59 protein-coding genes and 2 pseudogenes (1 of these 61 only partly in view) are annotated in these 57,671 nt (G+C 49.6%); 46 read left to right on the top strand and 15 right to left on the bottom strand.

The genetic code is table 11. The features are described 5' to 3' along the window. The first annotated feature begins 167 nt into the window (after window positions 1–167). The 10 genes from GJ688_RS09000 to pyk all read left to right on the top strand — a co-directional run bounded on the left by GJ688_RS09000 (window position 168) and on the right by pyk (window position 11,234). A complete protein-coding gene (locus GJ688_RS09000; RefSeq protein ID WP_155476219.1) occupies window positions 168–1,163 on the top strand; it encodes an MBL fold metallo-hydrolase in 996 nt (331 codons plus the stop codon). A gap of 120 nt (window positions 1,164–1,283) precedes the next feature. Then, window positions 1,284–1,796, top strand: a complete 513-nt coding sequence (locus tag GJ688_RS08995; protein WP_155476218.1) for a YbaK/EbsC family protein — start codon at window positions 1,284–1,286, stop codon at window positions 1,794–1,796. Window positions 1,797–1,831: 35 nt separating this feature from the next. Next, a complete protein-coding gene (locus GJ688_RS08990; RefSeq protein WP_328597343.1) occupies window positions 1,832–5,455 on the top strand; it encodes a DNA polymerase III subunit alpha in 3,624 nt (1,207 codons plus the stop codon). A 145-nt stretch (window positions 5,456–5,600) separates the two neighbouring features. Continuing rightward, window positions 5,601–5,834: a trp RNA-binding attenuation protein MtrB gene (mtrB, locus tag GJ688_RS08985; protein WP_155476217.1), complete on the top strand. Its 234-nt coding sequence runs from the start codon at window positions 5,601–5,603 to the stop codon at window positions 5,832–5,834. 26 nt (window positions 5,835–5,860) lie between these two features. Next, a complete protein-coding gene (locus tag GJ688_RS08980; protein WP_155476216.1) occupies window positions 5,861–6,061 on the top strand; it encodes a putative signal transducing protein in 201 nt (66 codons plus the stop codon). 118 nt (window positions 6,062–6,179) lie between these two features. Beyond that, complete coding sequence (gene accD / locus GJ688_RS08975; protein ID WP_407928947.1) at window positions 6,180–6,971, top strand: acetyl-CoA carboxylase, carboxyltransferase subunit beta; 792 nt, start codon at window positions 6,180–6,182, stop codon at window positions 6,969–6,971. After that, a complete protein-coding gene (accA, locus tag GJ688_RS08970) occupies window positions 6,971–7,945 on the top strand; it encodes an acetyl-CoA carboxylase carboxyl transferase subunit alpha (protein WP_207708786.1) in 975 nt (324 codons plus the stop codon). The genes accD and accA overlap by 1 nt, the downstream gene beginning before the upstream one ends. A gap of 98 nt (window positions 7,946–8,043) precedes the next feature. Beyond that, window positions 8,044–9,033, top strand: coding sequence for a 6-phosphofructokinase (gene pfkA, locus GJ688_RS08965; RefSeq protein WP_155476214.1), 990 nt, complete (start codon window positions 8,044–8,046; stop codon window positions 9,031–9,033). 33 nt (window positions 9,034–9,066) lie between these two features. Then, window positions 9,067–9,261: a hypothetical protein gene (locus tag GJ688_RS08960; protein ID WP_155476213.1), complete on the top strand. Its 195-nt coding sequence runs from the start codon at window positions 9,067–9,069 to the stop codon at window positions 9,259–9,261. Between the two features lie 176 nt (window positions 9,262–9,437). Then, the gene (pyk, locus tag GJ688_RS08955) at window positions 9,438–11,234 is read left to right on the top strand and encodes a pyruvate kinase (protein ID WP_155476212.1); all 1,797 of its coding nucleotides are present in this window, start codon (window positions 9,438–9,440) and stop codon (window positions 11,232–11,234) included. Window positions 11,235–11,300: 66 nt separating this feature from the next. Here the strand turns inward: pyk and GJ688_RS08950 are convergent, their stop codons facing one another. From GJ688_RS08950 to GJ688_RS08940, 3 genes are all read right to left on the bottom strand, one after another. After that, entirely contained in the window at window positions 11,301–12,101 is an 801-nt protein-coding gene (locus tag GJ688_RS08950) for a sulfite exporter TauE/SafE family protein (RefSeq protein WP_155476211.1), read from the bottom strand. Window positions 12,102–12,383: 282 nt separating this feature from the next. Next, complete coding sequence (locus GJ688_RS08945; protein WP_155476210.1) at window positions 12,384–12,743, bottom strand: DUF1634 domain-containing protein; 360 nt, start codon at window positions 12,741–12,743, stop codon at window positions 12,384–12,386. Window position 12,744: 1 nt separating this feature from the next. Continuing rightward, window positions 12,745–13,605 carry a sulfite exporter TauE/SafE family protein gene (locus GJ688_RS08940; protein WP_155476209.1) on the bottom strand — a complete coding sequence of 287 codons (861 nt, stop codon included), beginning with the start codon at window positions 13,603–13,605 and terminating at the stop codon, window positions 12,745–12,747. A 244-nt stretch (window positions 13,606–13,849) separates the two neighbouring features. Between GJ688_RS08940 and GJ688_RS08935 the strand changes: the two genes are divergently transcribed. The 3 genes from GJ688_RS08935 (at window position 13,850) to GJ688_RS08925 (ending at window position 16,308) form a co-directional block, all read left to right on the top strand. After that, complete coding sequence (locus GJ688_RS08935) at window positions 13,850–14,425, top strand: ANTAR domain-containing response regulator (RefSeq protein WP_155476208.1); 576 nt, start codon at window positions 13,850–13,852, stop codon at window positions 14,423–14,425. A gap of 24 nt (window positions 14,426–14,449) precedes the next feature. Further along, the gene (locus tag GJ688_RS08930; RefSeq protein ID WP_170291820.1) at window positions 14,450–14,788 is read left to right on the top strand and encodes a P-II family nitrogen regulator; all 339 of its coding nucleotides are present in this window, start codon (window positions 14,450–14,452) and stop codon (window positions 14,786–14,788) included. A 185-nt stretch (window positions 14,789–14,973) separates the two neighbouring features. Beyond that, entirely contained in the window at window positions 14,974–16,308 is a 1,335-nt protein-coding gene (locus GJ688_RS08925; RefSeq protein WP_155476207.1) for an ammonium transporter, read from the top strand. Window positions 16,309–16,428: 120 nt separating this feature from the next. Here GJ688_RS08925 and GJ688_RS08920 read toward each other — a convergent pair whose 3' ends face one another. Continuing rightward, window positions 16,429–17,427 (bottom strand): patatin-like phospholipase family protein, encoded by a 999-nt coding sequence (locus GJ688_RS08920; protein WP_235910882.1) that lies wholly within the window; start codon window positions 17,425–17,427, stop codon window positions 16,429–16,431. Window positions 17,428–17,604: 177 nt separating this feature from the next. On the opposite strand from GJ688_RS08920, the gene GJ688_RS08915 reads away from it, so the two are divergent. The 9 genes from GJ688_RS08915 (at window position 17,605) to GJ688_RS08875 (ending at window position 24,417) form a co-directional block, all read left to right on the top strand. After that, entirely contained in the window at window positions 17,605–17,817 is a 213-nt protein-coding gene (locus GJ688_RS08915; RefSeq protein WP_155476205.1) for a hypothetical protein, read from the top strand. A 75-nt stretch (window positions 17,818–17,892) separates the two neighbouring features. Beyond that, window positions 17,893–18,876: a GTP 3',8-cyclase MoaA gene (gene moaA / locus GJ688_RS08910; protein WP_155476204.1), complete on the top strand. Its 984-nt coding sequence runs from the start codon at window positions 17,893–17,895 to the stop codon at window positions 18,874–18,876. Between the two features lie 31 nt (window positions 18,877–18,907). Further along, window positions 18,908–19,387: a cyclic pyranopterin monophosphate synthase MoaC gene (gene moaC, locus GJ688_RS08905; protein WP_155476203.1), complete on the top strand. Its 480-nt coding sequence runs from the start codon at window positions 18,908–18,910 to the stop codon at window positions 19,385–19,387. A 3-nt stretch (window positions 19,388–19,390) separates the two neighbouring features. Continuing rightward, window positions 19,391–19,837 carry an MOSC domain-containing protein gene (locus tag GJ688_RS08900; protein ID WP_155476202.1) on the top strand — a complete coding sequence of 149 codons (447 nt, stop codon included), beginning with the start codon at window positions 19,391–19,393 and terminating at the stop codon, window positions 19,835–19,837. Between the two features lie 8 nt (window positions 19,838–19,845). Beyond that, a complete protein-coding gene (locus GJ688_RS08895; protein WP_155476201.1) occupies window positions 19,846–20,343 on the top strand; it encodes a MogA/MoaB family molybdenum cofactor biosynthesis protein in 498 nt (165 codons plus the stop codon). Between the two features lie 236 nt (window positions 20,344–20,579). Further along, a complete protein-coding gene (locus GJ688_RS08890; protein WP_155476200.1) occupies window positions 20,580–21,251 on the top strand; it encodes a response regulator transcription factor in 672 nt (223 codons plus the stop codon). A gap of 2 nt (window positions 21,252–21,253) precedes the next feature. Further along, window positions 21,254–22,756: a sensor histidine kinase gene (locus tag GJ688_RS21325; protein WP_170291819.1), complete on the top strand. Its 1,503-nt coding sequence runs from the start codon at window positions 21,254–21,256 to the stop codon at window positions 22,754–22,756. Between the two features lie 112 nt (window positions 22,757–22,868). Further along, window positions 22,869–23,438, top strand: a complete 570-nt coding sequence (locus GJ688_RS08880) for a hypothetical protein (protein WP_155476198.1) — start codon at window positions 22,869–22,871, stop codon at window positions 23,436–23,438. A 13-nt stretch (window positions 23,439–23,451) separates the two neighbouring features. After that, on the top strand, window positions 23,452–24,417 hold the full coding sequence (locus GJ688_RS08875; RefSeq protein WP_170291818.1) for a cytochrome c3 family protein: 966 nt from the start codon (window positions 23,452–23,454) through the stop codon (window positions 24,415–24,417). Between the two features lie 30 nt (window positions 24,418–24,447). On the opposite strand, the gene GJ688_RS08870 is transcribed toward GJ688_RS08875, so the two are convergent. Beyond that, the gene (locus GJ688_RS08870; protein ID WP_328597345.1) at window positions 24,448–25,524 is read right to left on the bottom strand and encodes a VanW family protein; all 1,077 of its coding nucleotides are present in this window, start codon (window positions 25,522–25,524) and stop codon (window positions 24,448–24,450) included. Between the two features lie 179 nt (window positions 25,525–25,703). Here GJ688_RS08870 and GJ688_RS08865 point away from each other — a divergent pair, with 179 nt between their 5' ends. The 5 genes from GJ688_RS08865 to spoVG (GJ688_RS08845) all read left to right on the top strand — a co-directional run bounded on the left by GJ688_RS08865 (window position 25,704) and on the right by spoVG (GJ688_RS08845) (window position 30,637). Then, a complete protein-coding gene (locus GJ688_RS08865) occupies window positions 25,704–26,408 on the top strand; it encodes a hypothetical protein (RefSeq protein ID WP_155476195.1) in 705 nt (234 codons plus the stop codon). A gap of 240 nt (window positions 26,409–26,648) precedes the next feature. Beyond that, a complete protein-coding gene (gene hpt / locus GJ688_RS08860) occupies window positions 26,649–27,188 on the top strand; it encodes a hypoxanthine phosphoribosyltransferase (protein WP_155476194.1) in 540 nt (179 codons plus the stop codon). An 84-nt stretch (window positions 27,189–27,272) separates the two neighbouring features. Next, window positions 27,273–28,814 carry a glutamine-hydrolyzing GMP synthase gene (gene guaA / locus GJ688_RS08855; protein ID WP_155476193.1) on the top strand — a complete coding sequence of 514 codons (1,542 nt, stop codon included), beginning with the start codon at window positions 27,273–27,275 and terminating at the stop codon, window positions 28,812–28,814. A 1,048-nt stretch (window positions 28,815–29,862) separates the two neighbouring features. Beyond that, window positions 29,863–30,171, top strand: a complete 309-nt coding sequence (spoVG, locus tag GJ688_RS08850; protein WP_155476192.1) for a septation regulator SpoVG — start codon at window positions 29,863–29,865, stop codon at window positions 30,169–30,171. A gap of 190 nt (window positions 30,172–30,361) precedes the next feature. Beyond that, window positions 30,362–30,637, top strand: coding sequence for a septation regulator SpoVG (gene spoVG, locus GJ688_RS08845; RefSeq protein ID WP_155476191.1), 276 nt, complete (start codon window positions 30,362–30,364; stop codon window positions 30,635–30,637). A 55-nt stretch (window positions 30,638–30,692) separates the two neighbouring features. Here spoVG (GJ688_RS08845) and GJ688_RS08840 read toward each other — a convergent pair whose 3' ends face one another. Beyond that, window positions 30,693–31,481, bottom strand: a complete 789-nt coding sequence (locus GJ688_RS08840) for a creatininase family protein (RefSeq protein WP_155476190.1) — start codon at window positions 31,479–31,481, stop codon at window positions 30,693–30,695. 158 nt (window positions 31,482–31,639) lie between these two features. On the opposite strand from GJ688_RS08840, the gene GJ688_RS08835 reads away from it, so the two are divergent. Both GJ688_RS08835 and GJ688_RS08830 read left to right on the top strand, forming a co-directional pair. Continuing rightward, window positions 31,640–32,494 carry a methyl-accepting chemotaxis protein gene (locus GJ688_RS08835; protein WP_155476189.1) on the top strand — a complete coding sequence of 285 codons (855 nt, stop codon included), beginning with the start codon at window positions 31,640–31,642 and terminating at the stop codon, window positions 32,492–32,494. Window positions 32,495–32,640: 146 nt separating this feature from the next. Next, window positions 32,641–35,079: a DUF4855 domain-containing protein gene (locus GJ688_RS08830; RefSeq protein ID WP_170291817.1), complete on the top strand. Its 2,439-nt coding sequence runs from the start codon at window positions 32,641–32,643 to the stop codon at window positions 35,077–35,079. A gap of 51 nt (window positions 35,080–35,130) precedes the next feature. Here the strand turns inward: GJ688_RS08830 and GJ688_RS08825 are convergent, their stop codons facing one another. Together GJ688_RS08825 and GJ688_RS08820 are read right to left on the bottom strand one after the other, a co-directional pair. After that, window positions 35,131–35,958 (bottom strand): methyl-accepting chemotaxis protein, encoded by an 828-nt coding sequence (locus GJ688_RS08825; RefSeq protein ID WP_155476187.1) that lies wholly within the window; start codon window positions 35,956–35,958, stop codon window positions 35,131–35,133. Between the two features lie 266 nt (window positions 35,959–36,224). After that, window positions 36,225–37,595, bottom strand: a complete 1,371-nt coding sequence (locus tag GJ688_RS08820) for a sodium-dependent transporter (protein WP_155476186.1) — start codon at window positions 37,593–37,595, stop codon at window positions 36,225–36,227. A 278-nt stretch (window positions 37,596–37,873) separates the two neighbouring features. Here GJ688_RS08820 and GJ688_RS08815 point away from each other — a divergent pair, with 278 nt between their 5' ends. The 5 genes from GJ688_RS08815 (at window position 37,874) to GJ688_RS08795 (ending at window position 39,947) form a co-directional block, all read left to right on the top strand. Next, window positions 37,874–38,167, top strand: coding sequence for a hypothetical protein (locus GJ688_RS08815; protein ID WP_155476185.1), 294 nt, complete (start codon window positions 37,874–37,876; stop codon window positions 38,165–38,167). Between the two features lie 134 nt (window positions 38,168–38,301). Continuing rightward, a complete protein-coding gene (locus GJ688_RS08810) occupies window positions 38,302–38,871 on the top strand; it encodes a leucine-rich repeat domain-containing protein (RefSeq protein ID WP_155476184.1) in 570 nt (189 codons plus the stop codon). 68 nt (window positions 38,872–38,939) lie between these two features. Next, a complete protein-coding gene (locus GJ688_RS08805; protein WP_170291816.1) occupies window positions 38,940–39,272 on the top strand; it encodes a transposase in 333 nt (110 codons plus the stop codon). Window positions 39,273–39,447: 175 nt separating this feature from the next. Further along, complete coding sequence (locus GJ688_RS08800; protein ID WP_328597344.1) at window positions 39,448–39,624, top strand: transposase; 177 nt, start codon at window positions 39,448–39,450, stop codon at window positions 39,622–39,624. Window positions 39,625–39,626: 2 nt separating this feature from the next. Continuing rightward, window positions 39,627–39,947: a DDE-type integrase/transposase/recombinase gene (locus GJ688_RS08795; RefSeq protein WP_155476181.1), complete on the top strand. Its 321-nt coding sequence runs from the start codon at window positions 39,627–39,629 to the stop codon at window positions 39,945–39,947. A gap of 43 nt (window positions 39,948–39,990) precedes the next feature. Here the strand turns inward: GJ688_RS08795 and GJ688_RS08790 are convergent, their stop codons facing one another. From GJ688_RS08790 to GJ688_RS08775, 4 genes are all read right to left on the bottom strand, one after another. Then, window positions 39,991–40,581 (bottom strand): hypothetical protein, encoded by a 591-nt coding sequence (locus tag GJ688_RS08790; RefSeq protein WP_170291815.1) that lies wholly within the window; start codon window positions 40,579–40,581, stop codon window positions 39,991–39,993. Between the two features lie 380 nt (window positions 40,582–40,961). After that, the gene (locus GJ688_RS08785) at window positions 40,962–41,120 is read right to left on the bottom strand and encodes a hypothetical protein (RefSeq protein ID WP_155476179.1); all 159 of its coding nucleotides are present in this window, start codon (window positions 41,118–41,120) and stop codon (window positions 40,962–40,964) included. A 110-nt stretch (window positions 41,121–41,230) separates the two neighbouring features. Beyond that, on the bottom strand, window positions 41,231–41,464 hold the full coding sequence (locus GJ688_RS08780) for a hypothetical protein (RefSeq protein ID WP_155476178.1): 234 nt from the start codon (window positions 41,462–41,464) through the stop codon (window positions 41,231–41,233). 158 nt (window positions 41,465–41,622) lie between these two features. Further along, window positions 41,623–42,168, bottom strand: coding sequence for a hypothetical protein (locus GJ688_RS08775; RefSeq protein WP_170291814.1), 546 nt, complete (start codon window positions 42,166–42,168; stop codon window positions 41,623–41,625). 199 nt (window positions 42,169–42,367) lie between these two features. Between GJ688_RS08775 and GJ688_RS08770 the strand changes: the two genes are divergently transcribed. After that, the gene (locus GJ688_RS08770) at window positions 42,368–43,486 is read left to right on the top strand and encodes a GerAB/ArcD/ProY family transporter (protein WP_170291813.1); all 1,119 of its coding nucleotides are present in this window, start codon (window positions 42,368–42,370) and stop codon (window positions 43,484–43,486) included. Then, window positions 43,479–44,660, top strand: a complete 1,182-nt coding sequence (locus tag GJ688_RS08765) for a Ger(x)C family spore germination protein (RefSeq protein ID WP_170291812.1) — start codon at window positions 43,479–43,481, stop codon at window positions 44,658–44,660. Before GJ688_RS08770 ends, GJ688_RS08765 begins: the two co-directional genes overlap by 8 nt. Before the next feature lie 7 nt (window positions 44,661–44,667). Here GJ688_RS08765 and GJ688_RS08760 read toward each other — a convergent pair whose 3' ends face one another. Then, entirely contained in the window at window positions 44,668–45,507 is an 840-nt protein-coding gene (locus GJ688_RS08760) for a UbiA family prenyltransferase (RefSeq protein ID WP_170291811.1), read from the bottom strand. A 29-nt stretch (window positions 45,508–45,536) separates the two neighbouring features. Between GJ688_RS08760 and GJ688_RS08755 the strand changes: the two genes are divergently transcribed. From GJ688_RS08755 to GJ688_RS08710, 10 genes are all read left to right on the top strand, one after another. Then, on the top strand, window positions 45,537–46,901 hold the full coding sequence (locus tag GJ688_RS08755; protein WP_155476173.1) for an NCS2 family permease: 1,365 nt from the start codon (window positions 45,537–45,539) through the stop codon (window positions 46,899–46,901). Between the two features lie 184 nt (window positions 46,902–47,085). Further along, on the top strand, window positions 47,086–47,601 hold the full coding sequence (gene purE, locus GJ688_RS08750) for a 5-(carboxyamino)imidazole ribonucleotide mutase (protein WP_155476172.1): 516 nt from the start codon (window positions 47,086–47,088) through the stop codon (window positions 47,599–47,601). 280 nt (window positions 47,602–47,881) lie between these two features. Further along, window positions 47,882–49,174, top strand: a complete 1,293-nt coding sequence (gene purB, locus GJ688_RS08745; RefSeq protein ID WP_155476171.1) for an adenylosuccinate lyase — start codon at window positions 47,882–47,884, stop codon at window positions 49,172–49,174. Between the two features lie 371 nt (window positions 49,175–49,545). Then, window positions 49,546–50,271, top strand: a complete 726-nt coding sequence (gene purC / locus GJ688_RS08740) for a phosphoribosylaminoimidazolesuccinocarboxamide synthase (protein WP_155476170.1) — start codon at window positions 49,546–49,548, stop codon at window positions 50,269–50,271. Window positions 50,272–50,326: 55 nt separating this feature from the next. After that, the gene (purF, locus tag GJ688_RS08735; RefSeq protein WP_155476169.1) at window positions 50,327–51,772 is read left to right on the top strand and encodes an amidophosphoribosyltransferase; all 1,446 of its coding nucleotides are present in this window, start codon (window positions 50,327–50,329) and stop codon (window positions 51,770–51,772) included. Window positions 51,773–51,782: 10 nt separating this feature from the next. Continuing rightward, a complete protein-coding gene (gene purM, locus GJ688_RS08730) occupies window positions 51,783–52,883 on the top strand; it encodes a phosphoribosylformylglycinamidine cyclo-ligase (protein WP_155476168.1) in 1,101 nt (366 codons plus the stop codon). After that, on the top strand, window positions 52,880–53,485 hold the full coding sequence (gene purN, locus GJ688_RS08725; protein ID WP_155476167.1) for a phosphoribosylglycinamide formyltransferase: 606 nt from the start codon (window positions 52,880–52,882) through the stop codon (window positions 53,483–53,485). The genes purM and purN overlap by 4 nt, the downstream gene beginning before the upstream one ends. Before the next feature lie 62 nt (window positions 53,486–53,547). After that, window positions 53,548–55,119: a bifunctional phosphoribosylaminoimidazolecarboxamide formyltransferase/IMP cyclohydrolase gene (gene purH / locus GJ688_RS08720; RefSeq protein ID WP_155476166.1), complete on the top strand. Its 1,572-nt coding sequence runs from the start codon at window positions 53,548–53,550 to the stop codon at window positions 55,117–55,119. 16 nt (window positions 55,120–55,135) lie between these two features. Next, a complete protein-coding gene (gene purD, locus GJ688_RS08715; protein ID WP_235910873.1) occupies window positions 55,136–56,452 on the top strand; it encodes a phosphoribosylamine--glycine ligase in 1,317 nt (438 codons plus the stop codon). A 152-nt stretch (window positions 56,453–56,604) separates the two neighbouring features. Then, window positions 56,605–57,036, top strand: coding sequence for a CBS domain-containing protein (locus GJ688_RS08710; protein WP_328597342.1), 432 nt, complete (start codon window positions 56,605–56,607; stop codon window positions 57,034–57,036). A gap of 74 nt (window positions 57,037–57,110) precedes the next feature. Here GJ688_RS08710 and GJ688_RS21545 read toward each other — a convergent pair. Together GJ688_RS21545 and GJ688_RS21540 are read right to left on the bottom strand one after the other, a co-directional pair. Then, window positions 57,111–57,431, bottom strand: a pseudogene (locus GJ688_RS21545) (methyl-accepting chemotaxis protein); the annotation flags it as partial. 144 nt (window positions 57,432–57,575) lie between these two features. Beyond that, a pseudogene (locus tag GJ688_RS21540) lies at window positions 57,576–57,671 on the bottom strand (sugar diacid recognition domain-containing protein); its annotated part runs 297 nt beyond the window's last position; the annotation flags it as partial.

Genomic DNA, 57,671 nt, shown 5'->3' with positions numbered 1-57,671 from the left:
TGGGAAAGTATTCCTAGACCGCACTCCTTTACTCGGGAGATAGCGGTTTTTTTATTCTAAAATGCAACACTAAAGGTAAACTTATGCGAAAGTCGGCTTTTTCTTTACATGTAGGACTTTTGAGGTGAAGGTCGAAGTCCTTAACTTACAAAAGGAGTGGAGCTCACTTGGCTAGAATCGTGCCGATTACCTTGCCTACACCGTACCAGATCGGGGACGTCAACGTATACTTTGTGGAAGACGAACGACCCATGCTGATCGATGCAGGGCCGCCCGACGAAGGAGCCCGAACTATACTGAGGGAGAAACTTAAGGCTTTAGGCTATGAATTTCGAGATCTCAAGGGGATCGTTGTCACCCATTTTCATCCCGACCATTTTGGACTGGCTCAGGTCATCGCCGCCGAAGCCGGTATTCCCATACATATGCACCCATTGGAACTCTACTTACAGCGAACGAGAAGTGAAAAAGCACAAAAAGTCTTCTGTGGCTGGGATCTTCCTGCCACATGGGATTCGCGAAGAATTGATCCGAGTCGATGGATTCCATCATCCTACCGACCCTTTGGAGTCACCTTTACTCCTGTCGATGATGATGAAATGATCAGCACTGGAGAAATGAACTTTGAGATTCATTTCTCCCCAGGTCATTCACTCGGCCATGTGGTGCTCCGGGAAAAGGGAACAGGCTGGCTTTTTTCCGGCGACACGCTCATGCAAAAAGTGGTGCCTAATCCTTTTATCTATCATGTGGAAGGGGAACGGGTGCCTACACTGCCTATCTATCTGGAAAGCCTTCATAAACTGAGAGGTCTAAGAGTAGATAAAGTATTTCCTGCCCATGGTGAGCCCTTTGAGGACTTACCCGCTGTCGTCGATGCCATTTGCGAACATTTCCTACAAAAAACAGTGGACGTCTACGAAATATTAAGGGACATCGGCGAGGGGTCGCTGCTGCAGATCTCCCAACAGCTTTACCCGCTGCATATCGACCGGGAAGCCTATATGGTGATGAGTAAAACATTAGGCTGTTTGGACATGTTGAGGCAAATCAACGTCGTCCATTCCGCTGGCGACCATTATACACTTTTTTCAGCGAAGAACAGTGACCCCGGCAATAAGGGAATACAGGAGCAACTAAAGGACCTTATTTTGCCCAAGTGATCAATTGGATTCGACGTCATTTGACTATATAATGTTTGTTGTTCTGCTTACCAGTCAAAAATGATTGAAGTGAAATGAAACAGAAATTCGTGATCCACGAAACAGATCGGGAGGCACTTCATGGTTATCGTTTCATCAGAGGAACAGGCCCAGCAAAGCGAATCCGCTTATGAGCGGGTCTGCCGATATCTCGATGCTTTTCAACTCGGTTTAAAACCGATGCTCTTTGATGTTTCCACCTCCAGCTCCCTTCTAGCTGCTCAGGCTGTCGGTGTAGAAGTGGGAGCTATCGCCAAAACTATTTGCTTCCAAATCAAAGAAGAACCGGTTCTCGTTGTCACCAGCGGCGATGTCCGGGTCAACATAAAAAAACTGAAAGTCGTAGCTGGCGGCAAACCCAAATTCGTCGACCCTGACAAAGCCATGCAATATACAGGCTATCCCGTCGGCGGTGTGTGCCCCTTCGCCCTTCCATCACCGATGCGTATCTTCATCGACGAAAGTTTACGCCGTTTTCCTGTCGTCTACATCGCCGCTGGCACCGCTAATTCAGCTTTGCCGATCACCGTAGACCAGTTGGCGACCATCACGGGCGGGGAAGAAGTAGACCTTACAGAGTATATCGATGGGTAACTTTCCAGGTAACGCCATTAAAATGTTCTAAGGTGGTGACCACCCTGCCCCAGTCATTTGTGCACCTACACGTCCATACTGAGTACAGCTTGCTCGACGGGGCAGCCCGCATCGGCAAGCTGGTGGAACGGGCCGTCGAACTGAATATGCCGGCCTTAGCCATCACCGATCACGGGGTCATGTATGGTGTGATCGACTTTTATAAAAAGTGTAAAGCCAAAGGGATCAAACCCATCATCGGCTGTGAAGTCTATGTAGCTTCCCGGACGATGTTCGATCGGGATCCCCAAAAAGACAGCGAACAGAGCCACCTGGTCCTGTTGGCGAAGGATCAAGAAGGATACCGCAACCTGATGACCCTAGTCTCCCAAGCTTTTCTGGAAGGCTTCTATTATAAACCCAGGGTCGACCATGAACGGCTGGCTAAGCACAGCAAGGGGCTGATTGCCCTCAGTGCTTGTCTAGCCGGAGAAATTCCTCGACTGCTGCTCGACAGCCAGGAGGCCGCGGCGAGGGAGCGGGCCGGTATGTACCGGGACATCTTTGGGCACGATAATTATTTCATCGAACTGCAGGATCATGACATCCCGGAACAGAAGCGGGCGAATAAAAACCTCATTCAACTCGCCTCAGACTTAAACTTAGGTCTGGTGGCCACCAATGACGTTCATTATGTGGAACGTCAGGATGCCCATATTCAGGATGTGCTCATGTGCATCCAAATGGGTAAAACGCTGCAGGACACGGACCGGATGCGTTTCGACGGGGCTGAGTTCTATCTGAAAAGTGCCAGAGAAATGGCTGCCCTGTTCGGTGAGTATCCATCTGCGCTCAACAACACCTTGTCCATCGCTGAAGCGTGCAACGTCGAATTTAACTTCGGCGCTCATCACCTGCCGGCCTTTCCGATTCCCGAAGATCCGGCTTTTCGCCGCTGGCAGCTGGAAAACACTGCCTCTCCCTGGCCGGGGGCGCCATGGGGGGAGACCGAACAATACCTCGTTTTTCTTTGCAAAAAAGGAATGGCCTGGCGCGGTATCGCTGAGAGACACCATTATCGACAGCGCTTAGCCTTTGAACTGCAGACCATCTGCCGCATGGGTTTTGCCGGCTACTTTTTGATCGTACAAGACTTCTGCAGATTTGCCCGCGATCATGGTATCCTCGTCGGTCCAGGCCGCGGCTCTGCTGCAGGCAGTCTCGTCTCTTACGTTCTCGGGATCACCGATATCGATCCCATCGAATATAATCTGCTTTTTGAACGATTCCTGAACCCCGAGCGGGTCAGCATGCCCGATATTGATATCGACTTCGACTTCGTGCGGCGCGGTGAAGTCATCGACTATGTGGTGCAAAAATACGGGTCTAATCGGGTCGCCCAGATCATCACCTTTGGAACGATGGCTGCTCGGGCGGCCATCCGAGACGTAGGCCGGGCTCTAAACCTTCCGCTGGCTGATGTGGACAAGGTGGCTAAAGCGATCCCGACAGAACTAGGGATGACGATCGACAAAGCTCTCGAAATGAGTCCAGAGCTACAGGCTTTGCGGGAAGATCCGCGCATCGATAACCTGATCTCCACGGCCCAGGCGATCGAAGGTATGCCCCGCCACGCTTCCACACACGCTGCCGGCGTGGTGATCGCTCCGGCGCCGTTGAACGAGTACCTGCCGGTCACGCGAGGTACTGAAAACGGCGTCACCACTCAGTTCGCGAAAGACACCGTCGAAGAAATCGGTTTGCTCAAGATGGACCTATTGGGACTGAAGACGCTCACCCTCATCGGCGACGTCTTGGATAAGATCAAAAAGTCCCAAGGCAAGGAGATCCTGCTCAAAGACCTGCCATTAGATGATCCGAAAGCCTATCAACTGCTCAGCCGGGCCGACAGCCTCGGCGTCTTCCAGTTAGAAAGCTCCGGTCTCCGGGCGATTTTGCGGGACTTAAAACCAAACAGCTTTGACGATATCGTCGCATTAGTCGCCCTCTACCGTCCCGGTCCTTTACAGTCGGGCATGGTGGAAGATTTTATCCGCCGTAAGCACGGGCAGACGACCGTCGAATATCTTCACCCGAACCTAGAACCGATCTTAAAAGACACCTACGGCGTCATTCTTTACCAAGAGCAGGTCATGCGCATCGCCAGCGACTTAGCCGGTTTCACCTTGGGGGAAGCCGATATGTTGCGGCGGGCCATGGGGAAGAAAAAACCGGAAGTCATCGCTGGACTCCGGCAACAGTTTGTCGAAGGCGCTGTCGCTCATCAGGTGTCTGAGAAAACGGCAGGTCAAATTTTCGATCTCATAGAGTTTTTTGCCGGGTACGGCTTCAACAAGAGCCACTCGGCTGCCTACGCCTTGATCGCCTACCAAACAGCCTTTCTTAAAGCGAACTACCCCGTCGAGTTTATGGCTGGCCTGTTGACGAGTGTCGCTGATCAGACGGAAAAAGTGGCCCAGTATATCGATGAATGCCAGCGCATGCACATTCGCGTCTTGCCGCCCGATGTGAACGCTTCAGAAACGGATTTCTCGGTCGTCGCCGATAACGAGACAAAGGCCCTGCAGATCCGCTTCGGTCTCGCTGCCGTGAAAAACGTAGGCCGCGGCGCCATTGAGTCCATCTTACTGGCCCGGGAAACGGGAGGGCGATTTACATCCCTTGATGACTTCTGCACTCGTGTCGACAGCCGGCAAGTAAACCGACGCGTATTGGAAAGCCTAATCAAGGCTGGTGCGATGAGTTCCCTTGGCACGCGGCGCCCCTTGCTCCAGATTTTGGACAAGTGCCTTGAGGTGGCTGCCCGCCGTCAGCGGGATTTAGCGACGGGACAGATGAACCTTTTCGAATTCGGTGGAGAAGATGCCGGTGAACCGGGGCAAGGGCAGGGAGGAGCCGAAACAGCGGTGCCTCTTCCCGAGGTGGCCGACTTTCCCCACCGGGACATCTTGACGATGGAAAAGGAACTTTTAGGACTCTACTTCAGCGGTCACCCGCTGGAAGAAGTTCGTCCTTTTCTCGAACAGCGCATCTCCATGCCGATCGCCCAGATCCAGCCGGACATGGATCAGCAAAAAGTGATCCTTGCCGGAGTCATTCACTCGTTACGGCGAACCACGACGAAACGTGGGGAACTGATGGCCTATTTCACTTTGGAAGATTGGGGCGGAAGTGTGGACATTCTCCTGTTCCCACGAGCCTATGAACGGTTTACCGATAAAATTCGTGATGATAGCATCGTACTTTTAGAAGGAAAAATTCATTACGAAGAAGAAAATAAAAAAATCTTCTGTGAGCGGCTGACACCAGTCAATCCAGAAGAAGCTTCTGCGGCGGCAAGTCAAGGCGACAGCATCCCCTTTGTCCAAGCTGCTCAAAAGGCGTCCGAGCAGATCAGCGCGACGGCAGAACCCCAAAAGGCCACATTGAGCCCGAGACAAGTCATCCTAAAAGTACCCATCCCTTCCACCGAAAAGGCCTCTATACAGGTGATGCTCCAAATTTTACAGAAATACCGGGGAAACACTCCAGTTCAAGTCTGTTTTTTATCGGATCGGCGAGCTTTTATACTCGATCCCTGTTACAATGTGCAGCCAACAGCCAGTCTGCACGAAGAATTACAGCGGTTTTTTGGATGTCCAGTCATGTCGACTAAATGAGACAAGAAATCTAAGGTACAAAGTGGTTACTATTTGCATCATTCATCAAAATTGTGTTATCCTTATTTCGATATGGATCTCATTCGGCATGGACCAATCTGGCATCAACGTATCTTGACATACTCGTAGGGGAAGGTGTGTTCCCATGTTGGACAAGGAAATGGCAATCAGCGGCGATTACATCGTCATCAAAGCACTAGAAAACGGAGTAACCATCATCGGACTTACACGGGGGAAGGATACGAAATTCCATCACTCCGAAAAGCTGGACAAAGGCGAAGTCCTTTTTGCGCAGTTTACTGAACACACATCGGCTATAAAGATCCGTGGCCGTGCCAGTATCTTAACCAAACATGGAGAAATTGAAGCCGGAATCTAGCCGGAACGCAAGAGAGGTGAATCCCTTTGTGGACTGTTGTTTACATCGCACCCAATCGCACTACTGCCGAAATGCTAAAAAACGTGCTGACGAGTGAAGGACTCCTCGTCATGTTACGACCTGTTGGGGTGCCTCATCTTGGAGATTCCGGTTCGGTCGAGATCCTGGTGCCGGAATCGGAAGCCGAAGAAGCCCATGAGATTCTAAGCGGGGCATTGGGAGGATAATAGATACATCTCCCTGCGTTTTGCCCACAAACACCATCACGCCGCTGGCTGCTTTTCCAGCGTAGGAAGAAAACAACGATACCGTTCCAGTTTGCAAAAAAGGGGCGCGATGAAAGAAATGGATGGCTTGTGGGTCAAGTGCAAGCAGTGTCAACAGATCTTTTTAGTTAAAGAATTGGAAAAAAACCTGAAAGTTTGTAGATGTGGATACCATTATCGCATGACAGCGAAGGAACGTATTGATTCGCTGATCGACGAGGGTACTTTTATCGAATGGGATAAGGAGCTGGTCACGAAAGATCCGCTCCGCTTCCCTGGTTATGCCCAGAAAATTCAGAAGTGTCAGAGTGATACGTCAATGGCGGAAGCCATCATCACGGGACAAGGCGATATTCATGGTATCCCCGTGGCCATCGGTGCCATGGATTCCCGGTTTATCATGGCCTCCATGGGTGCCGTTGTCGGCGAGAAGATCGTTCGTGCCGCCGAAAAAGCCTTGGAAAAGGGCTGGCCCCTCATTCTCTTCTCCGCTTCTGGCGGAGCTCGCATGCAAGAAGGCGTATTGTCGCTCATGCAGATGGCTCGCACCAGTGCCGCATTGACTCGTCTTTCTGAGGCAGGACTGCCCTTTTTCTCCGTGCTGACCGATCCCACTACCGGTGGCGTGACGGCCAGCTTTGCCATGCTTGGCGACCTGATCATCGCCGAACCGGGAGCATTGATCGGCTTTACCGGTCCACGGGTTATCGAGCAGACGATCCGTCAGAAACTTCCCGCTGGATTCCAGCGTTCTGAATTTCTACAAAAACACGGTATGGTCGACATCATCATTGAACGTCCGAAGATGAAAGCGCAACTGGCTACACTGCTTTCATTGCATATGCCCATGGCTGGGGGGGTGAATAGCTAATGGCACTGCCGTTGGAATTTGAAAAACCTTTATTTGAACTAGAAACGAAAATCAACGAGCTTCGCACTTTCTCCCAGGAGAAAGGACTCGATTTCAGCAGCGAGATCGCAACACTGGAAATGAAGGCCGAAGAACTTCGCCAGAAAATTTACCGGGATCTGACACCTTGGCAGCAAGCCCAATTGGCTCGTCACCCTGATCGACCCAACACTGTCGAGTACATACGCCTCATGATTCAAGACTTCTTCGAATTAAAAGGCGATCGTCTCTACGGTGATGATCCGGCGATCCTTGGCGGGGTAGGCCGTTTTCAAGGCCGCCCGGTCACTGTCATCGGTCATGTTAAAGGAAAAGACACTAAAGAAAACATCTACCGTAACTTTGGCATGCCTCACCCCGAAGGCTACCGCAAAGCACTGCGTCTCATGCGGCAGGCGGCCAAGTTCAACCGGCCCATCTTCTGCTTCATCGATACGCCAGGCGCCTACTGTGGGATTGGCGCCGAAGAGCGGGGCCAAGCGGAAGCTATTGCCCGTAACCTCTTCGAGATGGCTGGATTCACTGTACCGATCATCTCTGTCATCATCGGTGAAGGTGGCAGCGGCGGCGCTTTGGCTCTCGGTGTGGCTGACCGGGTCATGATGATGGAACACGCTGTCTACTCGGTGGCATCTCCCGAATCGGCGGCATCGATCCTCTTCAAAGATGCCGGATTAGCGCCGACAGCCGCAGCAGCTATGGGGATTACGGCAGAACGGCTGAAAGAACTGCAACTGATCGACCGCATCGTTCCTGAGCCTTCCGGCGGCGCCCACAGAAACCCTGCTGGAACCGCAAAAGAACTGGCTGACGCTTTTGCTGCCGAACTGGAGCAACTGCTCTCCCTTTCCAAGGAAGAACTGGTTCAGAAGCGCTATGAAAAATACCGCAACTTAGGATTACACACCATCGAAACAGCGCAAGAAGCTTTTTAAGGATATGTAAGGAACTGGAACGCCATCTCTCTTTTGAAGAGGTGGCGTTTTTTATTTTTCCTTGTGGAATAGAATCCTTTCGGATACCCTAATCGAGGATGCAAGTTTTCGCAGGAGGGATAGGGTTGGTTCAACATATTGGAGTGCTCACCTCAGGCGGCGATGCGCCCGGCATGAACGCTTGTGTTCGGGCTGTCGTGCGGATGGCTATCTATCGAAAGGTAAAAATCTCTGGTATCATGCGGGGCTATGCTGGTCTGCTCGCCGGAGAAATGAAGCCCATGGATCTAGGCTCCGTTGGAGATATCATCCACCGGGGTGGAACCCTATTGCGTACCGCCCGCTGTAAAGAGTTCTACGAGTCGGAAGGGCAAGAGCGAGGAGTTCGCCGTCTGCAGGAGGCCGGCATTGATGGACTCGTAGTGATCGGCGGAGACGGATCATTTCGAGGCGCCCAAGCGCTCATGCGCCATGGCATCTCGGTCATCGGTATCCCCGGAACCATCGACAACGATATCCCCGGAACTGATTACACTATCGGTTTCGACACCGCTGTCAACACCGTACTCGACGCCATCAATAAGATTCGCGACACCGCTACATCCCATGATCGCACGAACGTGATCGAAGTGATGGGGCGAAGAGCTGGACATATCGCCCTGCTTTCCGGTTTGGCTGGTGGAGCCGAGTCCATCCTGGTTCCAGAAGTACCTTTTGATCTAGATGTAGTCTGCGCCCGGTTGATGCGCGGCCATAACCGCGGGAAACTTCACTCCATCATCTTAGTCGCCGAAGGGGTAGGCAGTGCTGTTGAGTTAGGTAAGCAAATTGAGCAGAAGACCGGGTTAGAGACGCGGGTCACCATCTTAGGGCATATCCAACGAGGAGGCAGCCCGACGGCCACAGACCGGATCTGGGCCTCGCAGATGGGCTCACGGGCTGTTGATCTATTGTTGGCGGGCAAAAGCGGACTCATGCTCGGTGTTCGACGAGGTGAGTTGGTCGAAGTCGATCTCGACAAAGCGATGACAGAGCGCCATGGTCTCGACCAAGAACTCTACCAACTCGCAGGAATACTGTCTATTTAGCCCGGGGGAAAACTACCGTCGAGGTGAGATGACGTGTTTTCCGATCAAAACTGGGCTAAAGTGCGCGGCGGCCAGATTGGAGCGGCGACGATACTCCTGCTGGTAGGAGCCTTGCTTTTCGGCTATCATCAAAAATGGGGCTCCTTGTTTTTAATCGGCGGTGTTGCGTGGTTCGTCTATCTGATCGTCACTCGGAGTCCCGCCGATCGAGAACGATCAAAAGGATAAAAATCATATAACGAGGACCAAACCAGTTATTCAAACTCTGTCAAAAAGTAATTTTTGGTATCATGCAAATTATTTTAAGAGAACTTAAACAAATTGGGAAGGAAGCCTGGAAAAGGCTGAAGAAATGAATGCAGGAAAAAAGGCGCCCTTCGGCGCTTTAGAGCAGGAGGTCCCTTATGAACTATCCCCTGTCTGAGGGAGAACTTCAGCCCCAAAGCAAGGCACCGCGAACAAAAATCGTATGCACCGTTGGACCGGCCAGTTCCGAACCGTCTATCTTGAACGCCATGATCCAAGCTGGAATGCGGGTGGCCCGACTCAACTTTTCCCATGGCACTTATGAAGAACATGCATCCCGTATCGCTGTCGTTCGTGAGGCAGCCCGTCAGACTGGTCAACCGATCGCTCTTTTGCTCGACACAAAAGGGCCGGAGATTCGTTTAGGCCAAGTGGCCGGAGGAAAGGTGAACCTCGACGAGGGAAGTGAGGTGACCCTCTATCCTGACGATGGGACGGCTGGCACCGCCTCTCGTTTGCCTGTCAGTTATCATGGATTGGTGCAGGATATTCATAAGGGCGCTCGAGTGTTGATTGACGATGGGAATATTGAATTGGAAGTTACAACCGTGCAAAACAGTGAAATCCGGTGCGTCGTTAAAAACGGAGGCGATGTGAGCAACCGGAAAGGGGTCAGTGTTCCCGGTGTGGCGCTGCGCATGCCTGCCATCAGCGAAAAAGAAGTAAAAGATCTGGAATTTGGCATCAAGCAGAATATCGATTTTGTAGCCATCTCCTTTGTACGGGACGCTTCTGATGTTTTGGGCATACGCAAGATCCTAGAAGATCGAGGCGCTTCGATGCAACTGATCGCCAAGATTGAGAATCATCAAGGCGTAGACAATATCGACGAAATCCTAGCGGTGTCCGATGGGATCATGGTCGCTCGAGGAGACTTAGGCGTCGCCATTCCCACAGAAGACGTACCGCTCGTTCAGAAGATGATCATTGAAAAGTGTAACATTGTCGGCAAGCCTGTCATTACGGCCACCCAGATGCTCGATTCGATGATCCGAAACCCTCGCCCCACCCGGGCCGAAGCGACCGACGTGACGAACGCTATCTTCGATGGTACCGACGCGATCATGCTCTCCGGAGAGACAGCAGCCGGAAAATACCCTGTTGAAGCGGTACAGATGATGGCCCGCATCGCCAGGCGCACAGAACAAGCGCTCCGCCATGAGGAAGGACTCGATCGCCATCGCAAGGCCGGGTTAGGTTCCATCACTGACTCCATCAGCCATGCGACCTGCTCGATCGCTTCCGATCTCGGTGCCAAGGCCATCATCACCCTGACTAAGTCCGGCTCGACGGGCCGAATGGTTTCACGATATCGGCCCCATTGTCCCATCATCGCCGCTACACCCGAAGACACTGTGATGCGTCAAATGGCTGTCGTTTGGGGCGTAGAACCGATGAAAATTCGCATGGTTGAAGGCACTGATGAGATGATGGGCGAAGCCATCGATCAGGCCTTGGCAGAAAAACGGATCAGTTCAGGCGATCTTATCGTCCTGACGGCTGGTGTGCCCGTAGGCGTATCGGGTACAACCAATCTTTTAAAGGTACATGTAGCCGGCACGGTGATCGCTCAAGGCGCAGGCATTGGTAGGCAGACTTCCATCGGAACCGTTCGCATCATCCGATCTTATTCCGACTTAGCTAAGGTGAAGCCGGGCGATATCATCGTGGCCCAAGGTACCGACCGGGAATATATCGAGGCGATTGAACGGTGCGGTGGTATCATCACTGTGGAGGGCGGTCTCACATCCCATAGTGCTATCGTCGGTCTCAACTACAACCTTCCGGTCATCGTCGGTGTCAACGAAGCCTTAAAGGTCTTGAATGATGACATGACCGTAACCCTTGATGCAGAACGGGGGCTCATATACGAAGGTGCGGCGAGAGTGTTGTAAATGAATAAAGAATGAAAAAAGAGGAACCGCACGCAGGGTTCCTCTTTTTCGTCCAAATCCCTTTTATTAGTGCCATAACAGTTTTAAGGCGACAAAAAACATGATAACTGCAAAAACCTGCATCAACCGTCTGCCCTTTAAGCGCGGCGCTATATGAGTACCGAGCTGGGCACCGCCGATAGCGCCTAGGGCCAGTGCGGCCGAAGCACCTAGTTGTACATCCCCGTGGATAAGGTGGGGCAACGTTCCAGCAAAAGAAGATACGGTAAGAATAAACATAGATGTAGCTGTGGCGATGTGAGGCGGAAAACCCATCAGCATGGTCATAGCCGGTACATGGATAATCCCGCCGCCAATACCGAAGATGCTCGAGAGGAAGCCGACAAAGAAACTGAGCAAGATGCCAAAACCAAGGCTGAAGCTGTATTCATGGGTTACTCCATGGCTATCGGTAAACTTTCGACTCACTTTACGCCCCATCCAGTTGGGAGTTCGATCTTTCGATTGACCTTGGGGGCGAAACAACATGAACAGAGACACAGAGATGAGCAAGATCCCAAAGGCCTTGTCAAAAGCCTCACCGGAAAAATAGGGAACCAGGTAAGTACCAGCCACAGCGCCGGGGATTGTGCTGAGCGAAAAAGGAATGGCTGTGGCAAAATCGACACGTTTTTGCCGTGAATAGTTATAGGCGCTGATCAGAGAATTGATAAAGATAAAGGAGAGGGAAGTCGCCACAGTCCAGGTATGGGGATAGTCAAATCCAATAAGCAGAACCGGTACGATGATAAATCCACCGCCGACCCCTACCAGAGCCCCGAGGGTACCGGCCAGTAAACCAGAAAGAGTAAGCCATAGATAGTCCATTAACGATCTCCTATTGTGTATATTGAATGATATTTATGTTGGCTGATTCCCCTTCGTTTACCTGCTTTGCAAAAATGTATACAATATCTCAACAGGGAACGCTTCGATCATTCATCAGCTTTCCCAAAATAGTGCCTTTAAAACATAGAGAGCCTGTAAATGGTGAAAGCACCATTTACAGGCTAATTAAGTAGAAGATTATGTAGGGTGATTTATTCGGTTGCATCATAGACTGGGACGATGACGGACAAGGTAGCTGCTTTTTAGTACAAGGTTATTGTGCTATCCTGCTTTACCTAAAACAAAGCTGACGATCAACATCGTGAGTACAAAAAGTGTAATCGTGACGAATGTATAATCCCGTTCCCGCAGAAACATGAATACGGAGGCAGCCACCCGAAAAACAGGCGTGACGATGAGTATGATCAGCCCCAAATCGATGATGCCGTAAGGCTGAAGTGATAATAAGGCTTGCCAGATGCCGAATAAGGTTGTCGGGAATTGAAGAGAGATTCCACCGGGAGCTACGTGGAAAAGCAAAAGCCCAGCTAAGGTGATGATCCCGCAAGCGGTAAGTCCGAAGCGCAATGTATTGCTGATCAACAGTTCTAAATCGCGGGGGACCTTTTCATCTACGCCCATCTCACATGACCTCCAGACCTTTGAGCAGCATTTGAACAGCGATAAGGAGTAAGATCGGAACAAAGATCTTGCGAAGTGTTTTCGCACGCAGCCGATTCATGATTCGACTGCCTGTTGTAGCTCCCAGCATCATCCCAAGTGCGACAGGGGCCGCGATGGCAGGATGGATATCGCCGCGGGCAAAAAACACGCCGGCACTTGCCGCCGCTGTGACCCCCATCATAAAATTGCTCGTCGCCGAGGAGACTTTGACAGGCATCTTCATGATTTGGTCCATCGCCAAAACTTTTAAGGCGCCGTTGCCGATCCCGAGAAGGCCCGACAACACACCGGCTACATACATCAGCCCAAGCCCTTGCAACGGATTTTGGGTCTTATAGACAATGTTTCGCCCGAGAGCTTTATCGACATATTCTCCGCTCAGTCCCAGTCTTTCAGCTAAAGCATGTTCCTCCGCTATTTCTACGAATTCAACATTTCGGTTACGGAACATCATGAAGGCAGAGAAAAACATCATGGCTGAGAAGACGATGAAAAGCAGTTGTGAACTGATCAAACCGGAAATATAAGCCCCGGAGATCGCCCCTACGGTAGTCGCGATCTCTAAAAACATACCGACTCGTATGTTCGTAATCCGGTCTCGAACATATGCCGCTGCTGAACCGCTTGAGGTGGCGATAATGGAGATAAAGCCGGCTCCGATGGCATAATGGATAGGCACCCCCATGAAAATAGTCAACACTGGAGTGAGAAAGAGCGCGCCCCCTAGGCCGAGTAAAGAGCCGAGGATCCCAAAGAAAAATGAGAGAACGAGAATCAGCGACGGGGAAAATGTTAATTCCGTAGTTACCACCTCTTCCATGTCTATCCAACCAAAAAGATTGATCTATCAAACACATCTTTTCGCTAGGTTTTTCGCCAGTAAAGCCATGTTTCCTGCCGAACTGTTAAAATCTGACCATTCAGGCAACAGGGAACAGAAATTAAAAGAGAACGGGTTTCTTTTACGGAATCCAACCTTTGACGCTTGTCCTGGCGCTCGTTTACAATATAATTATGCTATCCGGTTATTTTTTTCCGGTGTAGATAAAGGTGGGGGCTAGGTAATGCATGGATTACGCGTCATTATCGGAGAACCGGATGAACTCCAACGATCAGAGCTGAAGAAACTGCTGCACGCCTTGGGTCAAGTTGTCATCGGTGAGGCCGACGACGGCTTAGGAACCCTGAAAATGATCCGACGGCTGACTCCCGACCTGGTATTTATCTCCCTGTCGCCGGCGATGAAAGACGGGGAGCATGTGGCCCATATAATCGAGGATGAGCGGCTCTGCCCGGTCATACTTCTGCTTGAACGAGGAATCCGGCACGGCTATGGAAGCCGAACAGCAGACACACTGATACCATACTTGATCAAACCGGTCCAGGAAACGGCACTGCAGCCAGTCATCGACCTCGCTGTCAGCCGCTACCGGGAAGTAGTGAAGCTGGAAAAAGAGATTAAGAAGCTGAAAAACACGCTTGAGACCCGTAAAGTTGTAGAAAAAGCCAAGGGTCTTTTAATGCGTAACCTCGGCATCAATGAAGAAGAAGCCTTTCGACGCATGCAAAAACAGTCCATGAATAAACGCATGAGCGTAAAAGCGGTAGCAGAGGCCATCATCGTTACCTATGACGTCTAGTAATTAGAGAGTGAGTGACAAAGAGTGAAAAAGATTGAAGCGATCTTCCGTCCGGAACGTCTTGACCTCGTCAAAAAGCAACTGGAGGCCATTGGTATCCGAGGTATGACCTTGACTCAGGTGATGGGGTGCGGCCAGCAAAAAGGGGAAGTGGGCCATTATCGGGGTTGCGAATACCCGATTACATTGCGTGCAAAAGTTAAGTTGGAGTTGGTAGTGTCTGACGGAGAAGCGGAAAGGGTTCTTAACTGTATCGCGGAAGCAGCACGGACTGGACACGTGGGGGACGGAAAAATATTTGTCTTCCCCATGGAGGATGCCCTGCGGATCCGTACCGGCGAACGGGGACCAGAGGCTTTATAAAGAGTTGTCTTGATCCATAGAAAACAGTTGTCAAAATCCCCAATCATATCTATAATGGCAGAAGAGGTATAGTGGTACAGGGGCAAAGACGCCCTCAGATCCGGCCAGTTGGTCGGGTCTGAGGGTGTTTTTGTTTTTTGCCCGAGATTCATCAAAGTGGTACAGTGTTTTAGGGAGGAATGAAGATGGAGCAGTCATTGAATCAACTGGCCATGGGCATCGATACGGTATGGGTGCTGGTGGCCGCGGCCCTCGTCTTTTTTATGGAGGCCGGTTTTGCAGCACTAGAAGCAGGGTTTATCCGGGCGAAAAACAGCATTAATATCATCATGAAAGTCTTTATGGATTGCACAGTCGGCATGCTGGGTTACTGGGCTGTCGGTTTCGGTGTCATGTACGGACTAGACAAAGCCGGTATCATCGGCATCAGCGACTTTTTCTTACAGGGCGAAGCTGCCCACTTGGGTTTGAAAATTCCCCTTTATGCGTACTGGCTCTTCCAAGCCGCTTTTGCCGTCGCCGTAGCGACGATCGTTTCCGGCGCCGTAGCGGAGCGGATGAAGTTTGCACCCTATATTGTTTTTAGTTTTCTAGCGACAGCCATTATTTATCCCATGGCAGGTCACTGGGTCTGGAACCCCGAAGGCTGGCTGGCGAAGATGGGTATGGTCGACTTCGCCGGAAGCGCCGCCGTCCACGCTGTTGGCGGATGGGCTTCTTTGGCTGCTATCATCGTTCTTGGACCCCGAACAGGTAAATTTAACGCGGACGGAAGTCCCAACGTCATCCCTGGTCACAACCTTCCCTTGGCCGCCATGGGTGCTTTTATGCTTTGGTTTGGCTGGTTTGGCTTTAACCCCGGCAGCTCCCTCTCCGGCCTCGATATGAATATTGCCCGAATCGCTGTCACGACAAACTTGGCTGCCGCAGCTGGTGGCACCATCGGCGCCATCTATACCACTCTCAAGTGGGGAAAACCGGATCCGAGTATGGTCATCAACGGCTGTTTGGCTGGTCTGGTGGCGATCACCGCTGGATGTGCCAGCGTGAGTCCCGTCTCTGCCGTCATCATCGGAGCTATCGCTGGTGTGCTCGTTGTGGAAGCGGTTGGCTGGGTTGATCACCTGCGTGCTGACGACCCGGTCGGTGCAGTCGCTGTTCACGGGTTCTGTGGAACCTTCGGTGTGCTGGCAGTCGGCTTTTTCCACTCCGAAAAAGGATTACTCAACGGTGGCGGCTGGGGACTTCTCGGGACACAAGCTCTTGGTGTTCTTAGCGTATCTTTGTTTGCCTTCATCGCCACTTATATTGTCTTTTCCGTCCTTAAAGCAACTGTAGGAATTCGTGTCACCGTAGAAGAGGAATTAGACGGCATGGATCTGGCCGAGCATGGTATCGCTGCCTATTCGGACAGCCCAACCTTCCCAACCCATAGCGGAGCTCCAAGCCTGTCCAATTTGCCTGAATCGGCACCGATGCAGTGGACACAATTGACACCGACGCAGAGTTCCGGGAAGTAAACTGATTCGGAATTAAACAAAATATGCCCGATAGAACCGGTGTGGACCGATGAAGAGGTACACACCGGTTCTATCTTTGTTATGAGTACATTTGCATGAATATCGTTTGGTTTAATCTTTTTATTTTAGCTGGGAGCGCCGCGAACAGAAACGAATCAACGTTTCTGATGAGACTGTTTCCGGGAGGGGATCTCTAACCTCTTCCGGTTTTTCCGCGTTACCCACAGGGATGCGAAGGATCTCATGAATCGCCGGAATGGCGGCTTGCGTCGCTGTGTAACCGGCTTTTACAGCTTCTTCAATCTCACCAAAATCAAAAGCACCCATCGCACCGAGGCGCGGTTCGATGACGATGTCTGTTTTGTTTACGATGGTACACAGATCGACCTCAAAGCCCAGGATATCGATCGAACGCAGCATCGTATTGAGCAGGTCTTGAGGTTTGCCTGCCGGCTGATCAGGATCCCGTAGATTTACACAGATGACCTTTTTCGCACCGAAGGACTGGGCCAGATCGGTAGGCATATTTGTTCGAACGGCGCCGTCGACGAGAAAAAAGTCGTCGATTTGTACGGGATGAAAAACGCCCGGTATGCTTACGCTGGCCCGTACGGCTTTGGCGATGGGGATACCGTTTACAAAGCGCCGGTATGGCAGCGGGTTTTGCGGGATCAAATCTCGAGGCGTAAAACAAATGGAGGCCCCCGTAATCAGGTCTGTCGCTGTGATGACTACCTGCGGTGTGCTATGATCAAGGGTGCAATCTCCCCAGATGTTGGTAAATAGTTTTTCTAATTGACGGCCGAGCAAAATCCCGCTCGGCAGACCAGGCCAAATGGATGCATTCGGACGTCCTCGAACCTTATACCATAGACCCATTAGCGCCTGCCAGACCCAGCGCCAGTCGAAGTCAAAGAAAAAGTGCTTTGAAGCTCTTTTCGCGATAGCGATCATGTCTTCCGGAGAGTGCCCCGTCCCATAGAGAGCACCTGCGAAAGCGCCCGCGCTGACACCGATCACGAGAGGCGGTCGCAAACCTTCTTCCTCTAAAGCTTGAATTACACCGATATGAGCGGCACCGCGAGATCCGCCGCCGCTGAGAACAAGAGCCCATTCCATCCTTATCACCTTATTCCCGCCATGTCACGTCCATTTTATGATGGTGCTGGGGAAAATGTTTCGTCTTCTCAGAGGAAGACCATCATGGTAAAATTATCACAAGCACGTTTTGGTCAAAAGATTTTGAAAATCTAAGCATTTTGTAATATGCTATGATAAAAGTAAGGAGGACGAGCAGTGTCTGCTAACAATGATCTTGCTGTTTCGACGAGTCCGGCTGAGACCGATGAGATAAAGCAAGCGATGCTTGATGCGTTAGAAGATAACCGTTTGACATGCAGCCAAGCCAGGGCGATTGCAGAACAGTTTTCCGTACCTTATCATCTCGTCGGGCGTTTAGCGAACGAACTGAAAATAAAAATACGCCACTGCGAACTGGGCTGCTTCTAACCAATTAGCCTATCAGCCGGTTTCCAGGCAGAATTCATGACCAGCCGTAACTTTCAAAAGACGAGGTGACGAAAGATGATCGACCCTTTTGCCCGAGATATTCACTACCTACGGGTCTCTGTCACTGATCGCTGCAACCTTCGCTGTGTCTACTGTATGCCGGAGCAGGGGATTCCCCTTGTCGACCATGAAGAAGTCCTTCGTTTTGAAGAATTTGAACAACTGATTCGCATCGCCGCCGCAGAAGGGATTCGGAGGGTTAGGGTGACTGGCGGTGAGCCTTTAGTGCGTAAAGGTATTGTCGACTTCGTAGCTCGAGTCAAAGAGATCCCAGGTATCGAAGATGTGGCCCTGACAACGAACGGAATATTGCTCCCCCAGTTTGCCCGGGATTTAAAAGCGGCCGGTTTGAACCGCGTTAACATCAGCCTCGATACGCTGCGGCCGGAACGGTTTCTGTCCATCACCCGTACCGGACAGGTGAAAGATGTTTGGGCGGGAATCGAGGCTGCCTTGGATGAAGGGCTCCATCCGGTGAAACTGAATGTTGTCGTCATGGGCGGCGTCAATGACGATGAGGTTGTCGATTTTGCTCGCTTGACAGAGCGCTTGCCTATTCACGTGCGGTTCATCGAATTGATGCCTATCGGCGAAGGAGATCCCCGTTTTCATGGGCACTTTTACTCTGTAGAGCAGATGGAAAAGTCTTTGGCCGCGGCAGGGTTGACTTTGACGGGTCGGAAGGAAATCACCGGAGGCGGCCCAGCCCGGTACACCAGTTTGCTTGGGGCGCCGGGAACGGTCGGTTTTATCAGTGCCATCTCAAAACACTTCTGCCTCTTATGCAACCGCCTGCGGTTGACTGCCGAAGGGAAACTTCGTCCTTGCCTCCATTCCAGCCGAGAAATCGATATTCGAGGACCTTTGCGTAAGGGGGCATCGGACAACCTCTTGCGCCGGATCTTCCGGGAGGCTATCGAAGGCAAGCCGCAGCAGCACAGCATGCAGGAAGACGGTTGGGGAGAACAGGCGCGGATGATGTCCCAGATAGGCGGATGATTTTTTGGAAAAATGAAATGGTGGTGTCCAAATGGATCCGTTGAGCCACTTTGATGACAAAGGTTGCGCTCGCATGGTCGATGTGAGCGTAAAAGAGGATACGGTTCGAGAAGCGGTAGCTCGAGGCAGAGTGACTATGGCCCGGGAGACTTTCCGCCGTGTCCGTGACGGGCAGATCGCCAAAGGCGATGTGCTGGCGGTAGCCCGGTTGGCTGGCATCATGGCTGCGAAGAAGACCGGTGAGCTGATTCCTCTTTGTCATCCCCTTTATATTACTGGTGTCACGCTAGATTTTACGTTGAATGAGCTGCATGCCTGCGTAGAGATCGAGTCTCGTGTAAAGACGACCGGTAAGACCGGCGTAGAGATGGAAGCATTGACGGCTGTTTCGGTGGCGGCTTTGACGATCTATGACATGTGTAAAGCCATGGACAAAGAGATGGTGATTACCGACATCCGGCTGATGGAGAAATCGGGAGGAAAAAGCGGTCCCTATATCAGGGAGGAATGAGTGATGGCGAAAATTGTGGCCGTATGCACCAGCGAGAAAAAAGGGATGCGCAAGAAGAACATTGACCGAGGCATGCTAAAAATCGATTTCGGTTTAGAGGGAGATGCTCACGGCGGTCCCTGGCACCGGCAGGTCAGCTTGCTCGCCTTAGAAAGCATTCAGAAAATGCGGAACATGGGACTGGATGTGAACCCGGGCGATTTTGCCGAAAACATCACCACGGAAGGAATTGATTTGCTCTCTTTGCCTATCGGCACCCGACTAAGACTCGGTCCGGAGGCGATCGGGGAAGTCACCCAGATCGGAAAGGAATGCCACAACCGCTGTGCGATTTACTATCAGGCTGGCGATTGTGTCATGCCCAAAGAAGGAATCTTCATCAAAGTGTTGACTGGCGGACCGGTTCAAGTGGGCGATCCTGTGAAAGCGATTACAGAGCCGGAGGAGTGAAAAGCCTGATGATTCGTGTAGGCATTCTTACTGCGTCAGACAAAGGCAGCCGCGGTGAGCGAGAAGACCGATCGGCCGTTGTGATCAGCGACTCCCTTCGCCATATCGACGGCAACGTGGCAGCCTATAAAATCGTCCCTGATGAGCGGGAACTGATCGCTGCGGCGCTTCGAGAGATGGCTGACGATCTGGCACTGGATCTCATCTTTACTACCGGAGGAACTGGTTTTTCGCCCCGGGACGTGACGCCTGAAGCCACTTTGGCTGTAGTAGAGCGGCTTGTTCCCGGTATCCCTGAGGCGATTCGTGCTGAAAGCATGAAAATTACACCCCGGGCGATGCTCACACGGGGTACAGCGGGAATCCGGGGAAAAACACTGATCATCAATTTACCGGGTAGCCCTAAAGCCGTAGCGGAATGTTTGGATGTTATTCTACAAGCATTGCCTCATGGCATTGAAATCCTTAAAGGGCAAGCTGGTGAATGCGCCCGGCCGGAAAAGTAATCTGAAGAGTTAAGAAGAGGAAACCCCGGTGAATTGGTCTGAGCCAATTTACCGGGGTTTTGCTTTCATTTCTTTTTCAGACAGCGAAGGTATAGTGGTCTAAGGTAAGCGGGTGAAAAAGGGTCCTAAGTTCTCATAGAAAAAAGGAAGTCTAAGGGAAAGAACGAATAGGAGATCATCTTCTGCTGTTCGGCAGATGATGGATGAACCGATTGTTTCTAACGAGGTGGTTAGGGATGAAGATCCTACTGGCGGAAGACGACCCGCGACTGGGCAACTTAATCGGCCATATGCTCAAACGGGAAGGCCATGAAGTGGATTGGGTTCAACGAGGTGATGACGCCTATGACTACGCCAAAACGATCCATTATGACCTGTTGATTTTAGATTGGATGATGCCCGCCGTTGACGGTGTAAGTCTTTGTCAGCGACTTAGGCAAGAAGGGCAGGGAGGTCCGATCCTCATGCTCACGGCTAAGGATGCCGTGGAAGACCGTGTGCAAGGACTCGACGCCGGAGCTGATGACTACCTGGTGAAACCATTTGCTTTCGTCGAGCTATCCGCTCGGCTCCGGGCGCTCTCCCGGCGCGGCCATATCCCCCTTCAGGAAGAGGTCGTTCAAGTGGCTGATCTGATGCTCAACCGGAGCCGTCGTTCCGTCACCAGAAACGGTGACGAGATCCAACTCACCACCCGAGAATACCACCTTTTCGATCTGCTCGTACAAAACCGTGGCCAAGTACTTCCCCGGGAATTAATCATGGAACGGGTTTGGGGCTATGATTCGGAAGTGACCGATAACACTTTAGACGCCTATATCCGCCTATTGCGCAAAAAAATCGAATCACCTGAAACACGGAAGCTGATACATAACATCCGAGGGGTCGGCTATACATTGGAGGAATGAATGTGTTTACCCGGACCCGGACCCGTTTGACGATTATCTATACCGGTTTGATGATCGTCTTTTTACTCCTTTTTACAGTGATCACCTATATGGCTCTCTCCTCCATGCTCTATCAAGAAGAAAAGCAAGAGCTTCTATCGTTGCTGACCGGAATCACTTCTGAGCAAACGAAAGAAATGAAAAAAAGACATATCTTTGGTAGTCTCGGATTTCCTCCGTACAAGAATGAAGAAGACCACAAAGACCATTACGGAAAATCCAGACGAGATATGGCCGTTGTGCCGCCAACAGAAAAATATGATGATGAAAGTTCAGTTTCTGTTGCAACCGATGACAATACCCAAATGGATGATTTTATAGAGGCTGATGATCCCGACCGCAGCAAATTCCTCTTTTATCTATTGACAGACGAGAAGGGGAGCTCGATTCGCAGTCGAGAGGTCCTTCCCTCGATTCAACCGGTAGTTATGGAGCAAATTCGGGACTGGGTTCCTACAAAGACCGAAACGAAGCTGGTCAGTGTCCCGGGGATGCGCGATCAAGAGTTTCAACTTCTGATCGCTGTTCAACCTCTTTATGAAGGAAACCGGTTCATCGGTGCTGCCTATGCCGGTTTTGACGTGACTTCATCACACCATGTGCTGCAACGCTTGTTGTTTGTTCTCGGGGTATTATCCCTTCTTTCCCTATTCTTCGCAGCTGGTGCTGCCTATTATATGGCGGGACGCGCCATGGTACCGATCGTACAATCTTTTACCCGTCAGCGGGAATTCGTCGCCGATGCATCCCATGAGCTGCGCACGCCCCTCAGTGTGCTCCATTCGTCTATCGAAGTGATCGAGGCTGACGATAGCAGAAATCTATCGGAATTCTCCCAACAGGTCTTGTCCGATATGAAAGATGAAGTTCGCCGGATGACGCGATTAGTGAGCGATCTGCTCACACTGGCGCGGGCAGATTCGGGGAACTTAGAGCTGCTTCGTGAGAATTTTGATTTACGGGCCCTTATCGATCAGATCCTACGGACTTTTCAACACCAGGCGACTTCTAAGGGAGTAGCTATGGACTTTAAAGGACTGTCGACGATATCGATCTGGGGGGATCGAGAGCGAATCACCCAATTGCTATTCATCTTGGTAGACAATGCTGTGAAATATACCCCCACAGGGGGCCATGTCACTTTAGCTTTGGAGCTTGTAAAACAAGTGAAAGGTCAACAAGTGAGAGTCACTGTTCAAGACACCGGTATCGGTATTCCAGAGGAAGCTCAAACACGTATTTTTGACCGGTTTTACCGGGTAGACAAAGGTCGGTCTCGACAGATGGGTGGAACCGGACTGGGTTTGAGCATTGCCCGTTGGATCGTCGAAGCCCACGGAGGAACGATTCAGGTAGAAAGCACTGCCGGCAGTGGAAGCATTTTTTCTGCCAGCCTGCCTCTGCAAGAAGAAAAGGGAAATCAAAAAGGCACTCAACAGGACTTGTTACATCGAGAAACTCACTGACAGAGGACTCAACAACGAATCATAGTAAGCAGCACTGGAATATTTTTAGCGGTTGCCCTCCTGCTGGTGTTGGCTCATATCGCTTTAGCGTAAAAAGGAGGGGGCAAAAAGGGTGGGAGGATTACTCTGGCGTATCGCCTGGGCTGGCATAGGCGTCCTCATGATATGGTATTTTGGGTATATTCTCGGAATCCAGTGGTATGAGGAACATCGGTTAGACAGCCTTTACTGGTCTGGGATTATGGGGACCTTATCGGTCATCCTTTCTTTAGGTTATTCCGTAAAAAAACGGTTTAAAACTTTTCCGGGAAGGCTGATCACCTGGTTAAAAATCCATGTCTTTTTTACCATCATCGGTAACTTTCTCATTTGCTTCCACGTAGGCGGCCGCACACATGCTATCGTTCCTTGGGCCGCCTTCGTCCTCTTTTTCATCGTCATGATCAGCGGTCAAATCGGCTATTTCCTGCATTTCTACGTCAAAAAGAAATTGACTGTTGAAAAAAAGACCTTGATGGAGAAGGGGAAAAGCCGGGATGAAGCAGAGGAAGACCTGATATGGATGGTTGCAGGAGAGAGAATGCTCTCCCAATGGCGGCAGATACACTTTCCGCTGAATGCCGCACTAGGGCTCCTCATAGCCCTGCATGTCCTATCGGCCGTCTATTACCGAGGATGGTGAGGGAGCACAAATGATGTCACAGGGAATCAAAAGACTAATCCTCTTCTCCTTCGCCTTTGCGGCTTTTTCCGCGCTAGTATTTAGTGTTCAATGGAAAATGTTGCCGGAAAGTTTTTATTCGCCAGGTCATTTGGCCCAAGCCCATGCGGAGACGGTCCAAGGCTGCGATGATTGCCATACCCCTTGGTCGAATGTAGAAAGCGAGAATTGCACTACGGCCAACTGCCACAGCCGAGAAATGATGAATAAACAAATGACCGGGGAATTGCTGGCTTATCACGATTCAAAAAATGGTAGCGACTGTATAGATTGTCACAGGGAACATTTCGGAACGACGGCAAACATCAGCAGTCGCTTTGATCACAGCTTACCGAATATTGAGCAAAGCTGCGATCAATGCCACCGGTGGCCAAAAGGGCATGAGACTTTTGGGAAAAGCTGTGCTGCTTGCCATACCGTTAAGGCATGGAAACCGGCCACTTTCAGTCACGACAACTTGGCGAACCTTAACCGGAGATGTACCGAGTGCCATCAAGGGCCAAAAGATCACCAGGCTTTCGGCGACGATTGTGCCTCTTGCCACACGACGACAGCTTGGAGACCATCCAACTTTGACCACAGCAAATATTTTCCTCTGGTAGGTGAACATCGAATTTCCTGTAGTGAGTGCCACGAAGGAGGGGATTTCAAGAATTACTCCTGTACGTCTTGTCACAGTGAGAGTTCAATGCTGCGAAGGCATCACAGCACGAACTATGGGGAGATCCAGAACTGTGTGGACTGTCACAATAGCGACGGAAGATCTCTCGAGAGAGACGGAAGAACAGGCGGTACTGAACGTTATCGGCACAGCCATGAGTTCAACGGCGAACAGCGTAAGGATCGCAGTTTAAGACGCGGTGATGAAGGCAGCTATCATTTTGGGGAAGAACACGGTTTTGAGCCGTATAGTCGTAGCCGGAGATATGAAGAAGACTAATGGAAAACAAAAGAAGGGGCTTCTCGCATATTATGGGAGGCCCCTTCTTTTTTCGGCTATTTCCTTCGTTTTTTTAATTCGTTCTTCATTTGTTTGGTGAAGCCAGGTATTGTCCGGTTCTGTCTGGATACTTTCGTCCGACATTTCATAATTTACGATTTTCCATAATCGAAGACCTAATCGCCCAGGTGCAGACCGTTTCTCAAGCATCAGTGGGCTGTCGCTGTTTCGAAAGCGGTAATCCATGACCCCGTAGTAGACGGTGGCATCACCACCTGGTTCTACGTAAGGGGATCTCTTACTGTGATGGTAGTGCTCTACAGTTGTAAGGCCCGCTCGTTTCACCGCTTGATGGACTATGGTCGAAGCGAAACAAATGCCCCCGCCGACTTCGTCGATATAGCTGTTTCCATTGAGCACTTTCCCTACGGCGAATCCGCGCTCGGGAGTCCGGGGTCCGACCATGCCGTTAAAAGAAAATTCTTTACCAGGAGGCAGGAGAAGTCCGTTAAGGAGGTTGAGGGCGACTCCTGTGTTATAGCGTCCGCCCTGACTGACACTGGCCGTAGAAAGAAGTGCATCCGAAACTACCGTCCAGGCAGGGAGGCTCACCTCAGTATCGGTGCCGCGCATCAAAGCCGCCGTAATTATCTGCACGCCGCCGTCAAGGACGCGGACCGTTTCCGGCAGGGAACGAACAAAGGCGGCAGCGGTGTTTCGAGCCGAGCGGGGGTCTCCGCTGGCTTGGTAGGTCCATTTTCCTGGGCCCAACTGTTTCATGGAGATACCCGGTGAAAAGGTATACTTTTCGCTGCCCACATGAACGATGATAGTTCCGCCGAACGTAGCAGAGCGTTCTCCGGCAGTTGTTCCAGCTTCCGTCCACAGTTCTAACACTGACGCAGCTTCCGCCGTCCATCCCTGGGTAGGTAGCCCCCTTTTCGCAATGTCCTCTTTTCTGATACTGCCTGCCCCCACATTTCCACTTTGGTTCGAGGCGGGGGCCTCAAATGCCGTCGATAAATCGATGGTTTTTTCATCGTTAAGCAGGACAAAAAGGGCACACATCAAGAACCCCGCGAGCATTACAACGAAACGGCGGAACACAAGAGGCAAATCGTTGCACCTCCTCGTTAGTTCCACAGTACCCTGTATATTCAGCTGGAATGATAGATAGAAAATACAATTTTATCCAGAGAGTCCCCTTTGTCCCTGCTGTTCTACCTACCTGAAGCGACAAATATCTTTTTCCAAGAAGATACGGAGAAGCCGAAGGGGGAGGCGGCGTGAAACGCAGGTGGATTTATGGCGTGACCGCAGTGATACTATTGGTGATTGTAGGCGCTGCTTACATCATGTGGAGCGACCATCAAGAACGGTGGAACCCGAAAGATCCCATGGCGTTAGTGAAGAAAGCCATGGCTAGTACGCTCCAAAGCCCGCAATTTCGCTTCGAAAGCACCTTTCTGATTCGAGTGAACGGAAGGGAAGAAGTGGTTAGCCGTTTTTCCGGTGAAAGGGCAGAAGTGGAGAAGTTCTATCTCAAGGGAACACTCCTGCAGTCACCGACTGAGATCTTCACGGTAGGCGACTTGTTCTATCTTTGGGACCCCATAAAAAAGAGTTGGTATAACATCGAAAAGAATAAGTTTGGTCCGCAGGACCTGCTGCTTTCGGAAATCAGCCCTTTAAATTCCTTGGAATTCAAAAATATTGAAGGAGTAACTGTTGTCGGACGGGATATGATCCGCGATAAAAAATGCCTCGTCTTGGAATGCCGAGTGGAAGTATCAAATCGGCTTCTCGCTGCTTTTTGGAAAGATTTCTATTACCGGCTATGGATCGATCCTGTAAAACAAGTCCTTTATAAAAGCACCATTGAGGCGACTAGTCGCAACGTGCCTCAAGATCGTTTGTTGTTGACGATCGAATTCTGGGATTATGATAAGCAAATCCAAGTGGAGCCGCCAACAGTTTCCGGAAAACAATGAACTAGGCGTCGATAAGGCGTCACTTACTCCCCTAAAGGACTGATCCTCAATCAAAAGTGGCCTCAAGGGGTCGTCAAAAACCGGAAGTTGGTTTAACCATATGTCCATGATCTGTTGACATCATTTTTCTGCTCTTGGTATAATTTTTTTTGATTAGGCGAACCTAACACTTGACTAAAATCGTTCGTTTGGCCGGTCTGCGGAACCGGCCTTATTTTCGTATTAACAGGAGGCAGCATCATGGAACAAGTGGTAGAACGTATTCTCGTCTCCGAAGCCGATCTAAAAGCGAAGGTGAAAGAACTTGGGGAGTCCATCTCAACGGACTACGCAGGCAAAGATCTGCTGGTCGTGGGTATCCTGAAAGGTGCCCTCGTCTTCATGGCCGATTTGATCCGCTCCATCCGTATCCCGATTCAAATTGACTTTATGGCCGTATCTAGTTATGGCCAAGGGACCCGGTCATCCGGTGCGGTCCGAATCCTTAAAGACCTGGATCGGGCGATTGAGGAAAAGCATATCCTCATCGTTGAAGACATTGTCGATACGGGGCTCACCCTTAACTATCTATTAGACAACCTGAAATCCCGTGGAGCAGCTTCCGTAAAGGTCTGTACGATTCTGGACAAGCCGAGTCGGCGGAAAATTCCTATCACCCCCGACTATAACGGCTTTGTGATCCCAGATGAGTTCGTCATCGGCTACGGACTGGACTACGCGGAGGACTATCGCCATCTGCCCTATGTGGCCGTCTTAAAACCGGAAGTATATAGCAAATAAGGCCTTTGCGGATGCGAGACAGGGAACAAATCGTTCGCCTGTCTGATCATAAAAGTTGAGAGAGTATTGAGAGGAGCAACAAACTTGTCCAAACCGCATGAAACGATTCTGGTGCTGGACTTCGGCGGCCAGTATAACCAGTTGATCGCCCGCCGAGTACGGGAATTGCACGTTTACTGTGAAATGCATCCCTTCAACATGCCGATTGAAGAGATCCGGGCAATGAATCCCAAAGGGATCATTTTTACCGGCGGCCCTTCCAGTGTCTACGAGTCAAACGCACCGGCCGTAGACCCGGCGATTTACGAGTTAGGTGTTCCCATCCTCGGCATCTGCTATGGAATGCAGCTGATGGTCAACCAACTGGGCGGCAAAGTCGTCAAAGCGGATTCCCGCGAATACGGCAAGGCTGACCTTATGATCATGGAAGCGGAAGGCCCTTTCGCAAACATGTCTGGCGCTGTGCAGTGTTGGATGAGCCATGGCGATAAAGTAGAAGTGCTTCCCCATGGATTTGTCGGTACCGGCAAGACGGACCATGCTCCCTTTGCGGCTATGGCCGACCCTGTCCGCCGTTTCTACGGCCTGCAGTTCCACCCGGAAGTGCGTCATACCCCGCAAGGATCGGACATGCTCCGGAGCTTCCTCTTCGGTGTCTGTGGCTGCACCGGTGAGTGGACCATGGAGAACTTCATCGAAGAGCAAGTGGCCTCGATTCGCGAAAAAGTGGGCGGCGGTAAAGTTCTCTGCGCCCTTTCGGGCGGCGTCGATTCATCGGTGGCTGCAGTGCTTGTCCACCGGGCTGTCGGCGAGCAGCTGACCTGCGTCTATGTTGACCACGGCTTCATGCGTCTCAACGAATCTGAACGCATCATCAAAACGTTCCGCGATGAACTGGGCATGAACCTGATCTTCGTGGAAGCTTCAGAGCGATTCCTAAAGAAAATCGCCGGCGTCAGCGACCCTGAAACAAAGCGCAAGAGTATCGGCAACGAATTCATCTATGTCTTTGAAGAAGAAGCGGCCAAACTCGGCCAGGTGGATTTTCTCGTTCAAGGTACCCTCTATCCGGACGTCATTGAAAGTGGAACCTCTACCGCCGAGACGATCAAGACTCACCACAACGTAGGCGGCCTGCCGGAAGATATGAAATTCCAACTCATCGAACCTCTGCGCACCCTCTTTAAAGATGAAGTTCGAGAGTTGGGCCTGCAATTAGGTCTGCCGGAAGACGTCGTCTGGCGCCAGCCTTTCCCTGGTCCGGGTTTAGCGATTCGCTGTCTCGGTGCGGTGACCAAGGAAAGCCTCGATATCCTCCGTCACGCCGACGATATCGTCTTCCAGGAAATCAAAAAATCTGGTCTCTACCGGCAAATCTGGCAGTCTTTCGTAGTTCTTCCGACGACTGTTAAGAGTGTCGGCGTTATGGGAGACGGTCGTACCTATGCTTACCCGGCTGTCCTGCGGGCCGTCACTTCTGACGATGCCATGACCGCAGACTGGGCCCGTTTGCCCTATGAACTATTGGAGCGGATATCCAACCGAATCGTCAACGAGGTTCAGGGCATTAACCGTGTTGTCTACGATATCACGAGCAAACCTCCCGGGACGATTGAGTGGGAGTAAAATAAGCATAAAAAAGCAGTTCGGCTGAAAGGCAGGACTGCTTTTTTTATATGGCTATAAATTGTACTACGATTAATTGGGACTTGTAATTCTTGCTAAGGATTATATGATAAGTATGTATTTCGTAAAAACAAGAACAAGGTCGCTGTATTAGGTTAGTTTCACAATGAAAAGTCTAAAAGGAGACGCTCAATGGAAGAACTGAGTACTACCAATTGGAGACAGTATCTATCGACTATACGTTTAATTTCGGGAGTATTGCTTCTGCTTGTGGCCTCTGTACTCTTTTCTCTGCGAGAAGTTTTACCCTTTCCCTCTAGCACATGGTTACAATATCTCTTTTATGTACTGGTGGGATTATTTACTTTCATGAGCGGTTTCATAGAATTATCGAAGCAAAAACATAAGGCCCCCGTGAATCAGGCCGATGAACTCTGTAGTATTGTTGGAGGAAATGCGGTCTTCGTGATGATGGTGATATTTTACTTTTCCTTTACCAATTAATGAATAGAACGATCAAAGAACCGGAGTGAAATCAGATTTCGCTCCGGTTTATTTTCAATAGTTACTGTGTTCTTTTTTTCAAGGAAACCCCTTGGGTCACGCCGGTCAAAAAGCCAACGCCTACGCTGGCCGCCGAAGGGACAAGTATCGATCTCCCTAAATTCACGAATATCATCATTAAACAGAGCGCAACGCAGGTGAGAGATAAACATATCATGCCGACGTAGAAGCGTTGGTTAGAGGGAATGGTACGGCGAAGTCTTGCTCACCCCGAGAAGGCTGTTACAAAGAAGAGCGCAAATAAGAACAGATGGAACAACAATAAAGGCATGGCTCTTCACCCGGCACTATGATGAAATGTTCCTACGAAAAAACTATTGTTTCCAAAGCAAGAACATGCTAGATCCACGATTGGAAAAATCCACCTAGAAAAAACATTATACAAACATTTAACAAACCTAAAAAATCTATTGAGTCTACGGGGCTCTTCGAGTAAAATTATAGTGAAAGAAAAATTTAGCACATAACGATAGCAGGTGAACCCATGGAAATCACAGATGTCAAAATCCGAAAGCTAGATCCCGAGGGAAAGATTAAAGCGATGATCTCCATCACCATAAATAACATGGTCGCCATTCATGACATTCGAGTGGTGGAAGGCCCGAAGGGGATCATCGTCGCTATGCCTAGCCGTCGTTCTCACACCGGAGAATACCGGGATATCGTTCATCCCATCTCTCGAGAGTTACGGGATAAATTATCCAAAGCCATAAAGGACGTCTATTTTCTGGCGTCGCAGAAAAAGGATGGACAAAAGGCCTGTGACTATTTTACCTCAGATAGCTCCGATTAGGCAAAACTTTATTACTTGACCAAGTGACCTCTTTGTAGTAAAAAAGCTGTCCACACATCAGTGTTTGGGCAGCTTTTAATTTTTAGGAATTTAAAATCTATTTAGATATGTTGACGGTAGCATAAAAATAAATAAAATAAAATACGAAAATAATTATTTAATCTAGCATAGTAAGTACAGGTGATAAGGTATGATGGTAACGAATGTAAAGCTAAAGAAGTTTGATGCGGAAAGAAAAGTAAAAGCAGTTGTATCGGTAACTCTTGACAATGCTTTCGTCGTTCATGACATAAAAGTGGTCGAAAGCCCCAAAGGGCTCATTGTGACGATGCCTAGTCGAAAGATTCGCAGTGGAGGATACCGTGATATCGCACACCCTATCTCTCAGGAAGCGCGAGAGATGATATCTAAAGCCGTATTGGACACTTTCGAACGAGCACAAATCGAAGGAGCGTCCACCCTTTAAGGGTGAGTCTCAAAGCCAGGCGGAAAGTTACTGCCTGGCTTTTTTATACTCAAGATTACATTTCCGAAAGGATCATCTGAACCTTCGCCTCTAGAAAGGGTGGAAGAGTGTGCCTAATCCCCTTATGCAGGTCTTTAGCCGCCTCAATCCAAAGATGGAAAAAGGAAAGGGCTTTTTCGCCTAATTCAAGTGTCGCTTCAGCGGGAGAGCCCAGGTAACCGTCCAAAGCCCCTTTGCTTTTCCAGGTACCAGGTCCTCGCATATTTCCGATAGAACAAGGAGGTAAAGCCGGTACGATTGTTGTTTTGACGAGATGAGGATGGAGTGCAAGCATCAGTGATGTTTCATACTGTCCAGCATGAATGTCCGGTACGGAAAAGTCTTTTGTCGGACGGCTATAGATCCAGCGGGCGAACGGTTCAGCCACTTCGATAGCCCCTTGCACTTCTACGGAGCGGATAGCAGCATGAATACTGGCTAAGTGGGATGGTGAACCATGAGGAGAAACGACGACGCAATATCGGAAACTCCATCGAGCGGCTTGAAGTAAAGTCTGCTGAACAAGGCTGGCCAGCAATTTCTCCGGTAAGGAAATCGTACCTGGGAAATCGGCTGTTTCCGGCGCCGAACCTAGAGGAATTAATGGGAAAACAAAGGGTTTCAAGCCGGTCACCTCTTCGAGTGAAGCATCACAACGTCGGCAGGCTTCTTCCGCAGTCAAACAATCCACCCCGGTAGGTAGATGGGGGCCATGCTCCTCTACCGGGGCAATAGGGATAAACAGTATGCTTCGACTGAAATCGATATTTGCGATCTCTGTCCATACCATGTCATAAATCTTCATTAGAGATTCCTCCTTTTGTTGATATTTGAGAAGAAAAGACGAATTATTTAAACTAAGTAAAAAATGAAAAAAACAGGAGGTGTTTTTTCAGAATTATCGAATTAATCATTCGCATAAACGTTAATTGGACGAAAGACTCGTTCAGAAAGGGAGGCATTATGGCAAATGTATTTCCGGGTAATGTGGCAGAATTGCCCCGGGAAATTCGAAAAGTTCTGTCTATGGCCGATAGCTTTTATGATTTGCTGGACGGACGAAATTTCTTAGGTATTTCCGATACGGAAAAGTTCCTTTGGTGTAAAGACGGGAAGGAGATTCAATTTCATTTCGATAAGTCTCCATACCTGAAACCGGGAATGGTTACCTATGAAGCCATCAAACAAGGGAGGAAAGTCCTTCGCCGCGTTGAGAAAGAACAATCTCTCTACGGATTTCCCTACAGGGCTGTCTCCATTCCGATCTACGAAGGTAATCGTGTCGTCGGAGCCATATCGACGACCACGGCGATGAAAAATCAATTAAGGATCGAAGCAATGGCTCAAAGCTTAGAATATTCGACAAACCAATTGGCCGCTATGGGCACAAACATCACAGTCGCTGCTGAGGGATTGGTGACGGAGATTGAAGCGATTGCCACATCGGGGCAACGATTGATGGAGGGGCTCGATATCATGGAAAAAGCCATCCAACTGGTTGACCAAGTGGCAGCGCAGACACAGTTGCTCGGCTTAAACGCGGCTATTGAAGCGGCAAGGGCCGGTGAGTTGGGGCGAGGATTTTCCATTGTTGCTGAAGAGATCCGGAAGTTGGCCTTGAACACCGCGGAGAATGCCAAGGTGATCCGCAACGGTCTACAGCAGATGGTCGGAAATGTTAAGGGAAACCGGATTCATTTGGCTGAAGTAGAGCGGTTAGCTCAGTCTCAGGCGGCGACGACAGAGGAAGTAAGCGCCTCTTTGGAAGATTTGCACGGAAACATCGAGCAACTTTACGGGATCGCTCGTGACGGTTAGGAAAAAAACTCCCTTAAGTCGTTGACGTAAAAAAACGCCTCAACGACTTTTTTTATGCCTATAAAAAGGAATCAAGAATAATCTCGTCGAAAACTCTACCTATCCTTTTGAAAAATATACCCGAGATGGGAGAAGTACATAAAACGATGCGATTAAAAAAATGGGCCTTTTGCCTTTCCGCTTTGTTAATCACCAGTACTTCCATAGCCCCAATGGGGAATGGTTACGACGGCACCCTTATTGGCATTGCTGCTGCAAGAGCAGAAACTCCAGTGCTGTCGGCTGAAAAAGAAGTCGCACAGGAACAAACGGTAACAGGATTGACTTTTTCTCTGTCGCTGGGCAAAGCTCTGGGGATTCAGCCGATTTATCCTACAAAAGGGAGCTATGGCGATGTTCCACGGTACTCAACTGAGTTCGGTTATGTGGAGGCTATGGTTGCGCTGGGGATTCTCTCGCCAGGCGATCAGATCCAACCTCATTTACCCATAACTCGTCAGGACGCGGCTTTGCTCATTTGGAGAGCCCTCGGTGATCCATCGGCGGCCCTATCTTACATCCCCTATCCAGATGGATCGGCTGTGGCCGATTACGCCCAAACGGGAGTTGCCTTTATCGCTCAAAAAGGCTGGATTCCCTTGCGTGCTGGTAGCTTTGACCCGCAAGCCCCTCTGACTGTTTCAGAAGCCGAAGCAGTTTTTGCTGCGATTGCTAATACAAGGCATAGCCAGGCCATGCGGGCCTTCGATGTCATCAGTACCCGGAGCCTGGATATCAAAAAAGGTTCTCTAACCCCCCTCGAGATTCCGGAACTCAAAGAAAGGCTACCCTTTACCCCGGTTTACGGGATTGATGTTCCAGACTTGGGTTCTCTGACTCCGCAAGGTCAGTTTGTCATCGGTGAGTCTACTAGCAAAAAGGGAACTGTCACCGTCAATGCAGGCTATTCTGCTTACGATGTGATGGTGAATTTCTATGGCGGTAGTTCTTCCAAAAAGGTAGACACGAACAAATCGAAGGGATCCCTTTCCCCCGTTGAATCCGGTAGGGAATATACCGCAAAGGAAATCCCCTTCACGTATAGGATTGTTTCTGATAAACCGGATCAGGTCTTTCAACAGACTGAATCCACATCCTATCCGGGACCGGAAGAGGGTATCGGTGCAAAAAGCGATACGTGGACCGGCTTTTATCGCCAGCAAGGTCGTGACATCATCGTCGATCTAGGGACACCTCAACCTGTTGCTTCAGTATCGATGGAGTTCATGCAAGACATCGCCTCTGCGATTCGTTTTCCAGAATACATGCGAACCTATCTTTCTACAGATGGACAGAACTGGAGCTATCTCGGTCAAGTCCGCCATGATATTCCACCCTCCGATAAGACGGTTCAGACTCGAACACTATCGCTTCAGTTTCCCTCCGCATCGACGCGATATATAAAAATCAGCTTCCCCGTAGACATATGGACCTTTGCGCGACGTTTATCTGTGACAAGAGGAGCGGAATCGTCAAAACCGCTTCTATTACCCAAAGAGGATCGAGCTGCCGAAGCACTCAAAGCTCCAGCGCCGGCTCCGGAACCCACTTATCTACAGGTACCTGGTATGAATGATGTTTTACTGGTCTATACAGGCGGCCATGAGGCGAGAGGGACCTGGACGAGCGCTGACTTCTTACCGATGATCGCCCACCAGGACCCAAAAGGCTCACTGACAGGTCGCATGTTTGACACGATTCTCTTCCTGCCGTACAGCAAGGTCGGAAGCAGCCGCGATGAATGGCAATCCTATCTGGACGACCTCTTTGCTCCATACGTTCAATTGAGCGCTTTAAACGAAGCCTTAGCATCGATGAACAAGGTCATGGGGACGGCGGAAAAAGAAAAAGTAATTCTCACTATACCCTATCCCGATCCCAAACAGAGTAGCTTTGGCAGTTTAGAACAGAATGGTCCGGCTTTGTCCTTTGACGTAGAAAAGCTGGGCAAAGAAGCAGCCTTGAAAAACCGCCTGGCTGCTGTTGATTGGTTTTATGGGCAACTGTTGAGTCGATGGGAACAGGCTCACTTTGAACATCTGGAGTTAGCGGGGATCTACTGGTATGCTGAAACGATGGACGCTCGTATACCTGGCGAAAAAGAACTGGTGCAAGGTACCGCTCGGCTGGTTCGAGCGAAGGAACAGAACTTTTTCTGGATTCCCTTCCATGGGGCCAATGGCTACGATGACTGGCGTTCCTATGGCTTCCACTACGCCTTTTTACAACCCAACTATTATGCAGAAGATCCGAAACGTTCCGATGAGCGGATGACGCGAACAGCGGATTTAGCCCGCCAGTATCGAATGGGTGTAGAGCTGGAATGTGATGACCGACTTTTAAAAGATCCTCAATATTATCAGTTGTTCTATAAGCAATTGAACCGGGCTCACGAATTGGGCTTTGACGGTCCGACCACAAATGTCTATTATGCAGAGTCTAAAACCCTCGTTACCGTAAGTCGAAGTTCTGATCCGAAGATTCGGGCGATCTACGATGATCTCTACAAATGGATGATCGGCCTTTACAAACCGGTCCGTCAATAAAAGGCAAGGGCCTCCCCTTTTGCGGGGAAGGCCCTTGCCTTTTATGTAATCTTATAAATCCTGAGCGATTTGTGCTAACTGCTCAGATATAGCGGTCAATTCCTCAATTGTTGCGGTGATCTTTTGAATGCCTACACTTTGGTCATGATTCGCCTTTAACACATTTTCCGAACCATGAATGGCCGCATTGATTTTTTCTTCAATTTGGTCGGTCAATGTCTTGATCTGTTCGGTCGTAGTTTTTGAATCTAACGAAAGTTTGCCGATTTCTTGAGCTACGATACCAAAACCTCGCCCCGATTCACCGGATCGGGCCGACTCAATCGATGCATTGATACTTAACATCTGTGTCTGAGCAGCCATCTTCTGGACAAAACCTAAAACTGACTTGATCTGTTTTGCGGCGCTTGAAATCGCCGTGACGTGCTGATGGAGGACCTGTTCAATATCGTTAATCATCTCTGATGTCGAAGCGATATGTTCAAGGGCTTTAGCTGAATCTTGCATGGAATTTTGCAAGTGGTGAGACAACTCCATCACAGTTACTTCTGTTTCCATGCTGACTCCAACACCGATACCACCCATGACTGAGCCGTTATCATCGTAAAAGGGAACTGCTCTTGCCTTAAAAGGCACACCGAACACTTCTTTGGAAATGTTGTTGCTTTGGACACATCCCTGTGCCATCGCCAAGCGGAGAGGATCTCCCGGAGGGATTTGATTCCCCCGTTGAATTTTTAGATCGAACGTATCTGCGGGGTAGTAATCGAGGAACTGTTCCTGGTCCGTGATTACCAAAACAAAGTCTTTGCCCAGGATCTCTTTCAGCCCAGGGGCGACAATTTTCAGCGCATCAATAAATTCTTGTCCTTTGATCAACGGCGATCACTCCTCCTTCGTTTCCACCATGCAAACCCATTTAATCACATCCAAAAATAGTTTTGCTTAATTATAGCAATGGATATAATGGTTACTATGTCGAATATTAGTGTAAGTGAAAAAGTTTATGGCAAAAACAAAGAGGCTGGCCTAGATTAGGACCAGCCAAGTTCTAATGGCAGAACTGATAGAGTGATATCGTCAAAAGAAAAGGCATCTTTCATAAGACTGAAATAAGGAGATCCATTGAAAGCTATCGAAGATGGTTAAGACAAGATTCCCAGAGAGTTCAAAAAAACGAGAATCAACAGGGCTGGGGTGATATAACGAATGATAAAGAAGAATAAATCTATCATCCAGCCGTTGTTCAAGTGCCCACGGTTCATGAGTTCCTGCTTTATATCATCTTTGTTGGCGGCGTAGCCAACAAACAGCGCGATAAGCAGACCGCCCAAAGGCAAAATAATATTTGAGGAAATAAAATCAAAGAGGTCAAAGAACCCTTTGCCGAAAAAGGTGATGCCGCCTAAAAGGCTAGAACTATCTGCTGATAAGGATGCTAAGGTGCCGAAGAGAACGATGACTACGGAACTGACAAAGACCGAGGCTTTTCGGGATAGTCCACGTTCCTCTGAGAGGTAAGCGACAGGTACTTCAACGAGGGAAAGCATGGCTGTAGTCGCTGCAATGGAACTGAGGAAGAAAAAGGCCACGAGAAGGACGTTGCCGAATAGCATTTTTGAAAAAACCAGGGGGATGGTCATGAAGAGCAGTCCAGGACCGGCGCTAGGCTCCATGCCGAAGGCAAAAACAGCAGGGAATACGGCCATGCCGGCCAACATAGAGACCGCCAAATCAGCAAAGGCGACTTTCGCGGCCGTGGAAAAGAGGTTGTCCCCTTCGGTAAAATAGCTGCTGTAGGTGACCATCGTGCCCATGCCGAGAGAGAGTTTGAAGAAAGCTAACCCAAGCGCTGTCAGAATGACTGTTCCCGTCACTGCGCCAAAGTCAACGTGGAATAGGAAATTTAAACCTTCCGAAGCGCCGGGTAGAGTCAAGGCGCGGATATCACAGATGATGATCAATAAAAATAGCAAGGGCATTAAGGTTTTTGTGATTTTTTCGATTCCTTTTTGAACCCCCATGATTAAGATGAAGGAAACGACGGTCATGACGATCATTTGCCAAAGAATAGGCGTAACCGGGTTGACAACGACACTGCCGAAGTGAGATTTTGCTGTCTCTAATGTGATGTTTGAGAAAGTCCCCATTAACGCTTTGAAGAGATAAAAATAAACCCATCCAGCAACACAACTGTAAAAGAACATAATTAGACCGGAGGCGAAAACACCCATGGAGCCAATGTGCTTCCAAGCGGTTTTCGGTTTTAACTGTTCAAAAGCGCCAATAGCATTTTTCCGAGTCTTGCGGCCGATGTAAAACTCACTCACCATAACGGGCAGGCCAACCAGCAAAATACATAGGAAATAGACCAACAAAAAAGCGCCACCGCCGTTGTTACCGGTTAAATAGGGAAATTTCCATATATTTCCCAAACCTACGGCGGAACCTAAAGTAGCAAAGAAAACAGCTAAGCCTGAGGAGAATTTTTCACGACTCGCTTTTGGTTCCTGCATCACCATCACTCCTTATTTAATACTAATAAAACGGAATAGTGCTTATATATTTTAAGTCCATTCCGCGCATTTTCAAGATATTTTAATATTTAAAATATTTCTGAAAAATAACCGAAGTAAAAGCCTCGTTCCTCTGGGGGGGGACGAGGTTTTCCTGTTCTATGTACTTTTATACTGAATCACTCACAGATGTCCAGGGGGACACTTAGTCGGAGAAAATCAAAAACAATCCCAAACTGCTGTTGGCTCTTGGCGCTCTCCTGTATTGGGGGGCGTCTTTGTTTGGGGTGCAGTTGGATCCGACGCCATATCGTGATTTCCTCCATTTGATGTCGATTGCTTTACTGGGAACCGAGGTAATGACCAACTGGGACCAATGGCAAGAAGGTAAAGCTGAATTTTGTCCGGAGCAGTTTATACCGATCGTTGATAAGCCGGTTGTAAAAGCGGAAGAGACGGAACCGGCTACATTTGCGCAGGCCAGGGCGCCTTCGGATACGCGCCGATTTAATACCATGTTAAATTGTGAAGCCCCGATCTCCTATTCTGGAGGTCAGGGCTTTTTTAATTAACGGATTTATCCATAGACTTGTAACAAATTATCTTAATTAAATCTGCATTCCTTACATGCACTACCAGAAAGGAAAAGGGCGATTTCTATAGAAATCGCTTATAGAAATAGAAGCACGTTAAGGATGTGTAGCTGGTGCATAAACTTACAGGGTGTTCTGTTAGATTAGCACGTTTTGTATTCCTGATGATTTTTACCCTACTTATCTTTCAGTCGGGTTCAAATATATCATTTGCGGATACATACGGTGACTACACCTACAGACTTGATAACAATGCAGTCGTAATTACGGGTTATTCTGGTTTGGGAGGTTGTATTACGATCCCGGATACGATAGATGGTTATACCGTATCTGAAATTGACGACAATACATTTCGGGGTTGTCACGGACTAACGAGCGTAGCTATCCCTGCCAGTGTAACCCGAATTGGTTATAGTGCTTTTTTAGACTGTATCGACTTAACGAGTGTGTCCATTCCAAATGATAGTAGATTAACCAGTATTGATAGCGGTGCGTTTATGAATACCAGCCTAGCGAGTATAACCATTCCTGATAGCGTAATAAGTATTGGCGGTGGTGCGTTTGGAGGATGTAACGACCTACAATCAATATATGTAAGTAGCATGAATACGGCTTATTCGAACGTTGACGGAATCCTGTACGACAAATTAGGGACTATTTTGATTTGGGATCCTCCCTATTAAGCCCCCTAATTGAATTTGAGTGATGACCCTCTATTGAACTACAATAGGATTAAATGGAGGGGACAGAAGTGGGAAGAAGTAGGTATCCGAAAGAATTCAAGGAGCAACTTATACAGGAAGCCCAAGAAGTGGGAAATGCAAGCCAGGTGGCTCGTCGACATGGGATTGATCCAAAGCTGCTGCATTATTGGATGAAAGAATCAAAGCATAAGAGTTTTCAAGAGGCTCCGACAGAGGCGAAGAAAATCACTGCATATGTGCCATCTGCACAAGAATTCAAAGAGATGGAAGTAGAAAACATTGCATTAAAAAAGTTGCTTGGGGAAAAAGCATTAGAGATACAGATACTACAAGATCTATTAAAAAAGACGAACCCGGGCTATCGGAGAAACTTGAAGTAGCCGATGAATGGATAGCTCGGGAAGAAGCCAGCACCGCCTTTATCTTACGCATCATCGGCATCTCAGAAGCGACGTACTATGAACGGCGCAAACGCCTTCAAGAAGAGGAAGTCGAAAAAAGGTTAGTGGTGGACGACCCTACCCCGGTTATTCTTGGACAACGGACGGAAATCGAATTAGCGACGAGCAAATTAAGGAGTACTTGCTTGAACTGATTGCTGGAGAAGAAAGCGCTTACGGATATCGAAAGCTCGGCATCTGCCTTCAACGGCAGCACCAGCTAATCATCAATGATAAAAAGACCTACCGTCTCTGTAAAGAGTTGGACATCCTCATTCCCCAGCGAGGGTAAAGGTGAAGCACCCACGACGCCTTGCGTGCAACCGAGAAATCAAAGGCTCTAATGAGCTTTGGGAATTAGATATAAAGTATGGTTACATTGTGGGCGAAGATCGATTCTTCTATCTCCTGTGTATCATCGATGTTTATGATCGAGCCATTATCGATTATCATATTGGATTAAATTGTGAAGGCAAACATGCGGCACAGACGCTGCAACGAGCTTTGTGCAAGCGAAAAATGTTCGAGAGCATAGAAAGACCCGTCATACGCACAGACAATGGACCTCAATTTATCTGCCATGTGTTTGAAGAAACCTGTGAACAGTGCAAATAAAGTAAGCCCCGGACTCATGTAAATAAGCCGGGGACTTTTTGCTTTACTTACTCGGTGTTGAAGTGGCATTTTGAAAAATGGTTGCTACCTGCTGATCTAAAGCACTTGCCTCAGCAAAGTAATTATTTGCGACAGTAACTCTGGATAAATCGTTATTTTCCAAGGCCGAGATAAACTCGCTCATTCCCTGATTGTTTTTCGCAATCATTTTTATCATGATATCTTGGGCCTCGCGCATTGACGAAGGTGGGGTGACCCCTGAAATTTGTTCTGACGACTTTTCATAAGCCGGTAGAATCTCAATCCTTATTTTCTGGGCGAGGTCTTTTCCACTCAATGTACCATTAGCGGTTTGTTGGCGGAGGTTTTCAAAGTTGGCATTGTTTTTTTCGATATCGTTGAGGATAGGTGTAATTTTTAAGAGGTACTCAGCCGTTTCAGCCTCATTTGTCGGAGACGATTGACTTAAAGATGGAGTAGGCTCAGGAGTCGAATTTGGAACCGGAGCCGGAGCAATTGAAGCGGTACTAGGTTGCTGGGTACCGCTAACCGGAGCTTGATTACTACCTCCTCCGCAACCGGTCAGTGTAAGAACGGCAGAAGCCACTAAGCCAATAAGAACCTTTTTAAGCATTTCCTTTCCGCCTTTCATAGCTAAACGTTTTTCCTACCAGTGAAATATCTATACCCGACTAAATGATTCCATGCTTACGAAAAAACGCTTGAACATATTTTGGAGCAAAAAAGCCCCGGACTCTCCATAGCGGAGGATCGGGGCTTTTTGTGCTTAATTCTCTCCTGGTAACCAATACGTTATGTTGAGCGTTCGTTCCAGATCGCGTTTCTAATTAACTCTTTAACTTCGTTAGGGCGTTGGATATCTTCAAGGACCATCAAACAATTCCACGCCTTCCGACTCCTAAAGCACGATCCTTAAGCTCTGGACTACCTTAATATCCTTGATTCGAACTAGATCTATTTGTTATTCTTTCTTTCCAAGTAGGCCAGGAGGCATCAACGCTCAATCCCTGAATTAGACTCGCCGTTACCATTACCGTTGCTCACGACTGTCACTGCTCGGTATACGTCGGCGGCTGCCAAGATGGGAGTGATGTCATCATCAGGGAAGTGGGGCTTGAGAGCCTTAATGATCGCGTTGATGTCGATGGTCATAGGGCATTCCTCCTATCACATTGTTTTACTGGTTGTTACGGTAAACCATCTGCCCAATGCGCTAAATAATTCCTCTGTGGAGATGATTTTTCAGCATAGAAAAAGCCCGGTTATTCACCAGGCTTTTTGTCTTCTATGATTTCGAATATATCCTCAACAGATTTGTTCATCGATCGGGCAAAGAGCATACCGGTAAGCAGCGATGCTTTGTCACCTTTAAGAATGCGAGATAGGCTACATTGTAATATGCCAATCTCTTGGGCTACTTGTTTTTTGTTTGCCAGCGTCGAGTATAGCTTTTTCAACGTCCAAGCGCCGAATCTGGACTCGATACATCGAATCACCTCAAAAGACACTTCGACAAATTTATTCCAGATTATCCCAAGAATAAAACATAAGATTTTCATCCGAGGATGACAACAATTCGACAACAACGCGAGCGTATTTTGACAACATTAGCTGACCTACACGCCAGCTAGAATGCTAGATTTATAAGGATTTTCTATTCGGGCCATTTCCCGCCGAGTAGATGATCCCGTAAATCGACGAGAACCCCTTCTTTACGAGCCGGTTCACCCGACGCAGAGGTATCATTGCTTTTCAGAGGGCCTTTCGAGGCCGAAGCTGCAGGTGCTAAGACAGGGGGAGGCACTTCATCATTGGAAGTTTCGGAGCCATCTCGCATTTGACCTTTTTGCATCGTCCCGATTTGTTTTTCCAGGCGTTCAACCCGGTCAGCCAGTTTAAAGACGCTTTCGGTAACCCGATTGCCGAAAGCTTTCATGGCCGGTGAAACAGCTTCATCGAACAGTTTGACCGCCACCATGGTTTTTTGGGTGATCGACATTTCTACCACATTGCGAACGGTCGATTTAATGACTGTTTCTAATTCAGGACGAATTCGTGACAACGAGTCTCTCGCGATGGCGTCATCGATAAGTCTGCCGATCAATCCGGGAATATCGTCACCGGTAATCTCCGACTGAGCCTCAAGCCACTGATGTTGTTCCGGGGATAGTTCTACCGTTATTTTTTTCATTCTAGCCAATTGGAAAATCCCCTCTCCCCTAAAAATCTCTATTCCTGATGTCCCAGAGAGTATCGAGCCGGGTTTGTAACTCTAATAACTATTCTAATCGAGATCATTTGTGATTGTCGAGATAGGAATCCTCTGGGGCATGCTTTTTTCGATTGGGGAAAAGATACAAGAGGGAGAAAAACATGGATGGTTACGAAGAGGGTCGCCGATGTATAAAGAAGAGATTTCCATGATCCAGATCGGGTTGCTCATGGCTTCATTTTTTGTTTCTGGTGCCGGCCTCTATTACCATGGATACCTGCTTCAGACGGTAAATTATAATCCTTTTGCACCGCTTTTTTCTGGCGCTGTCATAGCACTTATCCCGACAGTCTTAGCCAGCCTAATCTGTGCCAAATTTCCTAGAGACAACATCATCGGCATCGCTCGGCAACTATTAGGGCGCCCTGTCGGTATACTCATAACAGCACCGCTCGTGTTTATTCATTTTGCTTTGCCATTACCGATATTTCGTATTGCCGCAGAACTGATTACGGATGTCCATTTAACGAATACACCACCGATCGTGTTGATGCTAATATTGCTGACGATAAGCAGTTGGATTGCATTGATGGGAACAGAGGTGGTCACCCGTACCAATGATGAGCATTTAGTGATCATCTTTCCGTTGACAGCGATCATGTTTTTTCTTTCTACGTCAGATATAGATCCCAACCTGGCTAGACCTTTGACCCAGTTTGATTTTTCTTACTGGATGAGACCGGAGTTTTACGGAAGCTTGTCTGTCTTTTTTGGCTTTGGGTTGGCTTTATTTCTAAACGACGCCATCAGCCACAGCCAAAAGCTCTACCGGATATTGATCGGTTTGACCTTTTTAGGGCTTTTGTATCTTCTTGTAACGCTCTATTTGATCATCGGCACATTAGGGATGGAGATGGCATCCAGCTTCGATCAACCTTTAAAAGTGAAAATGACCACGCTTCGGGAAATGGTTTTTTTTCAAAGGGTGGATATTCTCCTAATCCTGTTATGGATGTTCCCCACGATAACGGCCATGTCCGGCCTGATCGTCACGGGAGCACGGGCCGTTGGTCAGTGGTTGCATCTAGAAAATTATCGCACTGTCGTTTTGGCCTATTTCATCACCGCTCTGGCATTGCGGTCATCGGTGGAACCTTTTCAAAATGCTCGTAATTTTTTGATGTATTTAAGCCCCCTTTGGGGGGGGCTGATGACACTGCTGCTCTTGCTTTTTTTGATCTTATCGGTGATGAAAAAAAGGTATGCCCTATCCCAGAAAGAACCAAGGAGACGAAATAATGGGTAGAATCCTTGTTCTATGTTTGTTGGTGGGAATACTGACTGGTTGTTACGATCAGAGTCCGATCGAACGAAGGGCGCTGGTGATGGTCATCGGTTTTGATAAAGGTGAAGAAAAAGCGGTGGCTATCATACCGGATATTCATAACCCGAAACAATCTGACGCCAACACCCAGGTAGGTCCACAAGCGACAGCTGGCCCGGCCATCTTAGCTCCCCGTCTTGAGGGGGATACGATCGAAGACGCCATCGAAAGCGGGAAAAAGCGCTTGCCGAGGATTCTCGATTTTGGACTGACCGGGGCGATTGTCATTTCGGAACGAGCGGCACGAGATGGCATCTTTCCTTTTCTGTCCTGGAGTTTGTTTCAACCAACTGTCCGAAATAATGCCTTTGTCATGGTGACTCCAAGTGATCTGCAATCCTTATTTACGGAGAAAGCGAAGACCGTGGAAGGAACACAAGGCGGGAACGTCATCGTCAGCCAACTGGTCAGCGATACGAAATCTGCAGGCATCGCCCGGGTCCATCTATGGGAAGCCTATCGAACCTATCTTGACCGGACTGGATGCATAACCACCCCCTATATCCGTCTGGTCGATGGAAAGGTCAGCTATGACGGAGCAGCCGTATTTCACTACGATAAGATGGTCGGACGGGTGGACAGCAAAGAGACGGCCTTGATGATGATGGTTTTAGTAGAACGAACACCCTACCTTTATACTTTTCACTTTGACTCCCCCGATGGAGGCGGGCAGAAAACAGATCCGCAAACGAAGGGACAGGCGAATCGCAGAAACGACAAGTCCAGTAATGTTACCCTGCGAGTTCAAACGGTAAAGCGCACCTATCAGGTAGAGCGGGTAGGACCAAAACAATACAGTGTCATCATTAAAGTCGATATGGACGGAATGTTGTCTGACGCCAACCCTCCTCAGGTCCGCTATTCAACAGAAGATTTTGAAGCGATGGGAGAACAGGCGACTGAAGCGATGCACCGCGACTTGGAGGCTTTAATGAATAAGACGCAAAAGCAGATGGGGGCCGATGTGTTCCATATCGGTCGATATGTTCGTCCGATAGATATCGAAGAATGGCGCTCTATGGATTGGCATGAAGTTTTTCCGACGATACCGGTTGAGTTCGAAGTGAAAGTTCGCATCTTAGGGGCGACACGGTAAGGGAAGGCTAACGGCTGAGCAGAGCACCCACAAAGACGACGGCGGCGAGTATATGGCTGGGACGGGTGCCTGCGTTGTCTACATGCCACGTTCGTCCATGGGATAGGATACGAAAAGCCACAGGCAGAGAGAATACAAGATAGAGGGCACCAAAACCGAAGAAAAAGGGCAGGGGCAGCAAAAGGGCGGACAGCATCAGTGTGTACCGGATGAAGTACCGAAAATGGGCCGGATGGGCCGTCGGTAATGTCCGTAGCCGTCTACGATCTCCCTCCTGGTCCACTTCGTCGCCGATGACCCTTGTGGCTAAATGAAGAATACCGATAGCGATCGCCAACAAAAAGAGCCGGCGCGATATAGGGCCAGCACTTCCGGCGGCACCCATGTAGAAAGAGGACACGATAAAGACGAAGATAGAAAGGCCTCTTCCCAGCCAATGGCCTTGAGTGAGCCGGTGCAGCGAAGGATGGACAGAGGCAAAGGAAATCACCAGGATAAACAAAGCCGTCCATAGGTCCATGAGCGCTGTCAATAGGACCGACGTCAAGAGACAGCCATAACCAAAAAAGCGGGCAGAGGACAGCGACAGTTTTCCTGAGGGGAGTGGACGTTCCGGGTGGTTGATCCTGTCTTCCTCTAAATCTTCGATATCATCAAAGGCGTAGATACCAGCGACGAAAAAAAAACCTGCAAGAAACAAGGGAAGCAGGGAATAGGAGGGGGCCCGTTCAATGACGGCAGCGAAGACGACTGTAATGGCATAACGAAAACATGCACTGGGACGGGCAATGTTCCAGAATTCGATGATGTTCATAGGCGCTCCTTTCTTACCTGTTATCCTTCCCACCATCACTACATCCTAAAGGAGAACCAAATATGTTCGAAAAACTGTTTCAACTGAAGGCGAGAGGTACTGACGTATCGACAGAGATACTGGCTGGCTTGACCACATTTATGACGATGGCCTATATTCTCGCTGTTAACCCGGGGATACTTTCGGCGACCGGAATGAGCAAAGACGCCGTCTTCTTCGCTACCTGTGTTGGCGCAGGTCTCGTCACGATTGCCATGGGCTTGTACGTTAACTTTCCGATCGCCTTGGCACCGGGAATGGGTCTCAACGCTTATTTTGCCGTTGTAGCCTCCCAGGCAGGCGGGATCCCCTGGGATGTGGCCTTAGGCGCTGTCTTTATTTCCGGCGTCATCTTCATCATCTTGACAGTGACGCGGGTGCGCCAATTGCTCATAGTAGCTTTTCCTCATGCCTTAAAAAAGGCGATTACCGTCGGCATCGGTCTATTTATCACGATCATCGGGATGAAGCTTTCTCATCTCACTGTGGCTAGCTTGCATCTAGGTCCGTCCCTAGGTCAGGTCACGAGCTCCGGTGGTTATGGACACCTGCTTTATTTCGAGTGGGATCTTATCCTGGGCAGCTTGCTCCACCCCGATACGATGTTGGCATTGTTTGGCTTGATCCTGACGGCCATCTTAATGGCGATGCATATCCGAGGCGCTCTCCTGATTGGGATTGTGACGACGACCCTCTTAGGAATACCGATGGGGGTCACAAAAATCAGTGAATTTACCTTCACTTGGCCCTCTTTAAACAACTTAGCCGTAGGCGCCCTGAATCTCCGAGGTGCTTTTGAAATGGGACTTGTTTCAGTCGTGCTTACCTTTACCTTCGTGGAACTCTTCGATACCTTTGGCACCTTAGTCGGCACCGCCGGAAAGGCGGGATTGCTCGACGAACGAGGCCGCTCTCCCCATATTGGCAAAGCCATGTTGGTCGATGCCTTCGGTGTAAGTTTAGGTGCCTTTTTAGGTACGTCTACGATCACGGCCTACGTGGAATCGGCAGCCGGTATCGGACAGGGAGGGAGGACCGGATTAACTTCCGTGACCACAGGGGTGCTCTTTCTTCTCGCTCTTGTTCTGGCACCTTTTTTTAAGCTGATCCCTGACGCGGCGACTGCTCCCGCATTGATCATCGTCGGTGTGTTGATGATCTCCTCGATTACAGAGATCGATTTTAACGATTTTACGGAGGCTCTACCGGCTTTCTTAACCTTCGCTTTCATGCCCTTTACCTACAATATCGCTAACGGCATCGCCGCTGGTATCGTTTTTTATACACTGTTGAAAATCGCCACTGGTAAAAGCAAAGATGTCCATTGGCTCATGTATCTCTTGACAGTACTCGTCATTTGGCGATATGTTTCTTTGGGGGGCCATTAATAGCCAAAAAAAGCGCTCAAGAGCGAGAACTGGGAATTGTTGATCTGATTGTGATTTTGCGAATTACTTTTTGGGGGATTGCATACTCGAAGGATGTCGATTATTCTGGTATTGTGTGCTTGAGAAGGGAAAATACTGCCCTTGTTGAATACCTTTTGTAAACCTGTATCGTAGGAGGGCGTTCATGAGTTCTATTGGCAACAAACCCTTGGTAGGCATTGTGATGGGTTCTGATTCTGACCTAAAGGTCATGAAGGAAGCCGTCGAAGCGCTAGAGGAATTTGGAGTAAAAGCGGAAATACTGGTCGCTTCGGCACACCGGACACCGGAACGGGCTGCCCGTTATGCCGAGACGGCGGAAGCTCGAGGACTGGAAGTATTGATCGCGGGAGCCGGTTTAGCTGCTCATCTTCCTGGGGTGTTAGCTGCCTTCACGTTGCTGCCTGTCATTGGAGTACCTCTTCAATCGGGTGCCTTGCAAGGTTGGGACAGCCTTCTGGCTATCGCTCAGATGCCTCCCGGCGTTCCTGTAGCGACAGTGGCTGTCAACGGTGCGAAAAACGCCGGTCTACTCGCTGTTCAGATGCTTGGCGGCAAATATCCAGAACTGCGAGAAGCGTTTAAAGGGTATAAGCAAAAAATGGCTCGTCAAGTGGAAGAAAAAGATGCGAAATTAGGGGAGCCAAGACCCGTTTTTTAAGGTAAAATAGAAATCGAAAATTACAGGAAGTGCAGCTTAGGGTTCCGCGGAAACGGTCTGGACCGAGCGCTGCAAAAAGGGGTCAAAGGCGACCGATGTCTGTTAAACCCTTTTTACACCGGAGGGAAAAAAGCCCAGGCGGTTAGGTTCCTTGCTTTACAGCGGAGGAATCTAACTCGTTATGGGCTTTTATATTTTTATAAGAGCTAGTGGGTAAAAGATTCTTACAGAAGAAAAGCCAACCGATATTGGCTGTGAAAAACTGAGGAGGTACTATTTCATGATCGATCGTTACACATTGCCCGAAATGGGCGCTATTTGGGCAGATGAAAACCGCTTTCAGAAATGGCTCGATGTAGAAGTGGCCGCTTGTGAAGCGATGGCCGAAATGGGTAAAATCCCCCGGGAAGCTTTTGAAGCCATTCGCGATAAGGCCGGTTTCAACGTGCAGCGTATTTTTGAAATCGAAGAAATCACCAAACATGATGTGTTAGCTTTTCTAACCTGTGTCGCTGAGTATATCGGTGAAGAGTCTAAATACGTTCACATGGGCATGACCTCTTCCGACGTTTTGGACACGTCTCTGTCCTTGCAAATGAAAGAAGCCGGTGAACTGCTGGTACAAAAGCTGAAAAAATTGCGCGAAGTCATCGGCCAACGGGCCGTCGAGCATAAATACACCGTCATGATCGGCCGCACCCATGGGATTCATGCGGAACCGGTTACCTTTGGTTTAAAACTGGCCCTCTGGTATGACGAAGTGGGCCGCTGCATCAATCGCATGAACCACGCCATCGACACCATCAGCGTGGGAGCTATCTCCGGAGCGGTGGGTACCTTCGCTCAGATCGATCCTCGTGTTGAAGAATTCGCTTGCGGCAAATTAGGCCTTCGTCCCGCCCCCATTTCGACCCAGGTCATTCAACGGGACCGCCACGCCGAATACATGAGCACTATCGCCGTAGTTGGCAGCTCTCTGGACAAGTTCGCCACAGAACTGCGCAACTTGCAGCGGACAGACATTCACGAAGTGGAAGAAGCCTTCTCCAAAGGTCAAAAAGGCTCCTCCGCCATGCCCCATAAAAAGAACCCCATCACCTCTGAACGGGTCGCCGGTTTGGCACGAGTACTTCGCGGCAATGCGCTCGCCGCTTTGGAAAACGTAGCCCTCTGGCATGAGCGGGATATCACCCATTCGTCGGTGGAACGGGTCATCATTCCCGATTCGACCATTCTTCTGGACTACATGCTTGCCAAGATGATCGAGATCATGAAGAACCTGCAAGTTTTCCCAGAGAACATGAAAGCCAACCTGGAAAAAACCTTAGGCTTGGTCAACAGCCAACGGGTTATGCTGGCCCTCGTCGACAAAGGCGTTCTCCGCGAAACGGCTTACCACTGGGTACAGCGCAATGCCCTCAAAGCCTGGGAGATCAAGGTACCCTTCAAGGAACTGGTCCTCAAGGACGAAGAGATTATGACCAAGTTAAACGATCAAGAAGTAGAAGGTCTTTTCGACTACGACTACCATATCAAACATGTCGACACACTGTTTAAACGTGTAGGTCTATAACATTCTTATAAGCTTGTAAAGTTTCTGTTTAATTACACCCCGAGAGTGCTACAAAATTCAATAAATCAGAGGGTTACGGGACTATTGTACCAAAAGGAAAAAATTTGGGGTGTAATGACGGAGTGAGCGTTTTGGGTGTAGCGGCGTCGTGAGCGAAAGTTGCGAAGCGGAAAAAGTGCGCCACGGTTTACATGCAGAATAGCCCAGAGGTTTGGCGCACCCGCCGAGCAACCGAGCAACCGAGCGAACAGCCGCGGAACCCTTAGCGAACGGCGTCATTACACCCCGATTTATCAAGATGTACCGCCTACAACCTCAAGACTTCTTTATTTTAGTTATAACTTTGATTTTGAACTAAAGGAGAGTGCACCATGACCACTGTCCAAAAACAAGAACAAATGTACGAAGGAAAAGCCAAAAAAGTTTTCCGGACCGACGATCCGAACATCTATTGGATTCAATACAAAGACTCGGCAACCGCTTTTAACGGCGAGAAAAAAGCTGAAATCGATAACAAAGGCATCTTGAACAACCGTATCTCGGCCCTCTTTTTCCAATATCTTGAGAAACAAGGCGTTCCGACTCACTTCGTGGAGCTGTTGAACGATCGGGAAATGCTGGTCAAATCACTGGAAATCATCCCTGTCGAAGTTGTTGCCCGGAACATTGTCGCCGGATCCTTGGCCAAGCGGATCGGACAACCGGAAGGGACCGTACTGGCTAAACCGGTATTGGAGTTTTACTACAAAGATGACGCCTTGGGTGATCCCATGATCAACGAATTCCATATCGCCGCTCTCGAATGGGCCACTCCGGAACAGATGGATGCAATCAAAGCGATCGCTTTAAAAGTGAACGAGATCCTGAAAGAATTCATGGACACTTTGAATATCGACTTGGTCGACTTCAAACTTGAATTTGGCTTGCACAATGGAACGGTGCTGCTCGGTGACGAAATCTCTCCGGACACCTGCCGTTTCTGGGACAAGGACACCAAAGAAAAACTCGATAAAGATCGTTTTCGCCGAGATCTGGGCGGGTTGGAAGAAGCGTATCGAGAGATCCTGCGTCGCTTGGAAAGCAAGTTGAAGGACTAACCGTCCTCAACATGAAAATTTTTTTCCCTATAAAATACTGGCGGGAGGCCAAAACATGTCAATAGACGTAACCCACGATCTCCCTTGGGATAAGATGCGGGAAGAGTGCGGGGTCATCGGAATTTATGGTCCCGGGAAAGATGTTGCCCGTTTGGCTTACTTTGGCCTTTACGCCTTGCAGCATCGGGGACAGGAAAGCGCCGGCATTGCCGTTGGCAACAGCCGTGAAATTGAGTTCCATAAAGGTATGGGTCTCGTGACAGAGGCCTTCAACGAACGTAAGTTGGAGGAACTGAAGGGCCATGTGGCCGTCGGCCATGTCCGCTATTCCACGACCGGTTCCAGCCTTCTGGCCAACGCTCAACCGCTGATTTTCCGCTATTCCAAAGGGATGATGGCGGTGGCTCACAACGGAAACCTCACCAACGCCTCCGAAATGCGCCAAAATCTCGCATTAACCGGTGCTGTCTTTCAAACGACGACCGACACAGAAGTTATCGTCAACCTGCTCGCCCGGTACGGCCAGTCCTCCTTAGAAGAAGCCCTGATCAAGACGATGGTCGATATCAAAGGATCTTATTCCTTGATCGTCATGACAGAAAATCGCATGCTTGCCTTACGAGATCCCCACGGGGTGCGTCCTCTCTGCATCGGCCGTTTGGACGACGCCTACATCATCGCTTCCGAGTCCTGCGCTTTGGATACCTTAGGCGCCACCTTTGTCAGGGATGTGGAGCCGGGTGAGATTGTCGTCGTCGACGGCAGCGGGTTGACCTCGATCAAAGCGTTGTCGCAACCTCGCCGAGCGGCTTGTATTTTTGAGTATATCTATTTTGCCCGGCCTGATTCGCTCATCGACGGCATCAGTGTGAACCGAGCTCGGCGAGCCATGGGTCGTCAACTGGCTCGTGAATGCCCCATTGAGGCCGATATCGTCATCGGCGTTCCTGATTCGGGCACGGCGGCTGCCTTGGGCTACGCCGAAGAATCGGGCGTGGCTTTTGACCAAGGGTTGATGAAGAACCGCTATGTGGGACGCACCTTTATTCAGCCGACCCAAGAGATGCGCAGTCAAGCGGTACGGTTAAAGCTCAATGCTGTCGCCAAGGCTGTGGAAGGCAAACGAGTGATCATGATCGACGACTCCATCGTGCGGGGGACGACGAGCGGAAAGATCGTTCAGATGCTTCGCCAAGCCGGTGCTAAAGAAGTGCACATGCTCGTTTCTTCGCCGCCGATTACCCAGCCTTGTTACTATGGCATCGATACGTCTGTACGGAAAGAATTGGTTGCCGCCACCAAAACAGTGGAAGAGGTCCGTCAAATGATTGGTGCTGACAGCCTCCACTACTTGTCTGAGGAAGGCCTCCTCGCGGCCATGATAGGGCAAAACGCAAACGTTTCCCGCAATACCTACTGCATGGCCTGCTTCAACGGGGAATATCCTATAGAAATCCCAGTCGGTTTGGACAAGTACACCATGGAAGGTTGCGGCTGCTAGGAGGATGATGATGACGGAAACAGAAAAAACAACAGGCCTCACATACGCCCAAGCCGGCGTGGACATCACCGCCGGCAACCAAGCCGTCGAAATGATGAAGGGACACGTAAAAAGCACCTTCCGTCGGGAAGTGCTCACCGATATCGGCGGTTTTGGAGGACTCTTCGCCCTCAATGCCAAACAGTACGAGGAACCTGTCCTTGTCTCCGGCACTGACGGGGTTGGAACGAAGCTGCGTGTCGCCATGATGATGGACCGTCACGACTCGATCGGCATCGACTGTGTGGCCATGTGTGTGAACGATATCCTGGTTCAGGGTGCCGAACCGCTGTTCTTTTTAGATTACCTCGCTGTAGGGAAATTAACACCAGAGAAGGTCGCCGCCGTTGTCTCCGGCGTCGCTGAAGGGTGCCGTCAGGCCGGATGCGCTCTCATCGGCGGTGAGACGGCAGAAATGCCCGGTTTTTACGCTGAAGAAGATTATGATGTGGCTGGGTTCACAGTTGGAGTCGTCGACCGGAAAAAAATTATCAACGGCTCGACCATTTGTCCCGGCGATGTCATTCTCGGTATCCCTTCATCTGGTCTGCATAGCAATGGTTACTCGCTAGCTCGCAAGGTATTTTTTGACCATTGCGGCCATAATACGGATACGTTCCTACCGGAACTGGGAAAAACGGTAGGAGAAGAGTTGCTCACACCGACTCGGATCTATGTGAAACCGGTCTTGTCGGTACTCAACGAAATCGACATCAAAGGAATGGCTCATATCACTGGCGGCGGTATCACTGAAAACGTCCCCAGAGTTCTTCCCAAGGGTGTTCAGGCGGCCATCGAACTGGGACAATGGCCGATTCCGCCCGTTTTTTCGGTACTAAAAGCCAAAGGAAACGTAGCCGAGAGCGAGATGCTTCGGACCTTCAACTGCGGTATTGGTCTTGCCGTCATCGTAGGGGCTGACGACGCGGAACGGGTATCGGAACTGTTGACCGCTCAGGGTGAACAGTGCTTCCCCATCGGTGTGATTGAAGAGAGTGCCGAAGGGTCGGAGGCAGCGCCGAAAGTAATTTACCGTGGTACGATGCCCTGGAGCCGGGAGGAAGGGGAATGACCTTAAAACTAGGCGTGCTGGCCTCTGGCCGTGGATCAAACCTTCAAGCCGTCCTAGATGCTATCGATGCTGGGAAGTTGGACGCGCAAGTGGCTATGGTCATCTCGGACAAGCAGAATGCCTATGCCTTGGAGCGGGCCGCTTCCCGGGGCATTCCAGCCGTTCATCTTCCGCCTGCCGATTATCCCGAGCGACCGGTTTACGATCGCAAGGTCGTTGAACTACTGAAAAGTGTCCACGTGGATACGGTCGTCCTGGCCGGATACATGCGTATTGTAACGGGTGAGCTGCTTGACGCTTTTCCTTGGCGAGTCGTCAATATTCACCCGGCTTTGCTCCCGTCATTTCCTGGATTACATGCTCAGCGGCAGGCTCTTCAGTATGGCGTACGCTATTCCGGTTGCACGGTTCACTTCGTCGACGAGGGCCTCGATTCTGGTCCCATCATCCTGCAAGCCGTCGTTCCAGTGGAACCGGATGATAGTGAGGATACTCTGTCGGCACGTATTTTAAAAGAAGAACACCGACTTCTGCCAGAAGCATTGCAGCTGTTGGCCAAAGAACGGTTAGCCGTAGTAGGTCGCCGAGTGATTATCCGGTAAAACGGTGATAAAGGTGGACCTTATCAATGAGACATCAATGATACAAGTGGAGGGGAAGGGTAATGAAACGTCGAGCCCTGCTCAGCGTATCGGACAAATCAGGAATTGTCGATTTTGCCCGTGGCCTAGTTGAACTCGGTTTTGAGATTGTCTCTACCGGTGGTACATATAAGACCATCAAAGAGGCGGGCGTTCCTGTCACTTATGTGACTGAAATTACAGGTTTTCCAGAAATCCTCGATGGTCGAGTGAAGACCCTCCATCCGAAGGTTCACGGCGGCATTTTGGCTCGCCGGACTCCTGACCATCTACAACAGTTGGAAGACAACGCTATCGTTCCGATCGATGTGGTCGCTGTCAACCTTTATCCTTTTCGTCAGACGATCGCCAAACCAGATGTCACCTTGGAAGAGGCAATTGAAAATATCGACATCGGCGGGCCGGCCATGGTGCGGGCATCGGCGAAAAATCATGCCTACGTTACCATTGTCGTCAACCCGAGCCGGTATACCTCAATCTTAGATGAGCTGAAAGCAGCGGGAGCCCTGTCCGATGAGACCCGACGGGCACTGGCGCAAGAAGCTTTCGCTCATACGGCGGAATATGACAGTGCGATTGCAGCATACCTAATGCAAGGCCAGGCGGATCCTTTCACAGGGATCTTTGCTCCTGGGAAAGTGGAAAAAGTGCAGGATCTCCGCTACGGGGAAAACCCCCATCAAAAGGCCGCTTTCTACCGAGAAGTCGGTTTTAAAGGAGCCGGTGCAGGAACGGCAAGACAGTTGTGGGGCAAAGAGCTTTCCTTCAACAACCTCATGGACTTAAATTCGGCTCTTGAACTCGTTCGAGAGTTCGCTCAACCGGCTGCGACCATCATCAAGCATAACAACCCCTGCGGCACGGCCATTGGGAAAGATCTGGTTGAAGCTTATGTAAAAGCCCTTTCGGCTGATCCTGTATCCGCCTACGGTGGGATTATCGCCCTCAACCGCACGGTCGATGTGGATACAGCCAATGAAATCGTCAAGACCTTTATGGAAGCGATCATCGCGCCCTCTTATGATGAAGACGCTTTGGATGTATTAAAGCGGAAAAAGAATCTGCGTATCATGGAAGTAGGTCCCTTAACAGGAATGCCCAACTTTGATGTAAAGAAGATCCGCGGTGGGTACCTCGTTCAAGATGCTGACCAAGGTCAAGTGAATGCAGAAGAACTGAAAACAGTAACGGAACGGGCGCCCGAAGAAGAGGAACTGATCGACCTGATGTTCGCTTGGAAAGTGGTCAAACACGTCAAGTCGAACGCGATTGTCGTCGCTAAAAACGGTGTAGCCATCGGCGTGGGCGCCGGGCAGATGAACCGTGTCGGTTCCGCCTTTATCGCTTTAGAACAAGCGAAAGCTTCCAAGGTGGGCCTGGTCGAAGGGGAAAGCAGCCGACCGGACTCGGAAGGGGCTGTCTTAGCTTCTGACGCCTTCTTTCCCTTTAAAGATACAGTAGAAACGGCGGCTGGATACGGGATCACTGCCGTCATCCAACCGGGCGGATCGATCCATGATGACGAGTCTATTGAGGCTTGCAACCGCCTTGGACTCGCTATGGTCTTCACCGGTATGCGTCACTTTAAACACTAATACGGGGGTAGTCCCTTTGAAGAAACTAAAACCAAACGGATTAAAAGTCCTCGTTGTCGGCGGCGGTGGACGGGAACATGCCCTGGTATGGAAATTACGCCAGAGCCCTCGTGTGTCTGAAGTCTACTGTGCTCCTGGTAATGCTGGAATCGAAAAAATCGCTAAGTGTGTCAATATCAAAGCCGATGATGTCACGGGCCTTCTGACCTTTGCCTGGGAAAAACGGATCGATTTGACCGTTGTCGGACCGGAAGCGCCCTTGTCTGCCGGGATTGTTGACGTATTCAACGATCATGAAATGCCGATCTTCGGACCTACTCAAAAAGCCGCTGAGATTGAGGGAAGTAAAGCTTTCTCCAAGGATCTGATGCAAAAGTATGGGATTCCTACGGCCTCTTACGGCGTTTTCACTGAGGTAGAACCTGCGCTGGCTTTTGTCGACGAGTTAGCCGCCCGGAAAACTATCGCTGGGTCTCCTTGTGTAGTGAAAGCTGATGGCCTAGCCGCCGGTAAAGGGGTCATCGTGGCTAAAGATGTGACAGAAGCGAAAGAAGCGGTCCGCTCCATGTTGGAGGGGAATGCCTTCGGTTCCGCTGGCAGCCGTGTCGTCATTGAAGAATTTATGGAAGGCGAAGAGGTCAGTATCCTCGCCTTCACTGATGGTGACCATGTAATCCCCATGGTTTCGGCGCAAGATCACAAGCGCATCTTTGACAATGACGAAGGACCGAACACGGGCGGTATGGGAGCGTACTCACCGGCGCCGGTTTATACGGAAGAACTGGCCCAGCAAGTCCAAGAGAGCATCTTAAAACCGACGGTAGAAGCCATGAAGGCAGAAGGGCGCCCCTACAGCGGTGTTCTCTATGCCGGCTTAATGATCACCGCTGAAGGCCCCAAAGTGCTCGAATACAACGCCCGTTTCGGCGACCCGGAAACACAACCGGTGCTCATGCGTCTCGATACAGACCTCGTTGACATTATCGAAGCCATATTGGAGAAACGGCTCGATCAACAAGCCATTTCCTGGAGCACTGACGCCGCCGTCTGTGTGGTCATGTCTGCCAAGGGTTATCCTGGTGACTACGAAAAAGGAAATTTCATCACCGGACTTGACAATCCCATCGCAGGAGTCGAAGTTTTCCACGCGGGTACGGCGCAAAAAGGCGACCATGTCGTGACGACGGGCGGACGAGTATTAGGCGTGACTGCCAAAGCTCAAGGGATTCGAGAAGCGATTGAACTCGCTTACCGTCAAGTGGGTAACGTCTGTTTTGATGGTGCTCACTACCGGAAGGATATCGGTCGCCGTGCCTTGGAGCGTCTGTCTTAAACTGTAGCTGAAAACCACATTTTTTCGCATGTATACGGTTGCAATACAGAACAATGGATAATTCCTCCAACGGCTATCAGGGATAAAAGTCCTCCAATCGAGACATGCTATCTGATGCAACAGAAGAAGTATGCTGGAGGAGGGATAGCTGAGTGCGACCCTTACGTGAAATAATGACCCAGGACATTACCTCCATTTCCTCAGACAAGAGCGTCATCGAAGCGGCCAAAATCATGAAGCAGCTCGATGTAGGCGCTGTGCCTGTGGTACAGGGGGATAAATGTATTGGCATGATCACCGACCGAGACATCGTCTTACGGGTGGTGGCTCAGGGGCAGGATCCTCAGAACACGCAGGTTAACGCTGCCATGACTTCGGATCCTATAACTGCTAGCCCCGATATGGATGTCCATGCAGCGGCAGATTTGATGGCAGAGCGGCAGATTCGACGGCTCCCGGTAGTCGAGAAGGAACGCTTGGTAGGTATTGTTGCCCTAGGTGACTTAGCGGTGACGAATATCTTCCAAAATGAAGCCGGAGACGCCCTATCCGAAATATCGGAACCAGCACGGCCATTGATGTAGTACAGAAAAACACGGGCATATGAAAGCGAAGGATGGTACAGGACTCCATCCTTCGCTTTTTTTGTGTTAACGATTTACAAATGGGAAGCTAACCTGGAGAGCTTTTCCGAGATAAAATTAAGCGAATCGACCATTTCTGCGATTTCCTGAGTGGCCCGTGACTGCTCCTCGGCGACGGTGTTGTTTTGCTGGGCCCCCACAGTTACCTTACTGATATTCTCTTTAAATTGTGCTAAAATTTGATTTATTTCTCGGGCTGACGTACCGCTTTCCTCGGCTAACTTCCCCACTTCATTGGCCACGACGGCGAAGCCCCGTCCCTGTTCACCGGCCCGGGCAGCCTCGATGGAAGCGTTTAAGCCCAGCAGTTTGGTCTGATTGGCGATTCGCTGGATGAATCCAATGATGTTCGCGGTAGCCTTGACATGAGTCAACGCTTCTTCGGAGATATGGTTTAAAGATTGGCTGTTCGCCGCCAACTCTTGAGATGATGCGGAGAGCTCTTCGATCGAAGCGGCTGCTGTTTCAACCGCCTGGGTCATTTCTTGGATAACCGACTGCAAGGTGATCTTCGTCGATTCGTCTTGGAGCATCTTTGTCAACAGGCCTGAAGCGATTTTAGCAACGGGCTCTAC

The sequence above is a fragment of the Heliobacterium mobile genome, assembly GCF_009720735.1.
GTDB lineage: Bacteria > Bacillota > Desulfitobacteriia > Heliobacteriales > Heliobacteriaceae > Heliobacterium > Heliobacterium mobile.
This window is presented reverse-complemented; position numbering and strand designations above follow the sequence as displayed.

What these genes read in the sequence shown, in the direction of transcription:
- GJ688_RS08755 (WP_155476173.1), top strand. Translation starts at nt 45,537, where the DNA reads ATGTTCGAAAAACTGTTTCAACTGAAGGCGAGAGGTACTGACGTATCG.
- GJ688_RS08935 (WP_155476208.1), top strand. Translation starts at nt 13,850, where the DNA reads ATGCATGGATTACGCGTCATTATCGGAGAACCGGATGAACTCCAACGA.
- GJ688_RS08820 (WP_155476186.1), bottom strand. Translation starts at nt 37,595, where the DNA reads ATGCAGGAACCAAAAGCGAGTCGTGAAAAATTCTCCTCAGGCTTAGCT.
- purB (WP_155476171.1), top strand. Translation starts at nt 47,882, where the DNA reads ATGATCGATCGTTACACATTGCCCGAAATGGGCGCTATTTGGGCAGAT.
- purE (WP_155476172.1), top strand. Translation starts at nt 47,086, where the DNA reads ATGAGTTCTATTGGCAACAAACCCTTGGTAGGCATTGTGATGGGTTCT.
- GJ688_RS08875 (WP_170291818.1), top strand. Translation starts at nt 23,452, where the DNA reads ATGTCACAGGGAATCAAAAGACTAATCCTCTTCTCCTTCGCCTTTGCG.
- purN (WP_155476167.1), top strand. Translation starts at nt 52,880, where the DNA reads ATGACCTTAAAACTAGGCGTGCTGGCCTCTGGCCGTGGATCAAACCTT.
- GJ688_RS08890 (WP_155476200.1), top strand. Translation starts at nt 20,580, where the DNA reads ATGAAGATCCTACTGGCGGAAGACGACCCGCGACTGGGCAACTTAATC.
- purH (WP_155476166.1), top strand. Translation starts at nt 53,548, where the DNA reads ATGAAACGTCGAGCCCTGCTCAGCGTATCGGACAAATCAGGAATTGTC.
- GJ688_RS08830 (WP_170291817.1), top strand. Translation starts at nt 32,641, where the DNA reads ATGCGATTAAAAAAATGGGCCTTTTGCCTTTCCGCTTTGTTAATCACC.
- accA (WP_207708786.1), top strand. Translation starts at nt 6,971, where the DNA reads ATGGCACTGCCGTTGGAATTTGAAAAACCTTTATTTGAACTAGAAACG.
- GJ688_RS08940 (WP_155476209.1), bottom strand. Translation starts at nt 13,605, where the DNA reads ATGGAAGAGGTGGTAACTACGGAATTAACATTTTCCCCGTCGCTGATT.
- pyk (WP_155476212.1), top strand. Translation starts at nt 9,438, where the DNA reads ATGAACTATCCCCTGTCTGAGGGAGAACTTCAGCCCCAAAGCAAGGCA.
- GJ688_RS08835 (WP_155476189.1), top strand. Translation starts at nt 31,640, where the DNA reads ATGGCAAATGTATTTCCGGGTAATGTGGCAGAATTGCCCCGGGAAATT.
- GJ688_RS08840 (WP_155476190.1), bottom strand. Translation starts at nt 31,481, where the DNA reads ATGAAGATTTATGACATGGTATGGACAGAGATCGCAAATATCGATTTC.
- GJ688_RS08770 (WP_170291813.1), top strand. Translation starts at nt 42,368, where the DNA reads ATGTATAAAGAAGAGATTTCCATGATCCAGATCGGGTTGCTCATGGCT.
- purF (WP_155476169.1), top strand. Translation starts at nt 50,327, where the DNA reads ATGTCAATAGACGTAACCCACGATCTCCCTTGGGATAAGATGCGGGAA.
- GJ688_RS08945 (WP_155476210.1), bottom strand. Translation starts at nt 12,743, where the DNA reads ATGGGCGTAGATGAAAAGGTCCCCCGCGATTTAGAACTGTTGATCAGC.
- mtrB (WP_155476217.1), top strand. Translation starts at nt 5,601, where the DNA reads ATGTTGGACAAGGAAATGGCAATCAGCGGCGATTACATCGTCATCAAA.
- GJ688_RS08900 (WP_155476202.1), top strand. Translation starts at nt 19,391, where the DNA reads ATGGCGAAAATTGTGGCCGTATGCACCAGCGAGAAAAAAGGGATGCGC.
- moaA (WP_155476204.1), top strand. Translation starts at nt 17,893, where the DNA reads ATGATCGACCCTTTTGCCCGAGATATTCACTACCTACGGGTCTCTGTC.
- GJ688_RS08995 (WP_155476218.1), top strand. Translation starts at nt 1,284, where the DNA reads ATGGTTATCGTTTCATCAGAGGAACAGGCCCAGCAAAGCGAATCCGCT.
- GJ688_RS08925 (WP_155476207.1), top strand. Translation starts at nt 14,974, where the DNA reads ATGGAGCAGTCATTGAATCAACTGGCCATGGGCATCGATACGGTATGG.
- GJ688_RS08895 (WP_155476201.1), top strand. Translation starts at nt 19,846, where the DNA reads ATGATTCGTGTAGGCATTCTTACTGCGTCAGACAAAGGCAGCCGCGGT.
- purC (WP_155476170.1), top strand. Translation starts at nt 49,546, where the DNA reads ATGACCACTGTCCAAAAACAAGAACAAATGTACGAAGGAAAAGCCAAA.
- accD (WP_407928947.1), top strand. Translation starts at nt 6,180, where the DNA reads ATGGATGGCTTGTGGGTCAAGTGCAAGCAGTGTCAACAGATCTTTTTA.
- GJ688_RS08920 (WP_235910882.1), bottom strand. Translation starts at nt 17,427, where the DNA reads ATGGAATGGGCTCTTGTTCTCAGCGGCGGCGGATCTCGCGGTGCCGCT.
- moaC (WP_155476203.1), top strand. Translation starts at nt 18,908, where the DNA reads ATGGATCCGTTGAGCCACTTTGATGACAAAGGTTGCGCTCGCATGGTC.
- purM (WP_155476168.1), top strand. Translation starts at nt 51,783, where the DNA reads ATGACGGAAACAGAAAAAACAACAGGCCTCACATACGCCCAAGCCGGC.
- GJ688_RS08950 (WP_155476211.1), bottom strand. Translation starts at nt 12,101, where the DNA reads ATGGACTATCTATGGCTTACTCTTTCTGGTTTACTGGCCGGTACCCTC.
- spoVG (WP_155476192.1), top strand. Translation starts at nt 29,863, where the DNA reads ATGGAAATCACAGATGTCAAAATCCGAAAGCTAGATCCCGAGGGAAAG.
- spoVG (WP_155476191.1), top strand. Translation starts at nt 30,362, where the DNA reads ATGATGGTAACGAATGTAAAGCTAAAGAAGTTTGATGCGGAAAGAAAA.
- hpt (WP_155476194.1), top strand. Translation starts at nt 26,649, where the DNA reads ATGGAACAAGTGGTAGAACGTATTCTCGTCTCCGAAGCCGATCTAAAA.
- pfkA (WP_155476214.1), top strand. Translation starts at nt 8,044, where the DNA reads ATGCAAGTTTTCGCAGGAGGGATAGGGTTGGTTCAACATATTGGAGTG.
- GJ688_RS08790 (WP_170291815.1), bottom strand. Translation starts at nt 40,581, where the DNA reads ATGCTTAAAAAGGTTCTTATTGGCTTAGTGGCTTCTGCCGTTCTTACA.
- GJ688_RS08765 (WP_170291812.1), top strand. Translation starts at nt 43,479, where the DNA reads ATGGGTAGAATCCTTGTTCTATGTTTGTTGGTGGGAATACTGACTGGT.
- GJ688_RS08785 (WP_155476179.1), bottom strand. Translation starts at nt 41,120, where the DNA reads ATGACCATCGACATCAACGCGATCATTAAGGCTCTCAAGCCCCACTTC.